The following is a 56711-nucleotide window of genomic DNA, read 5'->3' on the forward strand; positions in this document are numbered from 1 at the left end:
GAGGAGAAGGCCGGGATCATCAAGCCCGGCGCGGTCGCCGTGATGGCCAAGCAGGACCCCGCCGTCGAGCAGGTGCTGCTGCGGCGGTGCGCCGAGGTGGACGCCACGATCGCGCGGCTGGGGCACGAGTTCGGCGTGATCCAGCGCGACGTCGCCGTCGGCGGCCAGGTGCTGCGGCTGCAAGGCCTCGCCGGCGTGTACGACGAGGTGTTCCTGCCCCTGCACGGCGCTCACCAGGCCGCCAACGCGGCGCTCGCGCTGGCCGCCGTGGAGGCGTTCTTCGGCGCCGGGCCCGACCGGCAGCTCGACATCGAGGCCGTGCGCGAGGCGTTCGCCACCGCCACGTCGCCTGGCCGGCTGGAACGCGTCCGCAGCGCGCCCACCGTGCTGGTGGACGCGGCGCACAACCCGCAGGGCGCGGAGGCGCTGGCCAAGGCCCTCGACGAGGAGTTCGGCTTCCGCAAGCTGGTCGCCGTGGTCGGCGTGATGCAGGAGAAGGACGCCGTCGGCATCCTCACCGCCCTCGAACCGGTCGTCCAGGAGCTCGTCGTGACCGCGAACTCCTCGCCGCGGGCCATGGACCCCGACCTGCTCGCCGGGATCGCGATCCCGATCTTCGGCGACGACCGGCTGGTCGTCCGGCCGCACCTCGACGACGCGATCGAGGAGGCCGTGCGGCTGGCCGAGGAGAGCGACGACGGCGACGTCGTGTCCGGCGGCGGCGTCGTGGTGACCGGCTCGGTCGTCACGGCGGGCGACGCGCGTGCGCTGTTCGGCAAGGAGCCCTCGTGACCTCCCCCGCCGCGCAGCCTGCGCCCGCGCCCAAGAAGGACCCGATGAAGTCCTTCCGCGGCATCATGGCCGGCACGCTGATCCTCGAGGTGATCGTCGTCGCCTTGGCCCTGCCGGTGGTGGCGAAGCTGAGCGGCGGCGTCGGCACCGGGGTCGGGTACCTGGTGCTCGGGCTGATCGTCGCGCTGATCGGGACGTGCGCGCTGCTGAAGCGCCCGTGGGCCGTGTACGTGATCGCGGCGATCCACGTGGTGATGGTGGCGTCGTGGTTCGCCCTGACCGCGCTCGGCGGCATCGGTGTGGTGTTCAGCCTGGTCTGGGTGTACCTCCTGTGGCTTCGGCGTGACGTGGCCAAGCGCATGGCCGAGGGTCGGCTGCCCAGCCAGCAGCAGGGCTGACGCTGCTGCCGGCCTCAGGTCAGGTGCTCCACCGTGACGCCGTCCCAGTGCTCTGCCAGGTACTCCGCTACCAGTCGGCGATGGCACTGGTGCGGCTTGTCCTCGCTGCACAGCAGCACCGCGTTGTCGAGTGCTTGCCGGGGGATGGCGTGCTCGATGCGGCGGTCCCGCATCAACTCCAGGAAGCGGGTCTCGTACGACGGCCAGCCGCTGCTCTGCTTCTTGTAGTCGTCGAGCAAGGGCTGGGTGGGCGCCAGATCGAGTCGGTGGGTGTAAGCCATCCCGCACAGTTCGCGGACGAAGTACTTCAAGTCGTCCCGCTTGGCGAAACCCGCGAGCTGGGAAACGTTGTTGAGGCGTACGTCGACCACTTTGTCCGCCCGGGACGCGCGCAACAGGCCGAAGAACTTCTCGGCGGACTTCTTCGTGAACCCGATGGTGTACAGCCTCATACCTCGGTCGTCCCGTCGTCGCGCAGCTCTTCGTTCACGTAGGCGATGCGGGATTCCTGTCGGCTCAGCGCCTCTTCGAGGCGCTCGGCACGGGTGCGGAACAGGTCGGCCTCCGCCAGCCCGAACACGCGCAGCAGGCGTTCCATCGCCGACGCGTGGCTTTCCACCCGTCCGTCACCGTGGATGTGGTCGATCGTGACACCGCGTTCGGTGAGCACCCGTGCCACCAGGATCGTGCGGTGGCAGTCCAAGGGCTCGCCCTCGGTGCACATGATCGCGATCCGCTCGGTCTGCGCGCCCCTCGTGAGGCGTTCGACGCCGCTGGTGAACGCCGAGGTCTTCGCGAGGCGCTCGTACTGGACCCGCCCGTCGACGTAGCAACTCGTGTCGTCCGTACGGGCTCCGAGTTCACGCCCCAGGAAGGCGTACTTGATCCCGGCCTCGTGCAGGCCGCGCTTGACCGAGGCCTGGTTGAACCAGGGGGTGAACCGGCTGACCGGGACCGATCGCACGTCCGCGACCGCCGTGACCTCGTGCTGTCGGAGCAACTTCGTCCAGTCGCGGAAGTCGTGCGTGGAGTGGCCGATCGTGAGCACCGTCTCGAAAGTCATCGCCTGCTGCCCGGGACGGGTCCACCGCGCTCAACGATGCCCGCGACCAACTTGTAGAGGTAGCCGTTGAAGGCCTCGCCGAGACTCACCGTCAGGAAGCACTCGCCCAGCCGGTACGTCCCGATCCCGGCGGACCGGAACCTCTCCTCGTACACCGGGTCCGTCACCTTCAGCGCGTACTCGGAACCTGCGTGGCGAAATCTGGCCCGCACGCTCGGCTCTTGGTCCACCGCTTGCCAGAAGGCCGCTCTCACTTCGATTGTCGCGCTTTCCACTCGGATGAGTTTGAGCGAGTCTACCACCGCGTCTTCCTGTTCGACCGGCACGCGGTCGTTGACTCCGGCGGAAGTGTGATGACCATTGATCCACAGCCGATCGGGTCGCTGCTCGAGGATTAGAAGCTCTGCCCACTTGGCCCGACGGATCTTCCGCCAGCCGAGCGTCGGATCAAGGAGCCAGTTCTCCCGCTGGTAACCCGTCGGTTGGTGTCGGATGAGAGGCACGGCAATGACGTCGAGCACCTGAGGTTCCACTTCGCCGCGGTAGTGCCGCTCCGCTGCGGACACCTCATGACCCGGACGACTGCTGATGGGGCGGATCCACCTGGGAGAGCCGTCCGCCAGTTCGATTCCGGCGACACACCGCCCGTTGTGCTTGCGGGAATTCGCCAAGCATAAGAGCTGTTTGATCACTGCGAAGTCTGCCTTTCAAATGCAGCGCACCGACCTCGGCGATGGTAACGCAGGCATGGCCCCGGCAACGTAGGGTGGCGTGACGAGGAAGAAGTGATGCGTCCTCGGTAATGGGACTTGAAAGTGAACGTTGCTCGATCAACCTCAACGGCTCCAGTGTGAATGCCTCGCTATTCGTGGTGGTGATCGCCATTACGGTGGTGTCGTGGTTGGTGTCATCGGACGAGTGCTCTAGTCCTGACGACCGGTCGAGTCCACCCGGTGCTCGCGGCCCGTTCACCCGGAATTCGGCTTCACCGGTTACAAACCCGCGCATGAGCGATGGTGTGGTGAACCGGCGGACGCTGCTGCGCGCCGGTGCGATCGGTACGGCCGCGGCGCTCGTGCCCGGCGGTGTGGCGTTGGCGCGGGGTGGTGACCGGCCCGTCCTCACGCACGGCGTGCAGTCCGGTGACGTGACGTTCGACGGCGGCCTGGTGTGGACGCGGGCCGACCGGCCGTCGCGGATGCTGGTGCAGGTGTCCCCGGACCCGTCGTTCCGCCACGCGCGGACCGTGCGCGGGCCGTTGCTGACGCCCGAGACCGGCGGCACGGGCCGGGTGCGGCTGCGCGGCCTGCCGAACGGGCGCGAGGTGCACTACCGCGTGGTCGCCGAGGACCTCGACGGCCGCACGCGCAGCGAAGCCGTCACGGGCACCTTCCGCACCGCGCCCCTCGGCCGTGACGACGTGCGGTTCGTCTGGTCCGGTGACGTGGCCGGCCAGGGCTGGGGCAGCAACCCGGACCTGGGCGGCATGCCGATCTTCGGCGCGATGGCCGCCCGCCGGCCCGACTTCTTCATCAACAGCGGTGACACGGTGTACGCGGACGGTCCGCTGGCGGAGTCGGTGGCGCTGCCCGACGGGCGGGTGTGGCGCAACGTCGTCACCCCGGAGAAGCTGAAGGTCGCCGAGACGCTGGACGAGTACCGGGGCCAGTTCGCCTACAACCTGCTCGACCCGCAGTACCGGGCGTTCGCCTCGCAGGTGCCGATGATCGTGCAGTGGGACGACCACGAGGTGACCAACAACTGGTACCCGGGCGAGATCCTGACCTCGCCGGCCTACACCGAGAAGCGGGTGGACGTGCTTGCCGCTCGCGCGTTCCAGGCGTTCCACGAGTGGCAGCCGATCGACCCCCGGCAGGCGGTGGACGGCCGGGTGTACCGGAAGTTCCGCCACGGCGCGCACGTCGAGGTGTTCGTGCTGGACATGCGGTCGTACAAGGACGCGAACACCTCGCCGCGCGACGGCGCCGGCGTCGTCCTGGGCGAGCGGCAGGCCCGCTGGTTGGTGGACTCGCTCGACCGGAGCCGGGCCACCTGGAAGATCATCGCGGCCGACCTGCCGATCGGCCTCACCGTGCCCGACGGCACGGACATCGAGGGCGTCGCCAACGGCCTGCCGGGCGCGCCGGGCGGGCGTGAGCACGAGCTGGCGTGGGTGCTGGGCGAGCTGAAGCGGCGGCGGGTGCGCAACACCGTCTGGCTGACGGCGGACGTGCACTACACGGCCGCGCACCACTACTCGCCGGAGCGCGCGACGTTCCAGGACTTCGACCCGTTCTGGGAGTTCGTGTCCGGCCCGCTGAACGCCGGTGCGTTCGGCCCGAACGCGCTGGACCCGACGTTCGGCCCGGAAGCGGTGTTCGTGAACGCCCCACCGGCCGCGAACACCACCCCGTTGGACGGTTTCCAGCACTTCGGCGAGGTCGAGGTGTCGCGGGACGGCGAGCTGACCGTGTGGCTGCGCGACATCAAGGGCGCGTCGCTGTGGAGCAAGACCCTCCAGCCCCGCCGTTGACCCTCGGGTGACCCGAGGGCTCACAGTGGTGGTGTGACGGACGAGCTGATGACCATCGGGCGGTTCGCCCACCTCAGCGGGCTGACCGTGCACGCGCTGCGGCACTACGACGACGTCGGGCTGCTCACGCCCGACGTCGTCGACCCGGCGTCGGGCTACCGGCGCTACCGGCGCGAGCAGGTGCGCCGCGCCCGGCTGATCCTGGCGCTGCGCTGCCTGGACCTGCCGATCGAGGAGATCCGGCGGGTGGTCGACGGCGGTGACGTGGACGAGGTGCTGACCGGCCACCGCAAGCGGCTGGAACGGCAGCGCGACGTCCTCGCCGCCCGGCTCGGCGACGTAGGCCGCTACCTGGAGGAGGGGATCACCGTGTCCACCCCCGGCACGGGCGTGCGCCCGGTTCAGATCAAGATCGCCGTGGACGACGCGGCGAAGGCCGTCGAGTTCTACCAGACCGCGTTCGACCTGCGGTACGAGGTGACCAGGCGGGCCGAGGACGACGACTACTCGTCGTTCGTGTTCGGCGAGTACGGCGAGGACGGGTTCTTCCTGGTGCACCTGCTGGAGGACCGCGCGGACACCGACCGGCTCGGGCCGAGCACGTTCGGCCTGCTCGTGCCCGACCTGGACGCCTACCACGCGCGTGCCGTCGCGGCGGGCGGCGTGGAGGTCGTCGCACCGCGCGACTCGGTCGGCATGCCGCGCAACTCGGCGGTGAAGGACCCGTCGGGCAACTGGATCTGGCTGTACCAGGAGTGACGCCGGCTCACCCGGTCGCGGCGATCTCCGCGACCGGGCCCGCCAGGTCCGTCCACTCCCCGGTGCGGGCGCTCCACCGGGACACCACCGAACGGTCCGGTGCCAGGCGGTAGACCTCGTCGTCGGTGACGACCACGTCCACCGCGGGCTCACCGAAGCGCGGCCACGCGTCCGGGTCACCCTCGTAGCGGAGGATCGCTCCGGTCGTCGCGTCGAGGGCGAACAACCCCGCGCCACCGGCGTGGATCGAGCGCGTCGGCCCGCCGATCCGCGTCCACGACCCGGTGGCGTTCGACCACTCCCACACCGCGCCGTCCTCTGCGGACCTGCGGTACAGCCGGTCCGGGCCCACCGCGTAGGTGTCCTGCGGGCCGTTGGCGGCGCCGATCTGCGACCAGTTACCCGGACGGCCGTTGTAGCGCACGATGGTGTGCCGCACCGGGTCGGTCGCGTACATCGTGTCGCCGCCGGCGTAGAGGTGGCCGGCGGAGGCGCCGACCACCTTCCAGGTCGAGGCGTCGGGTGCCCACTGCCACACCAGGTCGCGCTCGGGGGACAGCCGGTAGAGGTAGTGGCCGTCCACCGCCAGTTCCGCGGCACGCTCGCCGATGGGTTCCCAGGCGTTCGGCTTGCCCTGGTAGCGGTAGAGGCGCCCGGACGCCGGTTCGACCCCGAACACGCCCGCGCGCCCGGCGGTCAGGCTCTCCGTCGGTCCGCCCACGGTGAGCCACTCGCCTGCCTCGTCGTCCCACCACAGCACCGACCCGCGGTCGGCGGACAACGCGTAGAGACCGTCCGGCACGCGAGGTGCCGCGTCCGGCCCTCCGGCCTGGTCGCGCGGTTCGTCGGCGACAGCGGACCACAGCACCACCGCCACCGTGACGACGAGGACGAGGCACGCCGCCACCAGCGGCCACCAGCGCCACCTCAGGTTGTCCGCATTGGCCACGTTGTTGTCCGCGCTGGTCAGCGCGTTGTCCGCGGTGTCGGCAGGTGCCTGCGGCGCGGCCGGTTCCGGCGTCGACGCCTCTGCCTGCTCGTGCAGCACCCGCGCGCGGGCCAGGGCGATCTCCCGGCCCCGCTGGTCGGTGATCCGGTCGGTCACCACCCGTTCGAGCAGGTGCAGCGGCACGATCCGGCTGCCGGACCGGTACTGGCTCCATAGCGTCTTGCCGGTGCGGTACCGCGCGGCCAGGTCGCGGACCGTGGCCTCTGCGGTCATCGCGCGCAGGAAGCCCGCGAGCTCGTTGTGCGCGCGCGTGGCCCCTCGCAGGTCCCCCTGCGGACGGCCGGGCCTGCCCACGTGTCCCCCCTGTTGTCCGCGGACAATGTTGTCCACCGCCGCCACCCCGCTGACCAGCGCTTTCCTGCTGGGATGGGTCGGCTTTCGCCACATACTCGGTGCGGGGCCCCGATCAACATCGTCCGCAGTATCCCGTGGAGGGGAGAGTTCGTCATGCCGTCTGATCAGCTGAACGTGGCCGTCGCGCCGGCGGTGCTCGGGCCGGAGTACGGCGAGGGCCGGGTGCTCTACCTGCCCGCCGCGTCGCTGCCCGCCGGTGGTGTCGGCGTCGAGTTGCGCACGCTCGTGGACGACCGGCTCGCATTGCTGGTCTACACGTCGAAGGAGGCGCTGACCGCGTGCTGCGGCGAGCGCCAGGGGTGGGTCGCCATCTCGGGCGACGGGCTGCACGAGGTGCGCTACCACGCGGGCGCGGACGTCGTGCTGTGGGACGAGCCGCTGCCGGAGGTGGCCTGATGGTCGGGTTCGAGGCGGGACCGGCGGCGCTGGAGCGGCTCGCGTCCACGCTGCGCGCCAGTGGGGACGCGCTCGACAACTCGGGCGCCGAGATCCCCGCACTGCGGGCGGGTGCCGTCACCGACGCCGTGCACGCGGCGTTCGCGGTGCTGTGCGAGTCCGTGGTCGAGGTGGTGGCCGCGTTCACGTCGGCGGGCGACGCGGTGTCGGACAGCGCCAAGACCTACGTCACGACCGACCAGGACCAGACGTTCGGACACTGAGGGGGACGGATGCCGATCGAAACGCACGTGCAGGGGGAACCGGCGAGCCTGCGGGCCGGCGCGGAGTGGTTGCGGGGCATGGCGCGGGCAGTCGAGGCCGCGGCGACGGAGGCACGCGGTGTCGTCACGCGATCCGAGTCGGAGTGGACCGGTGCGGCCGCGGACGACTTCCGCGCCCGGATGGGCCGGACCGTGCCGACGGTGGACGAGTTGTCGGACACCTTCGCCGGATCGGCGGAGGCGATGGATGCGCACGCAGACGACCTCGACACCGTCCGCTCGCGGATGGGACAGGCGTTGGAGGTGGCGAGGGCGGCGAACCTGGCGGTCGTCGGCACGGCCATCCTCGAACCCGTCGGACCGCCACCGGGACCGCTCAAGGCGCCGGAGGACCGGTGCCCCACCGCGGAGGAGTCGGCGAGCATCCGGGCGTTCGCCACCTACGAGGCGCAGTGCAAGGCGTACGTCGAGTGCGCGTGCACGGTCGCGGAGGCCCGTGCCCTGGAATCCGACGCCAACGCGACGTTGTTGCAGGTGCTGCGGGACAAGGTCACCGACTGGACCACGTTGGCCGACGTCGCCGTGGGCGCGTACGCCGCCGTGCTGGCCAAGAAGCTGTTCACGATGAGGCAGTCGGTCATCAGGCTCACGGGCCGGGCCGACTGGCACAGGACGCACGCCGCCGGTGTGCTCGCCGATCCGCACGCCGCGCCGTTCCTGCGGACGAACGCGGCGCTCGCCAAGGTGGACGCCGACCTGGCCCAGGCGACGGCCGAGCGCGATTTCGCCGGCAAGTGGGGCGGCGACGGCGCGCGGCGGACCTCGGTGCTGCTGAAACTGGCGCGCAACGGCCAGTTCGCCGCCGCCGAGACCTTCGGTTACCTGGAGAACCGGCTGCCGTTCCTGCGGGGCGCGCCGCCCATCGTGAAGGCCCTGCCCATCGCGGGCCTCGTCGTGTCGACGGGGCTGACCGCGTACGAGATCTGGCAGGACCCGAGCGCCGAGAACGTGACCAAGGTGGTGCTGTCCAACGGGGCCGGGCTGGCGGCGGGCGCCGCGGTCGCGCTCGTCATCGCGCCGGGTGCGCCGGTGATCGTGCCGATCGCCATCGGCGCTGTCGCGGCGTTCGGCGCGAGTACCGCGGTCGAGTGGGCGACGCCGCACCTCCTCGACGCGGGCGGTTACCTGCTGGACAAGGGAGGTGACGTCCTCGACGCCGGGTGGGAAGCCGCCAAGGACTTCGGCGGCGGGCTCAAGGACTTCGGCGGAAAGGTGACCAGCCTGCTCGGCTAGTGCAAGTATCTGCAAGGACTTGCAGCCGTCTGGGCCTTGTCCGGCCGTGATTGTCGTGGTTTCGTGCACCCCGTCCCGGCGCTCCGCCGGGGCGGGGTTGCAAGAATTTGCGACAAGGAGGTCGCGATGCGTCGGGCCGTCGCCGCGCTCATCGCCCTGGCCGTTGTGCCGTTCGTGCCACCACCCACCGGCGCCGCGCCCGAAGTGGGGCAGAGGCTCGCGGTCGGCGCCGTCACCGACCTCGCGCCCGGCGCCCGGGACGGTGACCGGGCGTTGGCCAAGGACGCGCTCCGGGCCGACCTGACCGGCGAGCGGTTCTACTTCGTGATGCCCGACCGGTTCGCCAACGGCGACCCGCGCAACGACCGCGGCGGCACGGCCGAGACCGACCGCCTCAAGAGCGGCTACGACCCCGCTGACAAGGGCTTCTACCACGGCGGCGACCTCAAGGGCCTGCGCGACAAGATCGACTACCTGGACGACCTGGGCGTCACCGCGATCTGGATGACGCCCATGTTCGCCAACCGGTGGGTGCAGGGCTCCGGCGACGACGTCTCGGCCGGCTACCACGGCTACTGGACCACCGACTTCACCAGGCTCGACCCGCACTTCGGCACGACCAACGACATGCGGCGGCTCATCCAGGACGCGCACCGCCGCGGCATCAAGGTGTTCTTCGACATCGTCGCCAACCACACGGCCGACCTGATCGACTACGCCGAGGGCGAGTACGACTACGTCAGCACCGGCGCGCAGCCGTACCTGGACGAGCAGGGCAACCCGGTCGACATCGCGGAGATCGCGGGCCAGGAGGACTTCCCGAAGCTCACCGCGCCGTACACGCCGGTGGTCAAGGGCGAGAAGACCCCGGCCTGGCTCAACGACCCGCAGCTCTACCACAACCGCGGCGACTCGACGTTCAGCGGCGAGTCCAACGAGTACGGCGACTTCTTCGGCCTCGACGACCTGATGACCGAGCACCCGACGGTCGTCAAGGGCATGAAGCGGATCTTCACCAGCTGGATCGACACGCTGGGCATCGACGGCTACCGGGTCGACACGGTCAAGCACGTCAACATGGAGTTCTGGCAGGCCCTCGCGCCGCACGTGAAGCAGTACGCGGCGATGCGCGGCAAGAAGGACTTCTTCGTCTTCGGCGAGGTGTTCGACGCGAACCCGGCCCTCACCTCCCGCTACACGACCACCGGCCGGATGCAGGCCACGCTGGACTTCCCGTTCCAGAGCGGCGCGGCCAGGTTCCTGTCCGGCCAGGGCGCGGCCCGGCTCGGCGAGGTGCTCGTCGAGGACGACCGCTACACCGACGCGGACTCCAACGCCTCCTCGCTGCCGACGTTCCTCGGCAACCACGACATGGGCCGCATCGCGTGGATGGTCCGGGACGGCCGTCCGGGCATCTCCGAGGCCGAGCTGCTGGACCGGCTCGAACTCGGCAACGCCCTGATGTACCTGTGGCGCGGCAACCCGGTCGTCTACTACGGCGACGAGCAGGGCTTCGCGGGCACGGGCGGCGACAAGCTGGCCCGTCAGGACATGTTCGCCTCGAAGACGCCCGAGTACGCCACCGAGGACCTGGTCGGCAGCGACCGCACCGGCGCGGTGGACAACTTCCGCACCGACCACCCGCTGTACCGGCAGCTGCGCGACCTGGCGGACTTCGTCGACCGCGACCCGGTGTGGCGTGAGGGCAACCAGGAGCTCCGGCTCGTCCAGGGCGACGTGCTCGCGTTCAGCCGCACGGGCCGCACCCAGCAGGTCGAGCACCTGGTCGTGGCCAACGCCGGCACCGCGCCCGCGACCGTCGAGGTGCCCGCGTCGGGCCGGGGCTACCGCCCGATCTGGCCCGCCGCCGGCTCGCAGGTCAACGCCGCGGGCGGCAAGGTCACCGTGACCGTGCCCGCGTTGTCCGCCCTGGTGCTCAGGTCCACCGACAGGATCCCGTCCGCCGCGCCGACGCCCGCGTTGGCCGTGCCGGCGACCGGCACCGTGCTGGACGACCGGGTCGAGCTGCGCGCCGACGGCGTCACCTCGCCGTACGCGCAGGCCACGTTCGCCGCACGGGTCGAGGGCGAGCGCGACTGGCAGCTGCTCGGCACCGACGACGCCGCGCCGTACCGGGTGTTCGCCGACCTGGCGGCGCTGCCGGGCGCGGCCGTGGGCAAGGACGTCGAGCTGCGCGTGGTCGCCAAGGACGCCAAGGGCGCGTTGGGCGCGGACGGCGCGAAGGTCGGCCTGGTGGCCGCGCCCGCGGTCGAGCCGCCGACCGCCGTGACGTCCGACTGGCTGGTGGTGCACTACAACCGCCCGGCCGGCGACTACGACGGGTGGGGCCTGCACGCGTGGGGCGACGTCGAGAACGCGCCGACGTGGGACGCGCCGCTGCCGTTCGCGGGCGAGACGCCCTACGGCCGGTTCGCGTGGGTCAAGCTCAAGCCCGGTGCGCGGTCGGTCGGCGTCATCGCCCACCGCGGCGACGAGAAGGACACCGACGGCGACCGGTTCATCGACCCGAGCGCGACCCCGCAGGTGTGGCTCGAGCAGGGCCAGGCCGCCGTGCACGCCAGCGAGGTCGCCGCGACCGGCCAGGCCGTCATCACGCACACCGGTGGCGCGGCGGGGCTCGTGGTGCGCGCGGGCGGCGTCGACTACCCGTTCAGCGGGGGAGTGGCGACCGTGCCGGCGACGGCGCCCGTCGACTTCTCCGTGGTCCGCGGCGGCACGGTCGAGGCGACCGGTCGCACGGCGGGACGTGCGTGGGTGAACGGCGACAAGGTCCACGCGAGCCTGGCCGCCGCCCAGAACCGCGCGGTGATCCACTACAACCGGCCTGACGGCGACTACACCGACTGGACGCTCTACCACTGGACGGGATCGCTGGAGCCGAGCCCGGGCTGGAACCAGTCCCGCGTGCCGGACGGGACCGACGGGTTCGGCGTGTACTGGTCCGTCGCGCTGGAACCGGGCGCGGCCGGGCTGAACAACATCATCCACCGCGGTGACGCCAAGGACCCGGGACCGGACCAGTTCCTCGACGTCACGGGCACCGGGTACGAGGTCTGGTACGTCTCCGGCTCCACCAAGGCGGACGGGTCCATCTCCTACGTGCTGCCGCCGTCCGGTGGCGAGGGCGTGGACGACGACCTGACCAAGGCCAAGGCGATCTGGGTGTCGAAGGACCTGGTCGTGTGGGACGTGCCCGTGGTGCCGTCGGACGGCTACCGGCTGGAGCACGACGGCAAGGTGCTGCGGCTGGAGCCGTCGTCGGACGCCGTGCCCGCGAAGTTCCCGCACCTGCGGGGCAAGCCGGTGTTCCGGGTGCGCGACGGCGAGCGGCTGGACGAGGCGTTGCGCGGCAAGCTGTCCGCCGTGCACGTCGACTCGAACGGCGGCCTGCGGCACCGCACGGGCGTGCAGATCGCCGGCGTGCTGGACGACCGGTTCGCCGCCGCCGCGTCCGCGCTGACCTACGGGCCGACGTTCGACGGCGACCGCGTGACCGCGCGGTTGTGGGCGCCCACGGCGTCCTCCGTGAAGCTCCGGGTCTCCGACCAGCCCGGCGGCCCGGCGACGACGGTGGACCTGGCGCGGGACGACGCGTCCGGCTCGTGGTCGGCGTCCGGCGCGTGGCGGGACAAGTTCTACGTGTTCGAGGTGACCGTCGCCGGGCGCACGGTGACCGTGACCGATCCGTACTCGGTGGCGTTGGCGGTGAACTCGACGCACTCGCAGTTCGCCGACCTCGGCGACGCGCGCACCATGCCCGCCGACTGGGCCGGGCACGTGGCCCGCGGCCTGGACGGCGACCCGACCGAGCACGGCATCACCGAGCTGCACGTGCGGGACTTCTCGATCGGCGACACGTCCGTCCCGGAGTCCGACCGCGGCACGTACAAGGCGTTCACGCACTCGTCGTCGATCGGCATGGCGCACCTGCGCGAGCTGGCGGCGGCGGGGCTGGACACCGTGCACCTGCTGCCGACGTTCGACATCGCCACCATCCCGGAGAAGCGCTCGGACCAGCAGCGGCCGGCGTGCGACCTGGCGTCGTTGCCCGCGGACTCGCCGCAACAGCAGTCCTGCCTGACCGGTGTCGCCGCGAAGGACGGCTTCAACTGGGGCTACGACCCGTACCACTACGACGTGCCCGAGGGCTCTTACGCCACGGACGACGCGCAGACCGGGTGGGCGCGCTCCAAGCAGTACCGCGAGATGGTGAAGTCGTTGCACGACAACGGGAACCGCGTGGTGGTGGACGTGGTCTACAACCACACGGCCGCCGCCGGTGACGCGCCGACGTCCGTGCTGGACAAGGTGGTGCCGGGGTACTACCAGCGGCTCGACCTCGACGGCGCCGTGGCCAATTCGACGTGCTGCGCCAACACCGCGACCGAGAACGCCATGATGGGCAAGCTCGTCGTGGACTCGGTCGTGCGCTGGGCCCGGCTGTACAAGGTGGACGGGTTCCGGTTCGACCTGATGGGGCACCACCCGAAGGCGAACGTCCTGGCCGTGCGGGCGGCGCTGGACGCGTTGACCGTCGAGCGCGACGGCGTGGACGGGCGCAAGATCCGGATCTACGGCGAGGGCTGGGACTTCGGCGAGGTCGCCGGCAACGCCCGGTTCGAGCAGGCCACGCAGGCGAACCTGGCCGGGACGGGCATCGGCACGTTCAGCGACCGGCTGCGCGACGCGGTGCGCGGCGGCGGGCCGTTCGACGCCGACCCGCGCGTGCAGGGGCTGGCGTCCGGGCTCGCGGGCGACCCGAACGGTTCCCCGGCCAACGGCGACGTGACCGCGCGGCTGGCCAACTACACCGACCTGGTGAAGCTGGGCATGGCGGGCAACATGGCGTCCTACCGGTTCCAGTCCACTGGTGGTGGGGTGGTCTCGGGGCGTGATGTGACGTACAACGGCTCACCCGCCGGGTACACCGGCGCGCCGGCCGACGTGATCACGTACGTGGACGCGCACGACAACGAGACGTTGTTCGACTCGCAGGCGTTCAAGCTGCCCGCGGGCACGTCCATGGCCGACCGCGTGCGGATGCAGAAGGTGGCCCTCGCCCCGGTCCTGCTGGGCCAAGGCCAACCGTTCATGCACGCCGGCGCGGAGTTCCTGCGCTCCAAGTCGTTGGACCGCAACAGCTACGACTCCGGCGACTGGTTCAACCGCTACGACCCGTCGTTGCGGGACAACGGCTTCGGCCGCGGCCTCCCACCGGCCGCGGACAACGAGGACAAGTGGCCCTACGCCGCCCCGCTCCTGGCCGACACCGCGCTGAAGCCGTCTTCGGATGACATGCGTGCGGCGGTGGACAACACCCTGGAACTCCTCCGCATCCGCAAGTCTTCGCCGCTGTTCACCTTGAACGACTCGGCACTCGTGCAGCAGAAGCTGTCGTTCCCGACCGCCGAGCCGGGCATCGTCGCGGCGCTCTTGGACGACACGGCGGGCCCGGACACCGACCCGTCCCTGAACGGCCTCCTGGTGATCATCAACCCCTACCCGACCACGAAGTCCCTCTCCGTGCCGGGCAACTGGCAGAACCACCCCCTGGCCACCGACAAGGCCACCATCGCCAACGGTTCGATCACCGTGCCCGCGCGCTCGGTGACCATCCTGACCCGCTAGTCCGGCGAGGTGCTCGGCGCGCGGGCCCCGTGCGCCGAGCACCTCACCGCCGAACCGTCACCGGTGGCTGCGCCGATCGGTGAACCGGGAAGCGTGGATGCCGCCGTAGAGGCGCATCCACGGCGCGATCTCGTCCGCGCCGCAATCGGGCACGCACCACCCGCAGTACTTGCCGGAGGGGCAGTAGCAGCCCCGCGGGTAAGCCTTGACCAGCGTCCGCTCGGGCATCGCGGCGCGCGACCGGTGGACGACGGGTCCCTGCGCGCCTACGACCGCATCGACCGTGCCGAGATCGAGCAGATCAAGAACCACGTGTTCGAGGACCTGCACCCGTTGGAAGGCGTCGACGGCGGCACGGTGATGGCTCGCTTCGACCCCAACCCCGACATGGCGGAGGCGTGGCTGAGGTTGCGATCAGGGCGGGCGCAACCATCGGACATCGCCCTGCTCGAACACGAGCTCGCCGAGGCGCGATACTGGCAGCAGAACCCGAACGCCTCGTACAAGGACGCTCACGCGGCGGCCAACGAAGTGTCGCGGTGGGAGACCCGGATCCCACCCGCGTCCGATGAGGACTACAGCAGGCCTTGGAGGTGATCGCGTTGGCGATGCTCGTGTACCTGGACAAGGAAAGCGAAACCGAAGCCGAGGCGCGCTACCGGTTCCACACCGACGGCGGCGCGGACCGCTACCTCGTGCTGGACAAGCGGTCGGAGGTGATCTCGCCCGACGACGGCAACCGCGATGGCGTGTTCCGCGCCGCGGCCACCAAGCTGGCCAGGACCTGGCTCAGCACCGGGTCGGCGCCGGACCGGCTGATCCACCAGAGCTGACAGCCCGACGGTCGTGGTGCGACACCGCGAGCAGCCGCAGCAGCACGAACAGCACGGCGGCTCCGGTGAGGGCGGTGCCCAGGCGGGGCTTGTCGGTGGCCACGACCGGCACTATCGCAGCTCCGGCTACCCTTGACCGAGTTGCACAATCCCGCACGAAGGAGTACCGACCGCCGTGAGCGAGCGCACCCTGGTCCTGGTCAAGCCCGACGGCGTCAGCCGCGGCCTGGTCGGCGAGGTCATCTCCCGCATCGAGCGCAAGGGCCTGCACCTGGCCGCGCTGGAACTGCGCACCGTGGACCGCGCGACCGCCGAGCAGCACTACGCCGAGCACGACGGCAAGCCGTTCTTCGCCGACCTGGTCGAGTTCATCACCGGCGGCCCGCTGGTCGCCATGGTGGTGGAGGGCACGCGGGCGATCGCGGCGTTCCGCCAGCTGGCCGGCGGCACCGACCCGGTCGAGAAGGCCACCCCCGGCACGATCCGCGGCGACTTCGGCCTGGAGGTCCAGTTCAACCTGGTCCACGGCTCGGACTCGCCGGAGTCGGCCGAGCGCGAGATCAAGCTCTGGTTCCCGAACCTCTGAGCTGACCCGTGCCGACGGCCCGGACGCCCCAGCGGTGTCCGGGCCGTCGGTGTGTCGGGACTAACCGCCGACCGCGGCACGCACCGGTGACGAGCCGAGACCACCCGCGGCCGAGCCGTGCAGCACGACGCCCTCGCGGTGGCCCAGCGGCAAGTACATGCGCACGTCGTCGAACCGGAAGTCCCCCACCGCGATCACGTTCGGCAGGCGGCCCCACTCGCGGAAGCCCAGGCTCTCGTACAGCTGGATCGCGCCGTGGTTGTTCCCCCGCACGCCGAGCGTCAGCATCTCCAACCCCGCCGCACGCGCGTGCTCGACGACCGCGCCCAGGAGCCGCGCGCCCAGCCCGAGCCCACGTGCCGCCGGGTGCGCGGTGACCCGCCGCACCTCGGCCATGTGCTCGAACACCTCGCTCTCGGACCGCCGCCACGTCGCCGTGCCGCGCAGCACGCCGTCCACCCGCGCCACGACGAGCGCACCGTCGGAAGGCGACGCGAGCACGCTGTCCAGCCACGCGTCGGTCTCCGCGCGCCCCGGCGGTTCGCGCCAGCCGATGGCGCCACCGGCGGCCACCACGGCGTGCAGCACCTCGTGCACCTCGGACCGAAGTCGTTCGTCGGCCGCCACCGGCCAACTCAGCTCGATGTCCACGGCGCCACCCTAAAACGGTTCCGAGAATGTCGGACCCCGCCGCTAACGTGACGAACGTGACCCCCACCCTCGTCCACGCCAACGGCCTGACCAAGCACTTCGGCTCCTTCGAAGCCGTCCGGGGCATCGACGTCGAGGTGAGCAAGGGCGAGGCGTTCGGCTTCCTCGGCCCCAACGGCGCGGGCAAGTCCTCGACCATGCGGATGGTGTCGTGCGTGTCACCCCGCACCGGTGGCGACCTGCGGGTGCTGGGCCTGGACCCGGACACCGACGGCCCGAGGATCCGCGCCCGCATCGGCGTCGTGCCGCAGCAGGACAACCTCGACACCGAGCTCACCGTCCGGCAGAACCTCCAGGTCTACGGCCGCTACTTCGGCCTGTCCCGGGCCGCGGTGCGCGAGCGCGCCGTCGAGCTGATGGACTTCGCCCAGCTCACCGACCGCGCCGACGCCGAGGTGGAGCCGCTGTCGGGCGGCATGAAGCGGCGGCTCACCATCGCCCGCTCCCTGGTCAACGACCCCGACCTGCTGCTGCTCGACGAGCCGACCACGGGCCTGGACCCGCAGGCGCGCCACCTGCTGTGGGACCGGCTGTTCCGGCTCAAGCAGTCCGGCGTCACGCTGATCATCACCACGCACTACATGGACGAGGCCGAGCAGCTGTGCGACCGGCTGGTGGTGATGGACGGCGGTCGGATCGCGGCCGAGGGCTCGCCGTCCGAGCTGATCCGCCGCTACTCGACCAAGGAGGTGCTCGAGCTGCGCTTCCCGCCGGGTGAGCAGAGCGCCGACGAGGTGCGTGACCTGGCCGAACGGGTCGAGGTGCTGCCCGACCGGGTCCTGCTCTACACCCCCGACGGCGACGCGGCGCTGGCCGCGGTCCACGCGCGGGGCGTGCGGCCGGTGTCCAGCCTGGTGCGCCGCAGCACGTTGGAGGACGTGTTCCTGCGCCTGACCGGCCGGACGTTGGTGGACTGAGATGAGCGCGCACGTCGTCGGCTCGTGGCGCGCCGCGCTGATCGCGGTGGAGCACCACTGGACCTGGTACCGCCGCAACTGGCGGGCCACGGTGATCTCGAACTTCTTGCAGCCCGTGCTGTTCCTGCTGGCCATGGGCATCGGTTTCGGCTCGCAGGTGCGGGAGGGCGCGGCCACCGGCGGCTACCCGTACCTGGTGTTCCTCGCGCCCGCCCTGCTGGTCGTCACCGCCGTGCAGAACGCCATGTTCGAGTCCACCTGGGTGGTCTTCTCGGCGTTCAAGTGGCAGCGCACGTACCTGGCGACGGTGTCCACCCCGGTCACGCCCGCGCAGGTGCTCAACGGCCAGCTGCTGTGGATCGCGCTGCGCCTGGCGGCGGGCACCGCCGTGTTCCTCGGCATCGCCGTGGCCCTGGGCGCGATCACCAGCCCGTCGGCGGTGCTGGCCGTGCCGTTCGCCACGCTGGCGGGCATGGCGTTCAGCGCGCCCGTGGTCGCCTACTCCGCCACCAGGGAGAAACCGGACTCGTTCAACGCGATCTTCCGCTTCCTGCTGCTGCCGATGACCCTGTTCACCGGCGCGTTCTTCCCACTGGCCCAACTGCCCGGCTGGGTGCACCCGCTGGCCTGGCTCACCCCGGTCTGGCACGGCATCGAGCTGGCCCGCGGCGCGACGTTCGGCACCCTGCGCCTGCTGCCCGCCCTGGGCCACGTCGCCTACCTGTCGGCCCTGCTCGCGCTCGGCGTCGTCCTGGGCCGCCGCTACTTCCACCGGAGGCTGGCCGTATGACCAACGAGACCTCCACGACCGACCTGGTCGAGCCCAGCCGGCCGGTCACGCCGCGCACTGGCGCGGGCCTGCTGCTGCGGGTCGTGCCGCCCGGCCTGTACGCGGGCCGCGCGCACGTCCTGGTCGAACGCTCGTACCTGGTCAGCAGGCGTGGCTGGATGTCGGTGATCTCCGGCTTCTTCGAGCCGCTGTTCTTCCTGTTCTCCCTCGGCTACGGCCTGGGCCAGCTGGTCACCACGGTCGACGGCCCCGGCGGGCCGATGCCGTACGCCGTGTTCGTCGCGCCCGCCCTGCTGGCCGCCTCGGCGATGAACGGCGCGGTGTTCGAGGCGACGTTCAACCTGTTCTTCAAGTTCAAGTACGCCAAGACCTACGACGCCGTGCTGGCCACCCCGCTCGGCCCGGTCGACATCGCCCTCGGCGAGGCGGCCTGGTGCCTCATCCGCGGCGGCCTGTACTCGGCCGGCTTCATCGTGGTCATGCTCGGGTTCGGGCTCATCGGCTCGCCGTGGGCGCTGCTGGCGCTGCCCGCGTGCCTGCTGGTCGCGCTGGCGTTCGCGGCGGTCGGCATGGCGGCGGCGACCTACCTGCGCTCCTGGCAGGACTTCGACCTCGTGCAGCTGGCCGTGATGCCGCTGTTCCTGTTCTCGACCACGTTCTACCCGCTGTCGGTCTACCCGGGGTGGTTGCAGACCGTGGTCCAGTGGACACCGCTCTACCACGCGATCGAGCTGATGAGGGCCCTGACCACGGGTTATGTCGGCTGGGGCGCGTTGACGCACGTCGCGTACTTCGCGGTGATGGTGGTCGTGGGGGTGGTCGTCGCCGCACGCAGGCTCGGCAAGTTGCTGCTGACCTGACCTGGTTGAACACTGGACGAACCCCGAGTACCGGAGGTCGTCATGGACGTCATCGCACTCATCGGCCGGATCCTGTTCGTCTTCCTGTTCTTCGGCTCCGCGATGGGCCACCTCACGCAGACCGAAGCCATGGCCGGCTACGCCGCGTCCAAGGGCGTCCCGTCGGCGAAAGCCGCCACGTTCGGCAGCGGCGTGCTCATGGTCGTCGCCGGGTTGATGCTGCTCCTGGGCGTGTGGGCGGATCTCGGCGCGCTGCTGCTGGTGCTGTTCCTGCTGCCGACGGCGTTCCTCATGCACAACTTCTGGAAGGAGACCGACCCGCAGACCAAGCAGGTCGAGATGATCCAGTTCAACAAGGACGTGGCCCTCGCGGGCGGCGCGTTGATGTTCTTCGGCCTGTACGCGGGCCCGGGGTCCGAGCTGGGCCTCACCATCACCGGACCGCTGTTCTGACGCGTGCGGGCACTGCCGTTACCCTGGTCGGCGTGAGTGTCGAGTCGGTCTTCCCCGCCCTGGAACCCCTGCTGCCGAGGGTGTCCAAGCCGGTGCAGTACGTCGGCGGGGAACTCAACGCCACCGTGAAGGACTGGGACGCCGCCGCGGTGCGGTGGGCGTTGATGTACCCGGACGCCTACGAGGTGGGGCTGCCCAACCAGGGCGTCATGATCCTGTACGAGGTCCTCAACGAGCAGCCGGACGTGCTGGCCGAGCGGACCTACGCGGTGTGGCCCGACCTCGAGAAGCTGATGCGCGAGCACGGCGTGCCGCAGTTCACCGTCGACGGGCACCGGCCGGTCGGCGCGTTCGACCTGCTCGGGGTGAGCTTCGCGACCGAGCTGGGCTACACGAACCTGCTCAACGCGCTCGACCTGGCCGGCATCCCGATCCACGCCGCTGACCGCACCGAGGACCACCCCATCGTGGTGGCGGGCGGGCACGCGGCGTTCAACCCGGAGCCGATCTCGCCGTTCGTCGACGCGGCGGTGCTCGGCGACGGCGAGGAAGCCGTCCTGGAGATCACCGACATCGTCCGCGCGTGGAAGGCCGAGGGCCGTCCCGGCGGTCGGGACGAGATCCTGACCAGGCTCGCCGAGACCGGCGGCGTGTACGTGCCCCGGTTCTACGACGTCGAGTACCTGCCCGACGGCCGCATCCAGCGCGTGGTGCCCAACCGCGAACGCGTGCCGTACCGGGTGTTCAAGCGGACCACGATGGACCTCGACGCGTGGCCGTACCCGAAGCAGCCGCTGGTGCCGCTCGCGGAGAGCGTGCATGAGCGGATGAGCGTGGAGATCTTCCGCGGCTGCACGCGCGGCTGCCGGTTCTGCCAGGCGGGCATGATCACCCGCCCGGTGCGCGAGCGGTCGATCGAGGGCATCGGCGCGATGGTGCAGCGCGGCCTGGAGGCGACCGGGTTCGAGGAGGTCGGCCTGCTGTCGCTGTCCAGCGCGGACCACTCGGAGATCGCCGAGATCACCAAGGGCCTCGCCGACCGCTACGAGGGCACGAACACCAGCCTGTCGCTGCCGTCGACCCGGGTGGACGCGTTCAACATCGACCTGGCCAACGAGCTGTCCCGCAACGGCCGCCGCTCGGGCCTGACGTTCGCGCCCGAGGGTGGCAGCGAACGCCTCCGCCGCGTGATCAACAAGATGGTGTCGGAGGAGGACCTGATCCGCACGGTCAGCGCGGCGTTCGGCGCGGGTTGGCGGCAGGTGAAGCTGTACTTCATGTGCGGTCTGCCCACCGAGACCGACGACGACGTGGTCCAGATCGCCGAGATGGCCAAGAACGTCATCCGCGCGGGCCGCGAGGTGTCCGGCCGCAAGGACGTCCGCTGCACGATCTCCATCGGCGGGTTCGTGCCCAAGCCGCACACGCCGTTCCAGTGGGCCGCGCAGTGCGACCCGGAGACCGTGGACAACAGGCTGCGCCTGCTGCGCGAGGCGGTGAACTCCGACCGCTCGCTCGGCCGCAACATCGGCATGCGCTACCACGACGGCAAGCCGTCGCTGATCGAAGGGCTGCTCTCGCGCGGCGACCGGCGCATCGGCCTGGTGATCGAACGGGTGTGGCGCGAGGGCGGCCGGTTCGACGGCTGGTCCGAGCACTTCTCCTACGACCGCTGGGTCGCGGCGGCCGAGGCCGAGCTGCCGCCGTTGGGCGTGGACCTGGCCTGGTTCACCACGCGTGAGCGCGAGGAGCTGGAAGTCCTGCCCTGGGACCACTTGGACTCGGGCCTGGACAAGGAATGGCTCTGGGCGGACTGGCAGGACGCGCTGGACGAGCGCGAGCAGGACGACTGCCGCTGGACGCCGTGCTTCGACTGCGGCGTGTGCCCGGCGATGGGCACCGACATCGAGGTCGGGCCGACGGGGCGGACGCTGCTGCCGATCTCGCCGGTGGGCAAGGGCTCCCCGGTGCGCAACCCGGAGCTGACGGCCCGGAGCTGACGGCCTGGGGTCGACGGCTCACGGGCTGGCAGTTCACGGGCGGGCTTCGGCTGCGTCGACCCGGATCGCGCGCATCGGGCACACGCGCGCCGCCGCACGCACCTGCGGCGCCTGGTCGGCGTCGGGGTTGCGCGCGTAGCGCAGCCGCCCGTCGTCCAGCACCCGGAACACGCCCGGCGCCTGCGCCTGGCACAACGCGTAGTGCCGGCACCGCCCGTGGTCGACCGCGACCCGGACACCGGCGGGCTCGTCCCGGACCGGTGGCGGTGGCGGCGGATCGGCCTCGACCACACCGATCCGCACCAGCACCCGCGGCGGCAGGAACCGCAGCACGGTCAGCGTGACCGCGGGCATCAGCACGGTTATGCCACCCAGCCACACCACGGCGACGTGCCCGCTCGCCGAAGCTCCCAGCCACGCGTGCATCGCGCCGAGCCACACGCCCACGTACGCGAGCCGGTGCACGCGCAGCCAGTCGCGGTAGAACACCGTGCGCTGCAACGCGGCCGTCACCGACGCGGCCAGCATGAGCTCCAGCCCGACCACGCCGAGCGCGTGCCGCACCTCGCCGCCGCCGACGAGCGGCACCAGCAGCTGGTAGGCCGCCAGGGAGCCGTTGTCCAGCAACAGGAACGACACCGCGTGCGACACGGCCAGGACCACCGCGAACGTCGCCAGCACCTGGTGCGTGGCGCGCAACGCGGCCCGGCCGGTGATCCGGCGGACCCAGCCGGTGGCGGTGAGCACGCCCCAGCACGCGGCCAGGCACATCGCCACGTACGCCAGCCGACCGGACAGCGCGGCGACCTCCCACACCCCGACGTCGTGTCCCGAGACCGCGAGCACCACGTGCACACCCCCTGTTAATGGCGTGGTACACCCTCTGAAGAGGAACTACGAACGTCGGGTGCGACGGTTCACGTAAGGTTCAATCAAGACATGTGATCTACATCACATGATCGATCTCCGGTAGCTCCGGCGGTGATCCCGAGTTGTAGTACCTTCGCGGAAGTCTCATTCGCCCCGCCGCGCGTGAACTCCGGGAGGTCGATTGCCCATGAATTCAGCGGGCAGTGTCGGAATGGGTGGCGAGCGGTCCGGTGAAGAACTCGTCACCACGCTGTACGAGCAGTTCAAAGGTGGGTTGTACGCCCACGTGCTCGGCCTGACCAACCGTGATCGGCAGTGGGCCGAGGACGTGGTCCAGGAGACGTTGATCCGTGCGTGGCAGAACGCCGAGACGCTGGTCCGCGACCCGCGGATGCTGCGCGGCTGGCTGCTCACCGTGGCCGGGAGGATCGTCATCGACGGGTGGCGCACGAGGCGGGCCAGACCCCGCGAAGTGGAGCTGACCAGCCCGGACACCGTCGAGGTGCCCGACCAGACCGAGCAGCGGCTGTCCGTCATGGTGCTCAACGACGTGATCGGCAGGCTGGGCGAGGAGCACCGCGCCGCGATCTACGAGACCTACGTGCGCGGTCGCACGGTGCGTGAGGCGGCGGTGGTGCTCGGCATACCGGAGGGCACCGTGAAGTCGCGGGTCTACACCGCGATGAAGATCCTCCGCCGGGCGTTGCGGGAGTGGCACTGAGAAAGGCCGTCACCGGTCGACCGGAAGAAATTCGACGAGCACGGCGCGCGCATTCTTCGCGAGGCCGGCGAATCGGCTCGCGGGAAGTCGGGACTCGATTCTTCTCGACGTCCGGCGTCGCGTCTCTACGGAGGGCACCGAAGGAAATTCCGCGACCGCCATCGCGATCCTTCGGTACCGAAGGGACTGGACAGGCGTCCTACCGTGGTGGTCGGCGATCCACCGCCCCGGCTGCGCCGCAGCAGATCGGAGTTCTCCGGTGACGGCATCGAACCCGACCGTGCCCGGCCGGGACCGCGAACTGCGCGCCGCCCGCTCGGCGCTGCGGGACGTGCTCGCCGGCCGGACCACGAGCCTGCTGGTCACCGGTGAGATCGGCATCGGCAAGTCGGCCCTGCTGCGCGCCATCGCCGACGACGCGCGCGACCTCGGCTTCACGGTGGCGACCGCGACCGGGGCACGGCTGGAGAGCGACCTGCGCGGCGGCGTGATCACCAGGCTGGCGCAGGGCCTGCACGACGGCCCGGCCGAGCCTCTGGACTGGTTCCACCGCGTGGTCCTTTCCGCGCTCGGCCGCGGGCCGCTGCTGCTGGCCGTGGACGACGTCGACCTGTCCGACAGCTGGTCCCTGCGCTGCCTGGCGTTCGTGCTGCGCCGGGTCGCCGACCGGCCGTTGGCGGTCCTGCTGGCCGCCACCACGGGCCAGTCGCCGGTCGGCGAGGTGACGCTGCCCGAACTGGTGGCCGCGCACCACGAGCACGTCGAGCTGACCGGCCTGGACGTGCCGGCGGTCGCCGCGCTGGTCGGTGACGCGCCCGCGGCGGCCTGCCGCGAGGTGACCAGGGGCAACCCCAAGCTGCTGCGGGCGTTGGCCGGGCAGTTGCGGCCCGGCGCCACGGCGGCCGACGTGCACGCGCTCGGCTCGGCGAAGATCGGCGCGGCGCTGCGGGTGCGGCTGGGTCGTTACGAGGGCGCGTCGGAGGTGGTGCGCGCGGCGGCCGTGCTGGGGGAGGACGCGACCGTGGGCCGGCTGGCCGCGATGGCGGACGTCGAACCCCGGCGCGCGCTGCGGCTCATCGACGGCCTGGTGCGGCTGTGCGTGTTCCGCGACGACCACGTCCTCGGCTTCGCCCACGCGTACCTGCGCAACGCCGTGCTGGCCGATCTGCCGGTCGCCACCAGGGCCGCCGACCACGCGCGCGCCGCCGTGCTGCTGAGGGACGAGGGCGCTCCCGATCGGCGGATCGCCGAACACCTGCGCGGAGCGCGCGCTGTGCCGCTCCCGTGGGGTGTGGAGATCCTGCGCCGCGCGGCACGGGAGGCGACCTACGACGACCGCTTGGACGCCGCGCAGGACTACCTGGAGCGAGCGCTGGAGGAACGCCTGTCCTCCGACGAACGGCTCGCCGTGCAGCTCGAACTCGTGCACATCACGTTCCTGGTCGACCCGGCCGCGGGCATGGACCGGCTCCGGGACGCGCTGGCGCACGCCGACGACGCCCGCTCCGCCGCCGGGCAGGCCGTCACCATGCTGCTGCGGCTGTGCAGCGGACCGGAAGCCCGGCTGGCGGTGTCCATCGGCCTGCAACTGGTGTCCCGCCTCACGTCGCAGGAGCACGACGAGTCGTGGGAGCTGCGGGTCCTCGCCTACCTGGCCAGCGCGGGCAACAACGTCGGCCTCGCGTTGCGCGCCAGCACGTTCACCGACGAGCTGGAATCGGAGGTGCCGCGCTCGCCGAGGCTGCGGCAGGTCCACTCCGCGTTGCTGTCGCTCGGGCACGCGTTGCGCGGCGAGTCGGCCGAGGACGCCGTCCGGCACGCGGCCGAGGCGTTGGCAGGCGACCGGGTCGACGTGTTCGTCCAGCCGTTCGTGTTCACCGTCAGCACGTGCTTCATGGCCGACGCGCCCGACCTGTCCGAGCGGTTCCGCCGCATGATCGGCAGCGAGGCCGAGCCGCACGACTACCACCTGCGCAAGGGCACCGTCGTGTCGATGGCGCACGGCATGGACTTCCTCGCCCGCGGCGACCTGGTGCGCGCCAAGACGTTCCTCAAGTGGCAGCTGCGGCTGTTCGACGAGCTGGGCGCGGTCGCGGTGTGCCCCATGGCGATCCTGTGCGCGGCCAGGCTGGCGGAGGTGCTGGTCGACCTCGGCCGGTTCGACGAGGCCCGGGACCTGCTGGCGCGCCACGGTTTCGCCGACGAGCTGCCCGAGCTGTTCCAGCACAACGTGACGCTGTTCGCGCGGGGCAGGCTCAAGCTCGCCACCGACGACCCGGCCGGGGCGCTCGCGGACCTGCTCGAGTGCGGCCGGAGGCTCACCGCGTCCAAAGTAGACAGTCCGGCGGTCCTGCCCTGGCGGTCCTCGGCCGTGCGGGCGCACCTGGCGCTGGGACGACGTGAGGCCGCCGCCCGGCTGGCCGCCGAGGACCTCGCCCGCGCCAAGCGCTGGGGCACGCCCCGGGCCATGGGCGCCGCGCTGGTCTCGGTCGGGCTCACCACCGACGACGAAGCCGCCACCCGGGCGTTGCTCAAGGCGGTGGACTACCTGACCGGATCGGTCGCCCGGCTGCTGCACGCCGAGGCGTTGCTCGAACTGGGCGCCCGACTGCGCCGCCGCGGCCAGGCCGAACGCGCCATCCCGCACCTGCGGCTGGCCGTCGAGCTCAGCGCCCGGTGCGAGTCCAAGCCGCTGATCCGCCGTGCCGCGGCGGAGCTGCGCGCGTGCGAGCCGGCCACCGCGCACGGCACCGCGCACGGGCTGACGAAGCAGGAGACCCGCGTCGCCGGCATGGCCGCGCAGGGCCTGACCAACCGGCAGATCGCCGAAGCCCTGTTCCTCACCCGCCGGACGGTCGAGCTGCACCTGTCCGGCGCCTACCGCAAGCTCGGCATCGCCGGTCGCGCGGACCTGGCCGGCGCGTTGCGCCGCCACCAGGACCAGTACTCCGCCTGACCTACTCCCGCACGGCGGCGAGCGCGTCGACCATGCCGTGGCCGTAGAAGCCGTTGTACTCCGAGTGGCCCGTGCAGAACGCGTCCTGCACGCCCGTGCCGTTGAGGTCGTAGTCCGGCGGGCACGGCACCGTCTCCGCCTGCGCGTTGAGCATCTTCGACAGGTCCAGCGGGGTGGCGCCGGGGTGCGAGGAGGCGAGCAGCGCCGCCACCCCGGACACGTGCGGCGCGGCCATCGACGTGCCGCACGAGTAGTCGTACCCGGCGGCCGGCACGGTCGACAGCACGCACCCGCCCTGCCCGTCGTCCGGCGCCTGCCTGCGGTCGCCGCCGGGCGCGGTCACGTCCACCGCGCCGAGCCCGTAGGAGCTGTACCCGGCCTTCACCTTGTCCGCGCCCACCGACGACACCGCCACCACGTTGCGCAGCTGCGCCGGCAGCACCAGGCACGTGTTGTCCACCGGCCGCGGCTTGACGTCCTCCGGCGCGGCGTTGGTCGGGCTCAGGACGTCCCGGCCCGGCTTGGTCAGGTCGGCCGCCGCGTTGCCCGCCGCCGCCACCGTCAGCACGCCGCGGCCGGACGCGTGGTCCACCGCCCGCCGCACCGCCTCGTAGACCACGGACTGGCCCTGCTCGTCCTGGCAGGTGAACACCCACGGGTCGATGAAGTAGCTGTTGTTGGTGATGGTCATGCCCCGTTCGGCGGCCCACATGAACCCGCACACCGCGTACTCGGGGTAGATGAACCCGGCGTCGTCCACGACCTTCACCGAGGCGATCCGCACGCCCGGCGCCACCCCCGTCGTGCCGAGGCCGTCGTCGGCCGCCGCGACCGTGCCCGCGACGTGCGTGCCGTGCCCGGACGTCGTCGGCGCCCAGGCGGCGGGTGACGGGTCCGCCACGCCGGTCGTGCAGCCGGCGGACAGCGCCGGGTCCAGCGCGCCGACCAGGTCGGGGTGCGTCGGGTCGATGCCCGAGTCGAGCACGCCCACCACCACGTCCCGGCTGCCCGTGCTCACCGCGTGCGCCTCGGCCGCCCGGATCAGGTCCATGTCCCACTGCTCGGCCGTGCGGTCCGCCGTGCCGCCCGCGGCGCGCGCTCCGGCCGTCTCGTCGTCCTTCTTCTTCTGCCTGGCGGGTGCGCCGTTGCGCTTCGACAGGCCGTCGGCCTGCGCGCTGTACGCCCGGTCGGGGCCGATGTGCCGCCCGAACCGGGGGTCCGGCGAGACGGCCACGGCCACCGCGATCTGCGGGTAGTAGTGGGCGGTCGTGCCGCACGCGGCGGTGATCTGGGCGTCGGCCAGCGGCGCGCTGGTGCCGGGGGCGAACACGACCAGGTAGCGCAGCGTCGGACCGGGCTGGACGCAGTCGACCGCGGCGGCCCGCGTCTCGGGCTCGGCCGCGGCCGCAGTCACCGAGAAGCAGCCGGACGCGAGCAGCGCCGCGCTGACCGCGACCGCTTGGGCGCGGCGGTGCAGAGGCACGGGGGACCTCCAGGCTGGACCGGTGACGGGGGAGCCGTCGAGCCGACGTCAGGGCGAACCGTCGATCGGAGTGCTGGTGCCGGACCGTAGCCAGACCGGGCGGAGCAGACAAGCGCAACGGTGCCGAACAGGTCCAAGGTACCGTCCTCGTGGAGTAGGAGCGTGGACCGTCGGGGTGCTCACCCCGTCGCGGGCCACCCGGCACCCAAGGGGAGTAGCACTGAGCCGCCAGCAGCAGCCCAACCCGTCGGCCGCACCTGTGCAGAAGCTCCGACTGCGCTACGCCAAACGCGGTCGGCTGCGGTTCACGTCACACCGTGACATCGCGCGCACGTTCGAGCGCGCGCTGCGTCGGGCAGGCGTCCCCATGGCCTATTCCCAGGGCTTCAGCCCTCACCCGAAGGTGTCATGGGTCGGCGCGGCGCCCACGGGCGTGGCGAGCGAGGCCGAGTACGTCGAGGTGTCCGTCGTCGACCAGGTCGACCCGGAGGCGCTGCGGACCGCCTTGGACGCCGTGCTGCCGCCCGGGTTGGACGTGCTGGAGGTCGTCCAGTCCGCCGGCGGCACGCTGCCCGAGCGGATCGAGGCCAGCGCGTGGCGGGTCGAGCTGCCCGGCGTGTCGCCCGAAGAGCTGACCGAAGCCGTGACCGCGCTGATGGGCTCGGCATCCGTCGAGGTCGAGCGGCTGACCAAGGACGGGAAGAAGATCGTGGACGTGCGGCCGGCGATCGTGTCGGCCGAGGTCGAGGCGCATTCGAGCGACGCCGGACACGATGCACGAGATTTGTCACAGCCGTGTGGGATACTCATGACGGTCGTACGGCAGACAACCCCTACCGTGAGGCCCGACGACGTGCTGAGTGCGCTCCGAGTCGTCGCCGACCTGGTTCCGCCGGTCCCCGCGAAGGCGACCCGGATGGCGCAGGGGCGGCTGGACGATGAAGGCGGCCTGGTCGACCCGCTTGCCCTGGACAGGGCGGCGGAGGTCTGACCGGGCGGTGTCGGAGCGGCGCTGACGGCGTCGTCGAAAGTGTTATAGGACCTGCTGTGCCGCGTGCCCCACGGGTGCGCGCCACAGCGCGAGGCAAGGATTCCCGCCGCCAGCCGCGGCGGTGAGTGGACAAGAGAGGCCCCTGCGCGGCCGCGTCGGTTGGGACGCGCCCGGGGGCGGAGGAGCTGCATTGTCGAACACGGAAAAGCCTGCCGGCGCCGCCGGCGGGGGTAACGCCACACCCGGACACCCGGATCTGGCGGACCTGCCCGCCAAGCTGCGGGTGCACGCGCTGGCCAAGCTGCTCGGCGCGAGCAGCAAGGACGTGGTGGCCGCCCTCGCCGACCTCGGTGAGACGGTGAAGGGCGCGCAGTCCAGCGTGAGCCGCGATCTCGCGCTCAAGGTCGCCGAGAGCCTCCTGAACTGGGACGACATCGTCACCGGGGAGGTGGACGAGCAGACCGAGGAACCGGTGCGGGTGGCCCGCGAGGTCGCGCCGCTGGTGCCGCTGTTCGCGCCGCCGTCCGCGGTGTTCCTGCCGCCGACCCCGGTGGTCAAGGAAGCCCCGGTCAGTCGGGACGAGGACCTCGACGAGACCGAGGAAGACACCGACGAGCACGCAGCCGCCGACGACGCCGGCGACGAGGGCGAAGGCCGCCGCCGCCGCCGTCGTGGCCGCCGTGGCCGCGGTCGCGGCAAGGGCGTCGGCGACGAGAACGGCGACGACGAGAACGGCGAGGAGCAGGCCGAGGCGGTCGAAGCCGAGGCCGAGACCGCCGACGAGGCGTCGGCCGAGGACGAGGGCCCCGGCAGCCGCCGCCGTCGGCGTCGCCGTCGCCGCAAGACCGGCGCCGACGAAGAGGCCGCGCCGAGCGAGGACGACCCGCCGAACACGGTCGTCCACGTCCGCGAGCCCAGCCGCGACGCCCGTGACGACAAGGCCGACTCCGAGGCCGCGCAGAACGAGGTGCGCAGCGTCCGCGGGTCGACCCGGCTCGAGGCCAAGCGCCAGCGCCGCCGTGACGGCCGCGAGGCCGGTCGCCGCCGTGCCCCCGTGCTGTCCGAGGCCGAGTTCCTGGCCCGCCGCGAGGCCGTGGAGCGCACGATGGTGGTGCGCGAGCGCGGCGACCGCACGCAGATCGGGGTGCTGGAGGACGGCGTCCTGGTCGAGCACTTCGTGACCTCGTCGGGCACCGGCTCGCTGGTCGGCAACGTCTACCTCGGCCGGGTGCAGAACGTGCTGCCCTCGATGGAGGCGGCGTTCATCGACATCGGCCGCGGCCGCAACGCGGTGCTGTACGCGGGCGAGGTCGACTGGGACGCGGCCGGCCTCGAGGGCAAGGCCCGCAAGATCGAGCAGGCCCTCTCGACCGGCGACAGCGTGCTGGTGCAGGTCACCAAGGACCCGGTCGGCCACAAGGGCGCCCGGCTGACCACCCAGATCAGCCTGCCCGGCCGCTTCCTGGTGTACGTGCCCGGCGGTGGCGCGACCGGCATCAGCCGCAAGCTGCCCGACAACGAGCGCAAGCGCCTCAAGGACATCCTCAAGCGCGTCGTCCCCGAGGACGCGGGCGTCATCATCCGCACCGCCTCGGAGGGCATCGCCGAGGAGGAGCTGGCCCGCGACGTCACCCGCCTGCAGGCGCAGTGGCAGGTCATCAAGGACAAGGCCGACACGCCCAAGGCCCAGGCCCCGCAGCTGCTGTACGAAGAGCCGGACCTGCTGGTGAAGGTCGTGCGCGACCTGTTCACCGAGGACTTCGCCGCGCTCGTCGTCCAGGGCTCGGACGCGTGGGAGACCATCGACGGCTACGTGCGGCACGTCGCGCCCGACCTCCAGGAACGGCTGCGCAAGCACGTGGGCACCAGCGACGCGTTCACCGAGTACCGCATCGACGAGCAGCTGCTCAAGGCGCTGGACCGCAAGGTCTGGCTGCCCTCGGGCGGCTACCTGGTCATCGACCGCACCGAGGCGATGACGGTCATCGACGTCAACACCGGCAAGTTCACCGGATCGGGTGGAAACCTCGAGGAGACGGTGACCCGGAACAACCTGGAGGCGGCCGAGGAGATCGTCCGCCAGCTCAGGTTGCGCGACATCGGCGGCATCATCGTGATCGACTTCATCGACATGGTGCTGGAGTCGAACCGCGACCTGGTGCTGCGCCGGCTGACCGAGTGCCTCGGCCGTGACCGCACCCGCCACCAGGTGGCGGAGGTGACGTCGCTGGGCCTGGTGCAGATGACGCGCAAGCGGGTCGGCACCGGCCTGCTGGAGGCGTTCTCGACGACCTGCGAGCACTGCCGCGGGCGCGGCCTGGTCGTGACGACCGAGTCGATGCACGCGCACGGCAACGGCGGCGGTGGCCAGCAGCAACAGCAGCAGCCGTCGCAGCAGCAGGGCGGTGGCCGCAAGTCGCGCCGCGCCAAGCACGCGGAGACCCCGGAGCCCGTGGCCGAGCAGACCGTGGAGCCGACCGAGGAGCCCGAGGCGATCGCGGAGCAGCCGGCGTCGGTCGAGCCCGTGTCCGCCGTGGTGGAGGAGGAGGCCGCGCCGGAAACCCCGAAGCGCGACCGCCGCCAACGCCGCCGGGCCCGCCGCGAGGCCGGTGCGGTCGTCAAGCACGGCGACGAGTTCGCCGCCACGCCGACGAGCCCTGCCGCGGGCGCGGACACGGCGGTCGCGGAGCCGGTCTCCGAGCCCGCCCAGGCGGCCCCGCCCGCCGAGCCCGCCCCGGTGGAGCCCCCGGTCGAGGCGGTGGCCGAGGTGCCCGTCGAGGAGCCGGTCGCCGAGCCCGCCGCGGCGGTCGCCGAGGCCGCTGCCGAGCCCGAGCCGGAGCTGGACGTCGAGACGCCGTCGGCGCCGGTCGCCGCGGTCGAGACCCCGTCGGCGCCGGTCGAGGCGTCCGTCAAGACGGGGCGGACCCGCCGGCGGGTGACCAAGCCCGCCATGGTGCCCGAGCCCGTCACCCCGCCCGTCGCGGTGGCGCCGGTGGAGGTCCCGCCGGTCACCCGGCCGAGCGACTCGACTCCGGCCCCGGTCGCCGAGCAGGCGGTCAACGGCCACGTCGAGCCGAACGCGCCCGCGGTGACCACGCGTCGCCGCACGGCCCGCCGTGCCGCCTCCCGGCCCGCCGGGCCGCCGCTGGACGGGGTCAAGGAGAGCTGACCCGACGCCTCGCCGGAACCGCTGCGCAGCCCGTCTGAGCAGCGGTTCCGGCGTTTCCAGGTCGGTACGCCCACCCCGGTTTGACCACGCCGTCCACCGCCACGTAACCTGATACGCGGCCCGCCGTCCGGTGGGCCCTGTCGCGTGAAGCCCAGCTCGCTCGTTATCAGTGCAGCCGAGGCGCGCGCGATCCCGTCCCGTCGAGTAGCAGGAGACTTCCGTCCCGATGTACGCGATCGTCAAGACCGGCGGCAAGCAGTACAAGGTGGCTGTCGGCGACGTCATCGAGGTCGAGAAGCTCGAAGGCGAGCCGGACACCGAGATCACCTTCGCGGCGCCGCTCCTCGTTGTGGACGGCGATGACGTCACCTCCGCGGCGGACGCCCTGGCGAAGTTCTCGGTGACCGGCAAGGTCGTCGAGCAGACCAAGGGCCCCAAGATCCGCATCCACAAGTTCAAGAACAAGACCGGCTACCACAAGCGCCAGGGTCACCGCCAGAAGCTGACCCGCGTCGAGGTCACCGGCATCACCGGTAAGTGAGGATCTGACTAGCCATGGCACACAAGAAGGGCGCCTCCAGCTCCCGCAACGGCCGTGACTCCAACGCCCAGTACCTCGGCGTCAAGCGGTTCGGTGGTCAGGTCGTCAAGGCCGGTGAGATCCTGATCCGCCAGCGCGGCACCAAGTTCCACCCCGGCGTCAACGTCGGCCGCGGCAAGGACGACACGCTGTTCGCGCTGTCGGCCGGTGCGGTCGAGTTCGGCACCAAGCGCGGTCGCAAGACCGTGAACATCGTCCCGGTCGAGGCTGCTGCTTAAGCGCCTCGGGCGACGACGGAACGACCTCCGACGAGGGGCGGGACCGGTGCATTCCGGCTCCCGCCCCTCGTTGCTTCTTTAGGAAAGGAAGTCCCCCGTGTCCCGCTTCGTCGACCGGGTCGTCATCCACGTCGCCGCAGGTGACGGGGGCAACGGGGTCGCGTCCGTGCACCGCGAGAAGTTCAAGCCGCTCGGTGGCCCCGACGGCGGCAACGGCGGCAAGGGCGGCGACGTCGTGCTGGTCGTGGACTCGCAGGTCCACACGCTCCTCGACTTCCACTTCCGCCCCAACGCCGCCGCCGGCAGCGGCAAGGGCGGCCAGGGCGGCAACCGCGACGGCGCGCACGGCGCGGACCTCGAACTGCGCGTGCCCGATGGCACGGTCGTCATGACACCCGACGGCGAGGTGGTCGCGGACCTCGTCGGCGAAGGCACCCGGCTGATCGCGGCCCAGGGCGGCCGCGGCGGCCTCGGCAACGCCTCGCTGGCGTCCAAGGCCCGCAAGGCGCCCGGGTTCGCCCTGCTGGGCGAGCCGGGGGAGCAGCACGACCTCGTGCTCGAGCTGAAGTCCGTCGCGGACGTCGGCCTGCTCGGCTTCCCGTCGGCGGGCAAGTCCTCGCTGATCTCGGTGCTGTCCGCGGCCAAGCCGAAGATCGCCGACTACCCGTTCACCACGCTGGTGCCGAACCTGGGCGTGATCACCGGCGGCGAGACCATCTTCACCATGGCGGACGTGCCCGGCCTGATCCCCGGCGCGTCCGAGGGCAAGGGCCTCGGCCTGGACTTCCTGCGGCACATCGAGCGCTGCGCGGTGCTGGTGCACGTCGTGGACTGCGCGACCTACGAGGCGGACCGCGACCCGCTGTCGGACATCGACGCGCTGGAGGAGGAGCTGGCGAAGTACACCCCCTCCCTGGCCGACGACCTGGCCGAACGGCCGCGCGTCGTGGTGCTGAACAAGATCGACGTCCCCGAGGCCCGCGAGCTGGCCGAGCTGGTGCGCCCGGACATCGAGGCACGCGGCCTGCCCGTGTTCGAGGTGTCCACGGCGAGCCGCGAGGGCCTGCGCGAGCTGACGTTCGCGTTGGCGCGCGTGGTCGAGGAGTACCGGTCGGCGAAGCCGAAGCAGGAGTCGACGCGGATCGTGCTGCGGCCCAAGGCCGTGGACGACCAGGGCTTCACCGTGGTGGAGGACCCGCTGACCGAGGGCGGCTTCATCGTGCGCGGCGAGCGGCCCGAGCGGTGGATCCGGCAGACCGACTTCAACAACGACGAGGCCGTCGGCTACCTCGCCGACCGGCTCGCGCGCCTCGGCGTCGAGGACGCGCTGGTCAAGAAGGGCGCCGAGCCGGGCTGCCAGGTCACCATCGGCGACCTGGTGTTCGACTGGGAGCCGACGACGCCGTCGGGCATCGCCATGACCATGAGCGGCCGCGGCACGGACGCGCGGCTGGAGGCCAGCAACCGCGTCGGCGCGTCCGAGCGGTTGGCGGCGAAGAAGGCCCGTCGCATCCCCGGCGAGTACGACGAGTTCGACGAGGACGACGACGAGTGATCGGATCGGTGGCGGCGTCGCAGGCCCGGCAGGCGGTGTCCGCGGCGTCCCGGGTCGTGGTGAAGGTCGGGTCGTCGTCGTTGACCACCGCCGCGGGCGGGCTCGACCGGGCGCGGTTGGACGCTGTGGTGGACGCGGTCGCGGCGCGGTGCGCGGCGGGCAGCCAGGTGGTGCTGGTGTCGTCGGGCGCGATCGCGGCCGGCCTCGCGCCGTTGGGCGTGACGCGGCGGCCCCGTGACCTGGCGACGCAGCAGGCGGCGGCGAGCGTCGGCCAGTTGGCGTTGGCGCACGCGTACGCGAACTCGTTCGGGCGGTTCTCGTTGACCGTCGGGCAGGTGCTGCTCACCGCGGACGACGTCGTGCGGCGGTCGCACTACCGCAACGCGCAGCGCACGTTCTCCCGGCTGCTGGCCTTGGGCGCGGTGCCGGTCGTGAACGAGAACGACACGGTGGCCACCGAGGAGATCCGGTTCGGCGACAACGACCGGTTGGCCGCCCTGGTGGCGCACCTGGTCGGCGCGGACGCGTTGTTCCTGCTCTCCGACGTCGACGCGCTCTACGACGGCGATCCCCGGCAGCCGGGCGCGCGACGCGTCACCGAGGTGGCCGGCGCGTCCGACGTGGACGGTGTGCGGGCGGGTTCGGTCGGCGCGTCGGGGCTGGGCACCGGCGGCATGGCGTCGAAGCTGGCGGCGGCCAGGCTGGCGGCGTCGGCGGGCATCCCCGTGCTGCTGGCGGGTGCGGCGGACGCGTACCGGGCGTTGAGCACGGCGGACGTCGGCACGGCGTTCGCGGTGACCGGCCCGAGGCTGTCCGCCCGCCGCTTCTGGCTCGGGCACGCGGCCGACGCGACCGGCAGGCTGGTGCTGGACGACGGCGCGGTGGCCGCGGTCGTCGGCCGCCGGCGTTCGCTGCTGGCGGCGGGCATCACCGGCGTGGAAGGTGCGTTCGAGGCCGGTGACGTGGTCGAGCTGGTCGACCTGTCCGGGCACGTGGTGGCACGCGGGGTGGTCGGGTTCGACGCCACCGAGCTGCCCTCGTTGATCGGCCGCAAGACCAGCGACCTCCCGGCCGAGCAGCGCCGCGAGGTCGTGCACGCCGACGACCTGGTGCCGTTGCGGGCCTAGCCGCCGTCACCCAGCCACCGGCCGGCCGCCCGCCAGATCACGTGCGGGTCGACGTCGTCGGTGTGCCAGGTGGTGGCGCGGGTGACGCCGAGATCCCGGTACCTCCGAATGATCGCGACGTGGGCGGGCAGGCCGACGAAGCCGCGCATGCCCGCGCGATCGCGCCACACCGACACCGAGCCGAGGCGCTTGCGCAGCGGTTCGGCCCACAGCCACAGGCCGACCGCGCCCTTCAAACGAGGCCACTCGCGGCTGAGCGTGAAGCCCGCCCGGTAGGCGCCCGGCGTGCGGCGGAGATCGGCCAGCGTGAACTCGGTGACGCTGACGAGCAGCGGTCCCGCGAAGGCCGCCTCCGGGCCGGTGATCCACTTGCTCCTGAGCACGTCGACTCCACGGTGTTCCGCCCGACAGATCGTCTCAACTCAAGATAGTTGGAAACTGAGACGATTTGTGGTGACTACCATCACCGGCATGGTCGAGGAGGAGCGGCAGGACCTCGCCGCGCTGCTGCACCGGCTGGCCAAGGCGCTCGTCGCCGCGGAATTGCCGCTGCTGGAGCGGCACGGGCTGGGCATGTGGGCCTACGTCGTGCTCACCGAGCTGTCCCGGGGCGCCGCGCCGACCCAGTTGGCGCTGGCCAGGGCGGTCGACGTGGACAAGACGAAGATGGTCGCGATCATCGACGGGATGGAGGCCGAAGGGCTGGTGTCCCGGCGGCCCGATCCGGACGACCGGCGGGCGCGGATCATCGAGCCGACCGCGGAGGGGCGCAAGCGGTTGCGCGGCGCCCGTGCCGCGGTCCGGCGCATGGAGGACGCCTTCCTGGCCGAACTCACCCCGGCCCGCCGTGCGACGGTGCTGGCCGCCCTGCGCGACCTGTCCGGCGAGCCGCTGGCCCGTCTGACCGCCGAGGACTAGCGCAGTTCGCTGCCCTTCGTCTCGGGCATCGTGAGGATCACGACGAACGCGATGGCGGCCCCGGCCGCGACGTAGACGAAGAACGTGCTGCCCGGCAACCACTGGATCACCAGCGGTGCGGTGCCGCCGAACAGCGCCACGGTCAGGTTGTACCAGGAGCCGATGCCGAGGGCGCGCAGCTCGGTCGGGAACAACTCGCTCATCACGGCGGGCGCGATCGACGTCATGGCCGTGTAGAGGCCGAGGCCGACGCAGAAGACGAGCAGCAGGTTGCCGACACCCGGCCCGATCAGCGTGGACAGCGGCACCACCAGCACCGCCGTCGCGGCCGACCAGACCAGCAGCTGCGGTTTGCGGCCGACCCGGTCCGACAGCGCGCCCATCGGGTACTGCAGGGCGATGAACAGGACCGTCGCGATGGACAGGGCGAGGAACACGTCCCCGTCGTCCGCGCCCCGCTTGGTCACCGCGAACGGCGTCAGCGCGCTGAAGAACGTGTAGTAGCACAGCGTCGACAGCATGGTGAAGCCGACGAGCCGCCCGACCGCCTTGGGGTGCTCGCGCAGGGTCGTCAGCAGCGGGCGCTTGAGCTGCTGGGCCTTGGCCTTGTTGTGCTCGAACTGCTCGGTCTCCTCCAGGCTGCGCCGCATCCACAGGCCGACCAGGCCGAGCACGCCGCCGACCAGGAACGGGATGCGCCAGCCGTACGACGCCAACTCGGCCTTGTCGAGCGTGCGGGCCAACCCGTACCCGAGCAGTGACGCGGTCAGCACCGCGGCGCCGGTGGAGATGTAGAAGAACGCCGAGTACCGCCCCCGCCGGTGCGGCGGCGCGATCTCCGCCAGGTACGCGGAGGCGTTGGAGACCTCACCGCCCAGCGACAGGCCCTGCGCGATGCGGGCCAGCAGCAGGAGGATCGGCGCCAGCCACCCCACTTGCGAGTAGGTCGGCAGCAGACCGATGGCGACCGAGCCGCCGGCCATCAGGACGATGGTCAGCAACATCGCCGTCCGCCGTCCGCGCAGGTCAGCGAACCGCCCGAGCAGGTACCCGCCCAAGGGGCGGAAGAAGAACGCGAGCGCGTACGCCGCGAGCGTGTTGACCAGCGCGAGCTGCGGGTTGTCCTTGGGGAAGACCTGGGTGGCGAAGTAGATCGAGAAGGTCGCGTAGATGGTCCAGTCGTACCATTCGATGGCGTTCCCGATACTCGCCGCGACGAGCTTGCGGACGGGCAGGCGGTGCTGGGGCTCGGTCTCCAGGGCAGCCATGGGTTGGACACAACCACAAAGCCGCTGAAGTCGGTAGATCCTTCACCGAATTCCGTCCCCACCTCGCCGCGGCCCGCCTCTCGGTCCCACTGCACCGCCCCGCGCGGTGCGGAAGGCCGAGACCAACGCCATGACGAAGTAGGCGAGCGCCCGAATGATCTTGGGGCGCTGCGCGGGTGTGGTGCCGCGCAAGGCGATCAGTAGCCAGGCGGTGATGGCCACGATCGGGATCGTCACCGGCGCCGTTCCGGCGATGAGCATTTCCAGCATGGGCACAATGTGCCGCGAACCACCCCCCGATGCGCCAGCCCTCGACACCGCGAACTTTTGATCGGGGGTCAGGCCCACCACCCCCGAGGATCGCCAGTCCACCCCCGAGGATCGCCGGCACACCCCCATGGGTTGCCGATCCACCCCCGAGGGTTACGAGCCCGCCCCCGAGGATCGCGGGTCGAACCCCGAAGATTTCGCCGACACCAGGACCTGCGCCGACCCGACACCGCTGGTCCGCGTCACCGTGCCGCCCGCCATTCGGTGGCCAAGAGGCCGAACAGCAGGTCGTCCGTCCACTCTCCCTTCGCCCACGTGCTCTGCACCCGGTGTCCCTCCTGGCGGAAACCGAGCCTGGCCAGCAACCGCGCCGACCTCACGTTGCGGGCGTCGCACTCGGCGGCCACCCGGTGCAGCCCTCGTACCTCGAACAAGTAGGCCAACACCCGTCGCACGGCCTCCGACGCGTACCCGCGCCCCTGGTGCGCGGGCGCCAGCGTGTACCCGATGTCGGCCTGCATCCGGTTCTCGTGCAGACCCACGCCGACATCGCCGACGAGCACCCCGTCCGCCTCGGCCGCGAACTGGTACCAGCCCGGTGCGGTCGGGTCGGCCGCGGCGACCTCCCGCACGAACTCCTCGGCCTGCGCCAAGGAGAACGGCGTCTCCCAACCCTGGTACCTGGCCACGTCCGGATCGGACCGGTACGCGGCGAACGCGGGCGCGTCGGCCGCCGTGAAAGGCCGCAGCACCAACCGTTCCGTCGTGAGTCTCACCCCGTCGTCCCCACCTCCTCCGTCACGCCGTCACCGCCAACGCGAACGGCAGCACCGCCGACGCACCCGCCCGCCGCAGCAGCCGGGCGGCGACCGTCATGGTCCACCCCGTGTCGACCTGGTCGTCGACCAGCAGCACCGGACCGTCCACACCGGACAGATCCGGCACGTCGGTCTCGCGCACCAGCCCCGCCAGCCGCTGCGCGCTGTTGGCCCGGCGCGCCGCCTCGCCCAGCCACACCTGCCCGAGCAGCGGCAGCCGCCCCACCGTCGAGATCCGCTGCCCGAAGCTGCCCACGAGCGCGGGCCTGCTCCGCGACCCGACCGTCACGACGCCCACCGGCCGTTCCGCCCACTTCCACGCGGACAACACCTTCACGCACGCGGCGAACACGTCCTCGGGGATCTCCTGGTCGGCCTCGGCGAACAACGACCGCAACCGGTTGCCCCAGCCGATGTCGGTCAACCGCCCCAACGCCCGCCCCGTCGCCGCGAGCTCGCCCGCCGGGATCTTCCCGGACAACGACACCCCGGCCGCCGCCATCCCGGTCGGCCACATCTTGCGCGGCTCCACCTCGACGCCGGGCCGCAGCAGCCGTTCCCGCGCCGCCGACGCCGCCACGTCCGACACCTCCTCCGACGGCCGCTGCCCCGTGCAGTTGTCGCACCGACCGCACGGCGCCGCGTGCGGGTCGTCCAACTGCCGCAACAGGAACTCCATGCGGCAGCCGTCGGTGGCCAGGTAGTCCAGCACCGCCTGCCGCTCCACCCGCCGCGCCGCCTCGATCCGCTCGTACCGCTCGGCGTCGTAGGACCACGGCTGCCCCGTCGACACCCACCCGCCGCGCACCCGCCGCACGGCGCCGTCCACGTCGAGCACCTTCAGCACCACTTCCAGCCGGGTGCGCGACAGCTCGACCATCGGCTCCAGCGCCGCCGTCGACATCGCCCGCTCCGCCGGCAGCACGTCGAGCACCTGCCGCACCACGTGCTCCGGCGGGAACGCCAGCGACGCGAAGTACGCCCAGATGTCCTTGTCCTCCGGACCGGGCAGCAGCAGCACCTCGGCCCGCTCCACCCCACGTCCCGCGCGGCCGATCTGCTGGTAGTAGGCGATGGGGGAGGGCGGCGCGCCGAGGTGCACCACGAACCCCAGGTCCGGCTTGTCGAACCCCATGCCCAGCGCGGACGTCGCCACCAGCGCCTTGACGCGGTTCGCCAGCAGGTCCTCCTCGGCCCGCTGGCGCTCGGCCGGGTCGGTGCGGCCCGAGTACGACGTCACCTCGTAGCCGCGTTCGCGCAGGAACGCCGCCACGTCGTCCGCCGCCGCCACCGTGAGCGTGTAGATGATCCCCGAGCCGGGCAGCTGCGCCAGCCGCTCGGCCAGCCACCCCAGCCTCGCCTCGGCGGTGGGCAGCCGGACGGCGGACAGCCGCAGGCTCTCCCGGTCCAGCGGCCCGCGCAGCACCAGCGTGTCCGTGCCCGCGCCCAGCCCGAGCTGGTCGGCCACGTCCCGCACCACCCGGTCGTTGGCCGTGGCCGTGGTGGCGAGCACCGGCACGCCCGCCGGCAGTTCGGTCAGCAACGTCCGCAGCCGCCGGTAGTCCGGCCGGAAGTCGTGACCCCAGTCGGAGATGCAGTGCGCCTCGTCCACCACCAGCAGCCCCGCCGACGCGGTCAGCGACGGCAGCACCGTGTCCCGGAAGTCCGGGTTGTTCAGCCGCTCCGGCGACACCAGCAGCACGTCCACGTCACCGGACGCCACCCGGTCCTGCACGTCCTGCCACTCGTCGGTGTTGGCCGAGTTGATCGTCGCCGCGTGCACGCCCGCCCGCGCGGCCGCGTCGACTTGGTTGCGCATCAACGCCAGCAACGGTGACACGATCACCGTCGGCCCCTCGCCCAGGGACCGCAGCAACGCCGTGGCGATGAAGTACACGGCGGACTTGCCCCACCCCGTGCGCTGCACCACCAGCGCCCGCCGCCGTTCGGACACCAGCGCGTGGATGGCCGTCCACTGGTCGTCACGCAGCACGGCCTGAGGGCCCGCCAAAGCCCTCAGCCGCTCCTCGGCCAGTTCCCGCAACGCGCTGTCGTCCATGCCGACACAGTGGCAGACGGCCCCGACAAGACGGACACCTGTGCGACGGTCCCGGCCGCAGCTTCACTCGATCGTGGACGGCCGTCCGATCCTCGGGAACCTCGAAGACAGCCACGACCGGGTGACCGTAGGCTGGACGGCGTGACTGATGACCTGCGCGAACAGGTGCACGCCGCGGCCCGGCGCGCCCGTGTCGCCGCCAACGAGCTCGTCCTCGCCACCCGTGAGAGCAAGGACGCCGCACTGCACGAGATGGCCACCGCGCTGCGCACCCGCGCCACCGAGGTGCTGGAGGCCAACGCCAAGGACCTCGAAGCGGGCAGGGCCGCGGGGCTGAACCAGGGCCTGCTCGACCGCCTCACGCTCACCGAGGCCCGCATCGACGGCGTGGCCCAGGGCCTGGAGACGGTGGCCGGCCTCCCGGACCCGATCGGCGAGGTGCTGCGCGGCTCGATCCTGCCGAACGGCCTCGAGCTCAAGCAGGTCCGCGTCCCGATGGGCGTGGTCGGCATGGTCTACGAAGCCCGCCCGAACGTCACCGTGGACGCGGCCGGCCTGGCGCTGAAGTCCGGCAACGCGGCCCTGCTGCGCGGCTCGTCCACCGCCGAGCACTCGAACACCGCGCTGGTCGCGATCCTGCGCGACGCGCTGGAGACCGCGGGCCTGCCCGCGGACGCCGTGCAGCTGCTGCCGTGCCACGACCGCGCCTCGGTCACCCACCTGATCACCGCGCGCGGCCTGGTCGACCTGGTCATCCCGCGCGGTGGCGCGGGCCTGATCAACGCCGTCGTGCAGCAGGCCACCGTGCCGGCCATCGAGACCGGCGTCGGCAACGTGCACGTGTACGTGGACGCGAGCGCCGACCTCGACATGGCGCAGCGCATCGTGCTCAACTCCAAGACCCGGCGCACGAGCGTGTGCAACGCGGCCGAGTCGCTGCTGGTGCACGCCGCGATCGCGGACGAGTTCGTGCCCCGCATCACCGACGCCCTCAAGGTCGAGAACGTCACCATCCACGGCGACGAGCGGTTCGCCGCCGACCCCCGCGTCCAGCCCGCCACCGACGAGGACTGGGACACCGAGTACCTGTCGCTGGACATCGCCGCCCGCGTGGTCGGCTCGATCGACGAGGCCATCGAGCACATCGCCGCGCACGGTTCCGGCCACACCGAGGCGATCGTGACCAGCGACCTCGCCGCGGCCCGCCGGTTCACCACCAGGGTCGACGCGGCGGCGGTCATGGTCAACGCGTCCACCGCGTTCACCGACGGCGGCGAGTTCGGCATGGGCGCGGAGATCGGCATCTCCACCCAGAAGCTGCACGCCCGCGGCCCGATGGGGTTGGCCGAGCTGACCTCCTCCAAGTGGGTGGTCTGGGGCGAGGGGCACGTCCGGCCGAGGTCGTGAGCAGGCCCCGGGACGCCGCCGCGACCAAGGCGGCGTTGCTGGACGCCGCCACGAAGCTGTTCGGCGAGCGCGGGTTCGACCGCACCACGGTGCGTGACATCGCGAGCCTCGCGGGCGTGAACCAGGCCCTGCTGTTCCGCTACTACGGCAGCAAGGACGCCTTGTTCGCGACCGTGCTGGCCACGCAGAGCCGTGCGCTGCTGGAGGACTCGCCCGTCGAGCACCTGTTGCGCAACGTGCTGCTGCGGATGATGGAGGAGAAGCCGAGGCGCGAGGACCACCCGTTGTACGCGGTGCTGCGGTCCTCGCACCACGACTCGGCGGCGGAGGTCGTGCGGCGGCAGTTGGGGGAGGAGTACGCGCGCGCTCTGTCGTCCCTTACGGACGCGGAGGACGCGGAGCTGCGCGCGGACCTCGTCCTGGCGTGGGTGGTGGGCATCGGCGTGCTGCGCAGCGTGTTCGGCAAACAGCCCCTCGCGGACGCCGACGCCGCCACGGTTACGGCCCTGGTGACGCGAGCCGCGTCCGTCCTGCTGGAACACACCGAACCCGGTTGACGGTCCGTGACGACCTCCCTACTGTCGGATGTAAGCGAGTGCTTACATGGGGGTAGATGATGGAGACCAGGGCCTATCCGTTCGCCGAACTCGACCACCTCGAGATCAATCCGACCTACTTCGAGCTGCAACGGGACGAGCCGGTGGCCAGGGTGCGGCTGCCCTACGGCGGCGAGGGCTGGCTCGCGACCCGCTACGAGGACGTCAAGACCGTGCTGGCGGACCCGAGGTTCAGCCGAGCGGCGGTGATGGAGCCGGGCGCCGACGTCCCCCGCACCCTGCCGACGATGCCGACCGACACGAACATCCTGAGCATGGACCCGCCGGACCACACCCGGCTGCGCAAGCTGGTCGCGAAGGCGTTCACGGCGCGGCGCACCGAGCAGTTGCGCGAGCGCGCCCAGGAGATCGTGGACGGCCTGCTGGACGACATGGAGGCGCAGGGTCCGCCCGCGAACCTGGTCGAGTCGCTGGCCATGCCGCTGCCCATCACGATCATCTGCGAGATGCTCGGCGTGCCGTTCGAGGACCGGAGCCAGTTCCGCGCCTGGTCGGAGGGTGCGGTGGCGATCACCGCGTTCACCCATGAAGAGATCATGGCGGCCACCCAGGCGCTGCGGAGCTACATCTCCGGGCTGATCGAGCGCAAGCGCGCCGAGCCCGCCGACGACATGCTCTCCGTGCTGATCGCCGCACGCGACAACGAGGACCGGCTCAGCGAGGAGGAGCTGATCTCGTTCGGGGTGACGTTGCTGGTGGCGGGGCACGAGACCACCGCGAACCAGATCGGCAACTTCGTCTTCCTGCTGCTGCGCCGGCCGGAGCGGCTCGGCGAGCTGAGGGCCGACCCGTCGCTGGTGCCCGCCGCGATCGAGGAGCTGCTGCGGTTCACCGCGCTCGGCGGCTCCGCGGGCTTCCCCCGGATCGCGACCGCCGAGGTCGAGCTGTCCGGCGTGACGATCAAGCCGGGCGAGGCGGTGTTCGTCAACAACGTCACGGCCAACCGCGACCCGTCGGTGTTCTCCAACCCGCACGAGCTGGACTTCCACCGCGAGCACAACCCGCACATCATGTTCGGCCACGGCGCGCACCACTGCATCGGCGCGCCCCTGGCCCGGATGGAGCTGCAGGTCGCCATCGGCACCCTGCTCAAGCGGTTCCCGCTGCTCCGGCTGGACGGTGACGTGACGTTCAAGAAGGGCCGGCTCATCCGCGGCCCGCAGGCCCTGCCCGTGGCCTGGTGACACCGGTGACCCAGTGGACGGTCGAGGTCGACCGGAGTGTGTGCATGGGGACGGGTATGTGCACGTCGATCGCGCCGGACCACTTCCGGCTGGACGGCGGCACGGCCACGCCGGTGAAGTCCGAGGTCGAGCCGGACGACGCGGTCGTGGACGCCGCCGAGTCGTGCCCGATGGAGGCGATCCTGGTGCGTTCGGCGGACGGCGCGGTCCTCGCGCCCCAGCCCTAGCGGACGGTGCTCCGCAGCGCCGCCGGTGAAAGCCGTAGCGGCGTTGCGGAGCACGTCCCGCGTGCCGGGCGAGGTACCTACTGTCGGGTGCAAGTGATCACTGGCAGTGGGGGTTTGCGATGGCGGCCCGGCCCTACCCGTTCCCCGAACCCGACGACCTCGTCGTCAACGAGACCTACCTGGAACTGCAGCGGGACGAGCCGGTGGCCCGCGTGCGCCTGCCGTACGGCCGTGAAGCCTGGCTGGTCACCCGCTACGCCGATGCCAAGGTCGTGCTGGCCGACCCGAGGTTCAGCCGCGCGCCGGTGATGGACGCCGACTACGACCCGCCGCGGACCATGCCCGAGGTGCCGGGCATCACCACCATCCTGAGCATGGACCCGCCGGAGCACACGAGGCTGCGCCGGATCCTGGCCAAGGCGTTCACCGCCCGTCGCACCGGTCAGCTGCGTGAGCGCGCTCAGCAGATCGTGGACGGCCTGCTGGACGACATGGAGGCGCAGGGACCGCCCGCCGACCTGGTCGACGCCCTGGCCATGCCGGTGGCCATCACGCTCATCAGCGAGATGCTGGGCGTGCCGGCGCTGGACCGGGCCAAGTTCCGCGAGTGGTCGGACGCGGCGGTGGCGATCACCGCGTTCACCGTGCCCGAGATCGAGGCCGCGGCGGCGTCGCTGCGCGCCTACATCCGCGAGCTGGTCGAGGACAAGCGCGAGAACCCGGCCGACGACATGCTCACCGTGCTGGTGCACGCGCACGACAACGACGACCGGCTCACCGAGGAGGAGCTGGTCTCGTTCGGCGTCACGCTGCTCATCGCAGGTCACGAGACGACCGGCAGCGAGATCGGCAACTTCGTCTACCAGCTGCTCACCCACCCGGAGCGGCTGGCGGAGCTGCGCGCCGACCCGTCGCTGGTGCCGGCCGCCGTGGAGGAGCTGCTGCGGATCACGAAGCTGTCCGGCGCGCCCGGCTTCCCCCGGATCGCCACCGCCGACGTGGAGCTGTCGGGCGTGACGGTCCGCGCCGGCGAGGCGGTGTTCGTGGACGGGCTCGTGGCCAACCGCGACCCCGCGGTGTTCCGCAACCCCCATGAGCTGGACTTCCACCGCGAGCACAACCCGCACTTCGCGTTCGGTCACGGCGTGCACCACTGCATCGGCGCGCCCTTGGCAAGGATGGAGTTGCAGGTCTGCATTTCGACCTTGCTCAATAGGTTCCCGCACCTGGAGTTGGCCGACGACGTGGTGTTCAAGAAGGGCAGACTGGTGCGAGGCCCCGAACGACTACTGGTGAGGTGGTAGACCGATGAGCGAGTGGACGATCGAAGTCGACCGGGCCACGTGCATGGGGACGGGCATGTGCACGTCGATCGCGCCGGACCACTTCCGGTTGGACGGCGGCACCGCCACGCCGGTGAAGCCCGAGGTCGAGCCGGACGACGCGGTCGTGGACGCGGCGGAGTCGTGCCCGATGGAGGCCATCCTGGTGCGTTCGTCCGACGGCACGGTGCTCGCGCCCCAGGTCTAGGAAAAAAGTTCCGCCAATCGCGTCATAGCCGCCTGACGTGCGCGTTCCTCTGTCGTGCGGCCCTGATTCGGGGTGGGCCGCGCGATCCGCGGATGCGGCCCACTCCCCCAGGGCCGCGACCGGGGGACGAGTGCGCGGGCGGCCTTTCGGGGAGCGACCGGCCGCCCGCGCACCACCCGAACTAGGCTCACCTCCCATGTCGAACCGGCGGATCGGCGTCATGGGTGGCACCTTCGACCCGGTGCACCACGGCCACCTGGTCGCGGCCAGCGAGGTCCAGGCCCGCTTCGACCTCGACGAAGTCGTCTTCGTGCCGACGGGCCAGCCCTGGCAGAAGAGCGAGCGCGAGGTCAGCGCCGCCGAGGACCGGTACCTGATGACGGTCATCGCCACCGCGTCCAACCCGCGGTTCTCGGTCAGCCGGGTGGACATCGACCGGCCCGGGCCGACGTACACCGTCGACACCCTCACCGACCTCAAGGCCAGGCACCCGGACTCGGACCTGTTCTTCATCACCGGCGCGGACGCGTTGGAGCAGATCCTGTCGTGGCGGCGTGCGGACGACGTGTTCGACCTCGCCCACTTCATCGGCGTCACCCGACCGGGGTATGAGCTGGTCGACACGCACCTGCCGCCGGGCGCGGTGTCGCTGGTGGAGGTGCCCGCGATGGCCATCTCGTCGACCGCCGTCCGGGCCCGGACCGCCTCCGGGCTGCCCGTCTGGTACCTCGTGCCGGATGGTGTCGTCCAATACATAAGCAAGCGTCGGCTTTACTCGATGCCGGACTGAGCCGGGACGCCGGTACCCTCATTGACTCGTGCGGGCGTAACGGCGTCCGCCGGTGTGATGAGGAGTGACGTGGCAGCCACCGACGAGGCACGACGGTTGGCGCTGGTCGCCGCTAACGCGGCGGCCGACAAGAAAGCGCACGACGTGATCGTGCTCGACGTGTCCGACCAACTGGTGATCACGGACTGCTTCGTGATCGCCTCCGCCGCGAACGAGCGGCAGGTCGGCGCGATCGTGGACGGCGTCGAGGAGAAGTTGCGCGAGGCCGGCCGCAAGCCGGTCCGCCGTGAGGGCGCGCGCGAAGGTCGTTGGGTCCTGCTGGACTTCGTGGACGTGGTCGTGCACGTCCAGCACGCGGAGGAGCGCACCTTCTACGGCCTGGAGCGGCTGTGGAAGGACTGCCCGCGCATCGAGTTCGACGCCGGGCCGCCGGCCGACGAGGTCGCCGAGGCATGACCCTGAACCGGCTCGTGCTGTGGCGGCACGGTGAGACCGACTACAACGCGACCGGCCGCATGCAGGGCCACCTGGACTCGTCGCTGACCGAGACCGGGTGGAACCAGGCGCGGTTCGCGGTGCCGGTGCTCGCCGGGTTCGAGCCCGAGCTGGTGGTCGCGTCCGACCTGCGCCGCGCCCGGGACACCGCCACGGTGTTCACCGACGCGACCGGCGTCGACCTGCGCGTCGACGAACGGTTGCGCGAGACGCACCTGGGCAAGTGGCAGGGGCTGACCTCGACCGAGATCGAGGTGGAGTGGCCGGGCGCGCTGGACCTGTGGCGTGCCGACGGCACCCTGTCGCCGCCGGACGGCGAGACGCGCGTGGAGGTCGCCGAGCGCGCGCTCGCCGTGGTGGCCGACGTGGACGCGGAGTTCTCCGGCACGGTCATGCTGTGCGCGCACGGCGGCCTGATCAGCGCGTTGACCGGGAGGTTGCTGGAGCTGCCGGTCGACCGCTGGGCGCTGCTGGGCGGTATCGGCAACTGCCACTGGACCGTGTTCACCCGCCGGCCGCACGGCGACGGCAGGTGGCGGCTGTCGTCGTACAACGCCGGAATCACCCGGTGAGACTGCTCGTCCTCGGCGATTCGCTCTCGTTCCACGGTCCGCAGGGGCCGTTGCCCGCCGATCACCCCCGGTTGTGGCCGAACGTCGCGGCGTCGGCGTTGGGCGGGCACGCGGAGCTGGCGGCGGGGTTCGGCTGGACGGCGCGTGACGCCTGGTGGTCGTTGACGGGTGACCCGCGGGTGTGGTCGCTCCTGCCCCGCACGGACGTGTTGGTGCTGGCAGTGGGGCACATGGACACGCTGCCGTCGCCGTTGCCGACCTACCTGCGGCAGGGCCTGCGCTACCTGCGGCCGGACGGGCTGCGGCGGCGGGCGCGGGCGGGGTACCGGACGTTGCAGCCGGTGCTGTCGCGGGCGTTCTGCGGGTACCCGGTGGCGCTGCCGCCTCGCTTGACCGTGCGGTACCTGAACGACTCGGTGTGCGCGGTGCGTGCGCTGCAGCCCGGTATCAGGGTGGTCGGGATGACGCCCTCGGTGCACTGTTCGGCTGCGTACGCCGGTGTGCACAGCGGGCGTGCGGCGGGGGAACGCGCGCTGCGTGAGTGGGCGGGTGGCGCGGGCGTGCCGCTGCTGGACGTGCCGCCGCTGGTGGGCGAGCACCTTCGGTCACGGCTCGGCAACCCGGACGGCATGCACTGGGGCTGGGAGGGGCACGAGCTGGTCGGGCGGGCCATGGCGGAACTGATCAGGTCCGTGGCGGTCGGCCACTCGGGTGCGGCGGAGCCGTAGTCTCGGCACTCGTGTCCACCACGATCGTCACCGACTCCACGGCGTACCTGCCCGAGGGGTTCGCCGAGCGGCACGGCATCCGGGTCGTGCCGCTGCACGTGGCCGTGGACGGTCGCAGCAGGCTGGACGGGGTGGACTTCGGGCCGGCCGAGCTGGCCGCCGCGTTGGGCGAGCACCGCCGGGTGACCACGTCCCGGCCGACGCCGGGCGAGCTGGCCGAGGTGTACCGGTCCGCGTTGGCGGAGGGCGCGGAGGAGATCGTCTCCGTGCACCTGTCCCGTGACCTTTCGGGCACGTGGGAGGCCGCGCGGTTGGCCGCGGAGGAGGTCGACCCGAGCCGGATCAGGGTGGTCGACTCGCGGGCCACGGGCATGGGGTTGGGGTTCGCCGCGCTGGCCGCGTGCGCCGCGGGTGGTGATGCGGAGTGCGCGGAGGCAGCCGCGGTGGCCGCTGCGGCCCGGGTCAGGATGTTCTTCTGCGTGGAGACGCTCGACCACCTGCGGCGAGGTGGGCGGATCGGCGCCGCGGCCGCGTTGGTGGGCACCGCGCTGGCGGTGAAGCCGTTGTTGCACGTGGACGACGGTCGGATCGTGCCGCTGGAGAAGGTGCGCACGATGGGGCGGGCGATCGGCCGGCTGGTCGACCTGGCCGCGTCGGCGGCGGGTTCCGGGCCGGTCGGCCTGGCTGTCCACCACCTCGCCGCGCCGGAACGCGCGGCGGAGCTGGCGACGTTGCTGGACGAACGCGTGCCCGGTTCGACCGGCTGCCTGATTTCCGAGGTCGGAGCCGTGATCGGCGCGCACACGGGCCCCGGTGTGCTGGGTGTGGTGGTGCTGCCCGGAGGGGTGTCCTAGCTCTCCTTATCCATCATTCAGCCAGTTATCCACAGATCGAGAACTCCCTCCCCACCCCCTGCTCCACCCGGCCTAACGTCGAGCCCATGTTCGACAAGAACCCGGAAACCACGACCGCCCGCCTGAAGGCCCTCATCTCCCAGGAGCGGGGCAGACACCGCGCGTCGGACGCCGAGACCTTGGTCTTCGTCTCGTCCGACGGCCGCGCCGGCCCGCCCACCCCTCTGCGCCGCCTCTTGCACCGATGGCTGCCCGAACCAGCCGTCCCACACCGCCGCAGAATCCTGCTCGCGGGCGTGATGGCCGGCGTGGCGCTGGTGGTCGCCCTGGCCCTGTGGTGGGAGCGCCCCGTGCCGGAGAGCCCACCGGACCTCCCGGTGGCGGAGGCCGCCGTCGTCACCCGCACCGAGGAGCAACTGGTCGTCAACGTGGTCGGCCTGGTGCCCACCCCCGGCCTGGTGACCGTGCCGAACGGCGCCAGGGTGGCCGACGCGCTGCAAGCGGCGGGCGGCGCCAACCCGGGCGCCGACCTGACCCCGCTGAACCTCGCCCGCAAGGTCGCCGACGGCGAGCAGATCGCCGTGGGCATCGCCGTCCCGCAACAGGCCGGCACGACCACCGAGCCGCTGAACCTGAACACCGCGACCAAGGACCAGTTGGACACCCTGCCCGGCGTGGGCCCGGTGACCGCACAGCGCATCGTCGACCGAAGGCAGAAACGCGGCCCGTTCACGTCCCTGGACCAACTGGGCGAGATCGAGGGCATCGGCGACGCGAAGCTGGCCAAACTCCGCGACCTCGTCCGCCTTTGACCGCCTGACACCCCGCACCCCCGCACCCCCGCCGTCACCTCGACACCACTCGGAGACCGCCATGCGTCCCAACGCCGTGAATCCCCACACAACGAACCACCACCCACGGCCCAATCCGCCGCACCGCAACCACTCCAACCACCACCGCACCCACCAACTCCTGAACCGCGTCCGCCGCACCCTTCGCACCACCGGTTCCCGCCTCACCACCTTGTCCAGGTTCCGGTGGGTGACCTCGTGACCCGCTCACCCGACCCCCACCGCACCACAACCCACCCGCCGACTCCTTTCTCCGACCAGGACGTGCCGCACTTACCTCGACTCTCGGCGGCCTGCCCTTAACCAAGGCACGGACCTATGAGCCCACATACCGGCCATAGCGTCCTCGGCAGACCACCATCCTCAGGCCACTGCTGACCTCCACCTTCAGTTCGGCCACCGCGGTCCCTCGCGGCTCGGCTCTGGCCCGTAGGGCGGCTCATCCGCACCTGGTCCCGGCCTCTGCCAACCCTGGGCCTTCGGTTCGAGGGCGCGTGCAGCTCCGCCCACACGCGCTCCGGACGGGTGAGGGCAGGTTGTCCGTCGGGCCGCCGCCATTCCGAACGCTCTCGTGGCCATGACCACCGCGTGCGCTCGGTCGCGCTGGCACTCGGCCGCGCGGCACAGGTGGTGTGGCACCGCCCTTCGTCGGGCCACTCCGGAGGCGGGCGGACTCGCGGTGGACCTGCCGCTGCCAGCCCTCTCTGAACTCAGCCGTGGGTTCCCGGGCACGGGCGCAGGTCCCTTGTAGCACCTGGTCCTAACCGCACAAACGGCCTGGGCTAGGGCGCTCATCGGGCTGCACTTGGCGTGGCGGGTGGCGCGGGTGCCGGCCCGACTGCCGTCGTTCTCCGTAGTTCCCCTTCCTTCTCCGTGCCCTACTTCGGGGGTGAGGTCGTGAGTCCTCGTGCGTATCTGGTCCCTGCCGCGCTGGCGGTGTGGGCGACGGCCTTGGCCGGGCTGTTGTTGACGTGGTGGGCCGCGCCCGTGGTTGGTCTGGTCGCTGCCGCCATCGGCAGCTTGGCCTTGCGCCGGTGGCGACCGGCAGCCGTGGCGGTGGCTGTCGCGGGTCCGGTGGCGGCGTGCTGGATCGGTGCCCAGGTTCACGGGGCGGCCCACCATCCCTTGCGGGTCGCGGCGGAGCGGGGCACGCCCACCACTGTCCACTTCGAACTGGACAACCGGCCGCACGGCTTGCGCACCAGCGGTTTCGGCTCGAGGGCGAGCGGGGTCGACCTGGTGCTGGTGCGCGGATCGCTCGACGGCGGCGGCCGGATCGCCGTGCTGGCCCCGGCGGCGCGGTGGCGGGACCTCCTGCCCGGCCAACGGGTCACCGCGCGCGGCACCCTCGCGCTTCCTCGCGAAGGGGAGCTGACGGTCGCGGTGCTGCGGGTTCGCGGGCCGCCGCAGGACGTGACCGAAGCGCCGGTGTGGCAGCGGGTCGCCGAGGACCTGCGGGCCGGACTGCGGAACGCGAGCACCGCGCTCAACCCCGAACCGGCCGGGTTGCTGCCCGCGCTCGTCGTCGGCGACACCTCCGGCCTCCCACCCAGGGTGATCGAGGAGTTCCGCACGGCGGGTCTCGCCCACGTCCTCGCGGTCAGCGGGCTCATCCTCCGTAGTACACATGCGTCATGTCAAGCGACCAGGCCGGCCTGCGTGCCGGAATCTACGACCGGGTGAGCCACGACCGGCGCGGCAACCGGCGATCGGTGGACGAGCAGAACGCGGACAACCGGGCGGCCTGCGAGCAGCGCCGATGGACCGTCGCGGCGGAGTACGACGACAACGACCGCTCGGCGTCCCGGTTCGCCCGCAAATCCCGCCCGGACTGGGATCGGCTCCTCGCCGACATCGAGCGCGGCGTCCTGGACGTGCTCGTGTTCTGGGAGTCCAGCCGGGGCAGTCGGAAGCTGGTCGAGTGGGCCGGGTTGCTGGACACGTGCCGGGAGCGCGGCGTCCTGATCCACGTCACCAGCCATAACCGCACGTACGACCTCACCAACGCGCGGGACTGGCGGTCCCTGGCGGAGGACGGCGTGGACAGCGGTTACGAGAGCGAGAAGACCGCGAAGCGGATCGACCGCACGGTGCGCTCCCAGGCCGACAGGGGACTCCCGCACGGCCGGATCCCCTACGGCTACCGGCGCGAATACGACCCGAAGACCGGCGCGTTCCTGCGCCAGGTGCCCGACGAGGAGACCGCGCCGATCATCCGCGAGATGGCGCGGCGCGCGGCGGCCAACGAGCCGTTGAACCGGATCGCGATCGACCTCAACGAGCGCGGCATCCGCACACCCACGGGGCGGCCGTGGGAACTGAGTCGTGTGCGCCAGATCATCACGAACCCGACCGTGGCCGGCCTGCGCGTCTTCCGGGGCGAAGTCCTGCCCGGCGTCGAGGCCGCCTGGCCCGCGATCATCCCGCCGGACCAGTTCTGGGCACTGCACTCGAAGCTCACCGATCCACGCCGCCGCACCTACTCCGACGGGTCGATCAAGCACCTGCTAGTGAACATCGCGCGGTGCGGGGTGTGCGGGGCGAAGTGCCGGCGGATCAAGAACCGGGGTGTGTTCTCCTACGCCTGTTCGGAGAAGTTCTGCGTGGTCCGCGCCATGTGGCTGGTGGACCAGGTGGTGACCGATCACGTGGTCGCGCGGTTGGAACGCGAGGACGCATGGGACTTGTTCCGCGACGACGACTCCGGCGAAACCGCCGCCGCACGCACCGAGGCGGCTGGCCTGCGTGCACGGCTGGACGGGTTCTACGACCAGGCCGCCGACGGGAAGCTCACGCCCGCCGCGCTGGCCCGGATCGAGGCGAAGCTGCTGCCACGGATCGAGGCGGCCGACAAGCGCGCCCGTGCCGCCGCGACCACCCCGTTGATCGGCGAGCTGATCGGCGGGGAGGTCCGTGCGAAGTGGGAGGCGTTGACCGTGCCGCAGCGACGCGAGGTGGTGCGGGCGCTGCTGGTGCCGGTGATCAACAAGACCGTCGGGGGCCGCACCCGCGACTTCGACAGCATCCGGATCAAGTGGGTGGGGGAGAAGTGAGCGACGACGTGGTGATCGACGTGGTGTGCGGGAACGGCGACTGCGACGGGCATGGGTCCCGCCGCATCGAGCGGTTCGCCCGCGAGGATGGCGAGTGGGTCGGGCTGGTCCACCAGGCGCTCGGCGACGCCGTCACGGCCCGTCGGCGCGACCGGGGCGGTGTGGAGCGCGGCGGGCGGTCGTGGCTGTTCGAGTGCCCGAAGTGCGCCCGCAACGCCCGTGTGCGGCACCGGGACGTGGTTGACACGATGGATCGGTTGGAGGCTGCGGGTGCCTACACGATCACCCTGCGCATGCTGGGTGTGTTGGCGCGCAACGCTTCCTGACCGCTGATAGCGTTCGGGAGTCCGCCCGGGGCCGATGCGCCAGGGGGACGCGGGCCGGTGGCCGCTGACCACCGAGCAACCGCCCCACGGGACTCCGCGCCCTTCCGGGTGGCGTCGTCGCACGCCCCCTGGAGGCCCCACCGTGGCCCGTCACGTACGAATCAGCTCGCCGGAGGCCCGCAGCGCGCAGGCCCGCCTGGCGAACACCGTCCGCCACCGGGGAGAAGACCACCCCGACACCCTCGCCGCCCGCGCCGACTGGCGGGGCGAGGCGTACCTGGCGCGCGTGCGTGCCGCCGCCGCAGGTGCCCCGCCGTTGAGCCCGGAGCAGCGCGCCAAGCTGCGCGCGGTCCTCGCGCCCGTCGTCGTCGCCGCGAGCAGCCCGGAGGTGGCGGCGTGAGCGCCCCTGGGTTCTCGACCATGCCGCTCCCGGAGCTGGGTGGGGTGGAGGCCGACGCCCGCCGTCGCGCGGCGCTGGTGCGGGTCGGCGGACAGCCGCAGGCCGTGCCGCTGTCGGCGACGCTGGCCAGGCTGATCAGCAGTTGGTACGCGCCGATCACGGCCGACGACCTGTGCCGGCTGACCGGCTCCGACAATGGACAGCGGGTGAGGGTCACCGTCCTGGCCGTTCGCGACCGGCTCCAGCGGTCCGGCGTGCTCACGCAGCTCGGCGTGGTGCCGACCGATGAGGACCTGTACGAGGCGGTGAAGTCGCTCGCGCTGTCGACGCCGACGGAGTCGGAGCGGGCGGCCGTGGCCGACCGGGAGGCCGAGGAGCGGCGGGCCGGTCTGCTGGAGGACGCCGCGACGGCGGCCCGGCGGGCGGAGCTGCTGCGCGAGCTGGCGACGTTGGACGGCCCGCCGCCGCCGGCCCCGGCAGCTCCGTTGGGGCGGTCCCGACTGCGGCGGCGCGGCTGATGAGAGTGGCCCCGGTCACAAGCCGGGGTCACTTCTCGCACCCTTTGACGAACCGAGTTAATCCGGCTTGTCTCCCCTTTTCCGGATAAGCCCAGGATATGGCGTCGGCCGTACCGAGTTAACTCGACTAGTCTCTCCTCCGGCATTTGACGCGCCGAGTTAACTCGGGAAGGAAACCCCAGGTCAGAGGCGGTGCACCGCTTGCATAGTGCACCCGCATAGCGCTACCTTCGGCGGCGTACAACGACCGGCCACCTGGGAGGAAAAATGGTCGAGCGGAAGCCCTCCGAAAGGCACCGTGCGGCAGCGCTCGCGCGGTGGAGCCGTCGCACGCCGGAACAGCGTCGCGCCGAGAGCGTCAACGCCGTCAACGCGATGCGGGCGGCGCTGCGGAGGCGACTGGACCCGGATGGCCGCATGACGGCCGAGCAGTACCGGCAGGCAGTCAGCCAGCACATGGCCGACCTGGCGCGTGCCCGGCACGCGGCAGCGTGACCTACCGGGGCCGACCCCGGCCCTGACAGCAGCAACCCCGCTCCTGGGGTCCCGGTGCGCCAACACCGGGAGGAGCGGGGCCTGGACCGAGAACCCTCTGACAGGAACCGGCCCTACGTCGAGTTTAGCCGGGCCTACACGGCTCGCGAAACGGCGCGGGGGCGGGTCCGCGACCCGAAGGACGGCACCCACGATGGTACCGCAACCCTCTGACCAGCGCGAACGAGTCTGTTCCGTCGACCGCATCACCCTGCTCGACTCCACTGTGGGCGGTGCGCGATGAGCGCCGTCATGGAGCCTTCCGTGACCCCCGGCAGCCACCCGAGGACGGCGGCCCTGGAGTACGCGGCGCGCGGCTGGCGCGTGGTGCCCCTGCACCACGTCCGCGCCGACGGCACGTGCTCGTGCACCGAGGCGACCGGCCCGAACAAGGGCAAGCGGCTGGACCGCAAGGCTGGTGCGTGGGTGAGCTGCACGTCTCAGGGCAAGCACCCCCGGCCGTGGAAGTGGACCCTGGCCGCGACCACCGACCCCCGCCAGATCGCAGCGTGGTGGGCAGCTCACCCTGCGGACAACGTCGGCATCGCGACCGGGCCGGAGTCGGACCTGTTCGTGCTCGACGTCGACCCGGACAACGGTGGGGACGTCACGCTGGCCGCGCTGGAGAAGGCCCACGGGCCGCTACCCACCACGCGCACCGCCATCACCGGCAGCGGCGGCAGCCACCACCTGTTCACCTGGCCCAAGCGCGCCCGGCGCGACGGCCGCGAGTGGCGCAACAGCGCCGGGAAGCTCGGGCCGGGGCTGGACACGCGCGGTGTGGGCGGGCAGGTCGTCGCCCCGCCGTCGGTATCCGCGAAGGGCGAGTACGCGCTGGCCGTGGACGCGCCGCCGGCGGAGGTGCCGGACTGGCTGCTGGACCTGCTGGACGCCCCGCCACAGCGGCACATCACCCCGCCGCAGGCCGGTGGGGCGAGCGTGACCCCGCTGCCCGGTACGGCCGACGGCGACCGGATCGCCGCCTACGTACGCAAGGTCGTGGAGGCCGAGTGCGGCGCGATCGTGAACGCCGCCGACGGTGAGCAGAACACCCTGATCAACAAGGCCGCGTTCGTGCTCGGGCAGCTCGTCGCCGTAGGCGCGCTCACCGAGACCGACGCCGAGGCCGCTCTCACCGACGCGGCCCGACAGGGCAACCACCCCGACGGCAGGGCCGCCGCGTCGATCCGGTCCGGCCTGGAGGCTGGAATGCGGGTCCCGCGCAGCCCGTGGCCGCCGCCGGACCGCGAGAACCCGAACGGCGGACGCGTCACCCCCGCCCAGGTCCGGGCGTACGCGGAGGTCTGCGGCGTCAGCCTGGAGGAGGCGCGGGAGCTGTTCGGTCTGGACTCGGAGGACACCGAGACACCGCCCCCCGCCGCGCCGGTCGCCGACGCGGCCACCGCGCCCGCCCCGCCCGTCGACCAGGCCGGGCCGCTGGTGCCCGTGGCGCAGCTCGGCAACCCGGCGGAACTGCGGCGCGACCTGGTCGCGGCCGTGCGGAAGTGGATGCACGTCAACGACTTCGCGCCGTTCTGGGTCGCGCTGGGGGCCGCCGTCACCGCCGTGGACGACGACGACCAGGAGCCTGTCTGGGTGCAGATCGTCGGGGCCTCCAGTTCCGGCAAGACGGAGGCGGTCAAGCTGCTCAAGGGGGTGCAGGTCGAGTCACTGGACGAGATCACCCCCGGTGGCCTGCTGACGTGGGGCAAGGGCAAAACGCCCAAGCCCGTCGGACTGCTGGCCCGGGTGGAGCGGGGCGTGGTCACCTTCGGCGACTTCAGCACGCTGCTCGCCGGCGAGCAGCGGGGAGGACGTGACGAGGTGTTCGCGCTGCTGCGCCGCGTGTTCGACGGCGAGGTGACCCGCGATGTACAGGCACCGGGAGGCAACGCGCCCGGTCAGCTCCGCTGGGAGGGCCGGCTGACGATCGTCAGCGCGG

The 56711-nt window shown here is 71.8% G+C and carries 57 protein-coding genes (2 of these 57 only partly in view); 44 read left to right on the forward strand and 13 right to left on the reverse strand.

What is annotated here, in order from left to right:
* Together folC and ACZ7GX_RS18775 are read left to right on the forward strand one after the other, a co-directional pair.
* A protein-coding gene (gene folC / locus ACZ7GX_RS18770) for a bifunctional tetrahydrofolate synthase/dihydrofolate synthase (protein WP_498778306.1) crosses the window boundary here: on the forward strand, positions 1–792 show its 3' portion. 573 nt of this gene lie to the left of the window's left edge; the window shows 792 of its 1365 coding nt (coding positions 574–1365); the start codon falls outside the window, past its left edge; the stop codon is at positions 790–792.
* Positions 789–1190 carry a DUF4233 domain-containing protein gene (locus ACZ7GX_RS18775; RefSeq protein WP_498778307.1) on the forward strand — a complete coding sequence of 134 codons (402 nt, stop codon included), beginning with the start codon at positions 789–791 and terminating at the stop codon, positions 1188–1190. Before folC ends, ACZ7GX_RS18775 begins: the two co-directional genes overlap by 4 nt.
* Positions 1191–1204: 14 nt before the next feature.
* Here ACZ7GX_RS18775 and ACZ7GX_RS18780 read toward each other — a convergent pair whose 3' ends face one another.
* The 3 genes from ACZ7GX_RS18780 to ACZ7GX_RS18790 are packed head-to-tail and all read right to left on the reverse strand — an operon-like array spanning position 1205 to position 2945.
* Entirely contained in the window at positions 1205–1642 is a 438-nt protein-coding gene (locus tag ACZ7GX_RS18780) for a DUF488 domain-containing protein (RefSeq protein WP_498778308.1), read from the reverse strand.
* Positions 1639–2253: a DUF488 domain-containing protein gene (locus ACZ7GX_RS18785; protein WP_498778309.1), complete on the reverse strand. Its 615-nt coding sequence runs from the start codon at positions 2251–2253 to the stop codon at positions 1639–1641. The genes ACZ7GX_RS18780 and ACZ7GX_RS18785 overlap by 4 nt, the downstream gene beginning before the upstream one ends.
* Positions 2250–2945, reverse strand: coding sequence for a dual OB domain-containing protein (locus ACZ7GX_RS18790; RefSeq protein WP_498778310.1), 696 nt, complete (start codon positions 2943–2945; stop codon positions 2250–2252). The genes ACZ7GX_RS18785 and ACZ7GX_RS18790 overlap by 4 nt, the downstream gene beginning before the upstream one ends.
* A gap of 314 nt (positions 2946–3259) precedes the next feature.
* On the opposite strand from ACZ7GX_RS18790, the gene ACZ7GX_RS18795 reads away from it, so the two are divergent.
* The gene (locus ACZ7GX_RS18795; protein WP_498778311.1) at positions 3260–4786 is read left to right on the forward strand and encodes an alkaline phosphatase D family protein; all 1527 of its coding nucleotides are present in this window, start codon (positions 3260–3262) and stop codon (positions 4784–4786) included.
* A gap of 33 nt (positions 4787–4819) precedes the next feature.
* On the forward strand, positions 4820–5545 hold the full coding sequence (locus tag ACZ7GX_RS18800; protein ID WP_498778312.1) for a MerR family transcriptional regulator: 726 nt from the start codon (positions 4820–4822) through the stop codon (positions 5543–5545).
* Positions 5546–5552: 7 nt separating this feature from the next.
* Here ACZ7GX_RS18800 and ACZ7GX_RS18805 read toward each other — a convergent pair whose 3' ends face one another.
* On the reverse strand, positions 5553–6767 hold the full coding sequence (locus ACZ7GX_RS18805; protein WP_498778313.1) for a hypothetical protein: 1215 nt from the start codon (positions 6765–6767) through the stop codon (positions 5553–5555).
* Positions 6768–7001: 234 nt separating this feature from the next.
* Between ACZ7GX_RS18805 and ACZ7GX_RS18810 the strand changes: the two genes are divergently transcribed.
* The 4 genes from ACZ7GX_RS18810 (at position 7002) to pulA (ending at position 14509) form a co-directional block, all read left to right on the forward strand.
* Positions 7002–7304 (forward strand): SAV_915 family protein, encoded by a 303-nt coding sequence (locus ACZ7GX_RS18810; RefSeq protein ID WP_498778314.1) that lies wholly within the window; start codon positions 7002–7004, stop codon positions 7302–7304.
* The gene (locus ACZ7GX_RS18815; RefSeq protein ID WP_498778315.1) at positions 7304–7567 is read left to right on the forward strand and encodes a hypothetical protein; all 264 of its coding nucleotides are present in this window, start codon (positions 7304–7306) and stop codon (positions 7565–7567) included. The genes ACZ7GX_RS18810 and ACZ7GX_RS18815 overlap by 1 nt, the downstream gene beginning before the upstream one ends.
* A gap of 9 nt (positions 7568–7576) precedes the next feature.
* Positions 7577–8860 carry a WXG100 family type VII secretion target gene (locus ACZ7GX_RS18820; protein WP_498778316.1) on the forward strand — a complete coding sequence of 428 codons (1284 nt, stop codon included), beginning with the start codon at positions 7577–7579 and terminating at the stop codon, positions 8858–8860.
* A gap of 126 nt (positions 8861–8986) precedes the next feature.
* Positions 8987–14509: a pullulanase-type alpha-1,6-glucosidase gene (pulA, locus tag ACZ7GX_RS18825; RefSeq protein WP_498778317.1), complete on the forward strand. Its 5523-nt coding sequence runs from the start codon at positions 8987–8989 to the stop codon at positions 14507–14509.
* Positions 14510–14566: 57 nt separating this feature from the next.
* Here pulA and ACZ7GX_RS18830 read toward each other — a convergent pair whose 3' ends face one another.
* Positions 14567–14737: a hypothetical protein gene (locus ACZ7GX_RS18830; protein WP_498778318.1), complete on the reverse strand. Its 171-nt coding sequence runs from the start codon at positions 14735–14737 to the stop codon at positions 14567–14569.
* A 15-nt stretch (positions 14738–14752) separates the two neighbouring features.
* On the opposite strand from ACZ7GX_RS18830, the gene ACZ7GX_RS18835 reads away from it, so the two are divergent.
* The 3 genes from ACZ7GX_RS18835 (at position 14753) to ndk (ending at position 15928) form a co-directional block, all read left to right on the forward strand.
* Complete coding sequence (locus tag ACZ7GX_RS18835; RefSeq protein ID WP_498778319.1) at positions 14753–15106, forward strand: hypothetical protein; 354 nt, start codon at positions 14753–14755, stop codon at positions 15104–15106.
* 5 nt (positions 15107–15111) lie between these two features.
* Positions 15112–15342, forward strand: a complete 231-nt coding sequence (locus tag ACZ7GX_RS18840) for a hypothetical protein (RefSeq protein WP_498778320.1) — start codon at positions 15112–15114, stop codon at positions 15340–15342.
* 175 nt (positions 15343–15517) lie between these two features.
* Positions 15518–15928: a nucleoside-diphosphate kinase gene (ndk, locus tag ACZ7GX_RS18845; RefSeq protein ID WP_366198952.1), complete on the forward strand. Its 411-nt coding sequence runs from the start codon at positions 15518–15520 to the stop codon at positions 15926–15928.
* 60 nt (positions 15929–15988) lie between these two features.
* Here the strand turns inward: ndk and ACZ7GX_RS18850 are convergent, their stop codons facing one another.
* On the reverse strand, positions 15989–16579 hold the full coding sequence (locus ACZ7GX_RS18850; RefSeq protein ID WP_498778321.1) for a GNAT family N-acetyltransferase: 591 nt from the start codon (positions 16577–16579) through the stop codon (positions 15989–15991).
* A 26-nt stretch (positions 16580–16605) separates the two neighbouring features.
* Between ACZ7GX_RS18850 and ACZ7GX_RS18855 the strand changes: the two genes are divergently transcribed.
* The 5 genes from ACZ7GX_RS18855 to ACZ7GX_RS18875 are packed head-to-tail and all read left to right on the forward strand — an operon-like array spanning position 16606 to position 21659.
* A complete protein-coding gene (locus tag ACZ7GX_RS18855) occupies positions 16606–17556 on the forward strand; it encodes an ABC transporter ATP-binding protein (RefSeq protein WP_498778322.1) in 951 nt (316 codons plus the stop codon).
* Between the two features lies 1 nt (position 17557).
* On the forward strand, positions 17558–18346 hold the full coding sequence (locus ACZ7GX_RS18860; RefSeq protein ID WP_498778323.1) for an ABC transporter permease: 789 nt from the start codon (positions 17558–17560) through the stop codon (positions 18344–18346).
* Complete coding sequence (locus tag ACZ7GX_RS18865; RefSeq protein ID WP_498778324.1) at positions 18343–19206, forward strand: ABC transporter permease; 864 nt, start codon at positions 18343–18345, stop codon at positions 19204–19206. The genes ACZ7GX_RS18860 and ACZ7GX_RS18865 overlap by 4 nt, the downstream gene beginning before the upstream one ends.
* Positions 19207–19248: 42 nt before the next feature.
* Positions 19249–19659: a DoxX family protein gene (locus tag ACZ7GX_RS18870; protein ID WP_498778325.1), complete on the forward strand. Its 411-nt coding sequence runs from the start codon at positions 19249–19251 to the stop codon at positions 19657–19659.
* Between the two features lie 32 nt (positions 19660–19691).
* Positions 19692–21659, forward strand: a complete 1968-nt coding sequence (locus tag ACZ7GX_RS18875) for a TIGR03960 family B12-binding radical SAM protein (protein ID WP_498778326.1) — start codon at positions 19692–19694, stop codon at positions 21657–21659.
* A gap of 33 nt (positions 21660–21692) precedes the next feature.
* Here the strand turns inward: ACZ7GX_RS18875 and ACZ7GX_RS18880 are convergent, their stop codons facing one another.
* The gene (locus ACZ7GX_RS18880) at positions 21693–22508 is read right to left on the reverse strand and encodes a ferredoxin (protein ID WP_498778327.1); all 816 of its coding nucleotides are present in this window, start codon (positions 22506–22508) and stop codon (positions 21693–21695) included.
* A gap of 232 nt (positions 22509–22740) precedes the next feature.
* Between ACZ7GX_RS18880 and ACZ7GX_RS18885 the strand changes: the two genes are divergently transcribed.
* A complete protein-coding gene (locus tag ACZ7GX_RS18885; RefSeq protein WP_498778328.1) occupies positions 22741–23250 on the forward strand; it encodes a sigma-70 family RNA polymerase sigma factor in 510 nt (169 codons plus the stop codon).
* Between the two features lie 259 nt (positions 23251–23509).
* Positions 23510–26206, forward strand: a complete 2697-nt coding sequence (locus ACZ7GX_RS18890; protein ID WP_498778329.1) for a LuxR C-terminal-related transcriptional regulator — start codon at positions 23510–23512, stop codon at positions 26204–26206.
* Position 26207: 1 nt separating this feature from the next.
* Here ACZ7GX_RS18890 and ACZ7GX_RS18895 read toward each other — a convergent pair whose 3' ends face one another.
* On the reverse strand, positions 26208–27689 hold the full coding sequence (locus ACZ7GX_RS18895) for a S8 family peptidase (RefSeq protein ID WP_498778330.1): 1482 nt from the start codon (positions 27687–27689) through the stop codon (positions 26208–26210).
* Positions 27690–27948: 259 nt separating this feature from the next.
* On the opposite strand from ACZ7GX_RS18895, the gene ACZ7GX_RS18900 reads away from it, so the two are divergent.
* From ACZ7GX_RS18900 to proB, 6 genes are all read left to right on the forward strand, one after another.
* Positions 27949–28680: a TIGR03936 family radical SAM-associated protein gene (locus ACZ7GX_RS18900; protein ID WP_498778331.1), complete on the forward strand. Its 732-nt coding sequence runs from the start codon at positions 27949–27951 to the stop codon at positions 28678–28680.
* A gap of 190 nt (positions 28681–28870) precedes the next feature.
* Positions 28871–31849 (forward strand): translation initiation factor IF-2 N-terminal domain-containing protein, encoded by a 2979-nt coding sequence (locus tag ACZ7GX_RS18905; protein WP_498778332.1) that lies wholly within the window; start codon positions 28871–28873, stop codon positions 31847–31849.
* 226 nt (positions 31850–32075) lie between these two features.
* Positions 32076–32390 carry a 50S ribosomal protein L21 gene (gene rplU, locus ACZ7GX_RS18910; RefSeq protein WP_053722830.1) on the forward strand — a complete coding sequence of 105 codons (315 nt, stop codon included), beginning with the start codon at positions 32076–32078 and terminating at the stop codon, positions 32388–32390.
* A 14-nt stretch (positions 32391–32404) separates the two neighbouring features.
* Positions 32405–32668, forward strand: a complete 264-nt coding sequence (gene rpmA, locus ACZ7GX_RS18915) for a 50S ribosomal protein L27 (RefSeq protein WP_498778333.1) — start codon at positions 32405–32407, stop codon at positions 32666–32668.
* A gap of 97 nt (positions 32669–32765) precedes the next feature.
* Complete coding sequence (gene obgE / locus ACZ7GX_RS18920; protein ID WP_498778334.1) at positions 32766–34223, forward strand: GTPase ObgE; 1458 nt, start codon at positions 32766–32768, stop codon at positions 34221–34223.
* Positions 34220–35350 carry a glutamate 5-kinase gene (gene proB, locus ACZ7GX_RS18925; protein WP_498778335.1) on the forward strand — a complete coding sequence of 377 codons (1131 nt, stop codon included), beginning with the start codon at positions 34220–34222 and terminating at the stop codon, positions 35348–35350. The genes obgE and proB overlap by 4 nt, the downstream gene beginning before the upstream one ends.
* Here proB and ACZ7GX_RS18930 read toward each other — a convergent pair.
* Positions 35347–35733: a hypothetical protein gene (locus ACZ7GX_RS18930; RefSeq protein ID WP_498778336.1), complete on the reverse strand. Its 387-nt coding sequence runs from the start codon at positions 35731–35733 to the stop codon at positions 35347–35349. The two genes, proB and ACZ7GX_RS18930, sit on opposite strands and share 4 nt — an antisense overlap.
* A 70-nt stretch (positions 35734–35803) precedes the next feature.
* On the opposite strand from ACZ7GX_RS18930, the gene ACZ7GX_RS18935 reads away from it, so the two are divergent.
* The gene (locus ACZ7GX_RS18935) at positions 35804–36268 is read left to right on the forward strand and encodes a MarR family winged helix-turn-helix transcriptional regulator (RefSeq protein WP_498778337.1); all 465 of its coding nucleotides are present in this window, start codon (positions 35804–35806) and stop codon (positions 36266–36268) included.
* Here ACZ7GX_RS18935 and ACZ7GX_RS18940 read toward each other — a convergent pair.
* From ACZ7GX_RS18940 to ACZ7GX_RS18955, 4 genes are all read right to left on the reverse strand, one after another.
* The gene (locus ACZ7GX_RS18940; protein WP_498778338.1) at positions 36265–37536 is read right to left on the reverse strand and encodes an MFS transporter; all 1272 of its coding nucleotides are present in this window, start codon (positions 37534–37536) and stop codon (positions 36265–36267) included. The two genes, ACZ7GX_RS18935 and ACZ7GX_RS18940, sit on opposite strands and share 4 nt — an antisense overlap.
* 42 nt (positions 37537–37578) lie before the next feature.
* On the reverse strand, positions 37579–37806 hold the full coding sequence (locus ACZ7GX_RS18945; protein WP_498778339.1) for a hypothetical protein: 228 nt from the start codon (positions 37804–37806) through the stop codon (positions 37579–37581).
* Between the two features lie 242 nt (positions 37807–38048).
* Positions 38049–38582, reverse strand: coding sequence for a GNAT family N-acetyltransferase (locus ACZ7GX_RS18950; RefSeq protein ID WP_498778340.1), 534 nt, complete (start codon positions 38580–38582; stop codon positions 38049–38051).
* A gap of 22 nt (positions 38583–38604) precedes the next feature.
* Complete coding sequence (locus ACZ7GX_RS18955) at positions 38605–40683, reverse strand: RecQ family ATP-dependent DNA helicase (RefSeq protein WP_498778341.1); 2079 nt, start codon at positions 40681–40683, stop codon at positions 38605–38607.
* 141 nt (positions 40684–40824) lie between these two features.
* Here ACZ7GX_RS18955 and ACZ7GX_RS18960 point away from each other — a divergent pair, with 141 nt between their 5' ends.
* The 19 genes from ACZ7GX_RS18960 to ACZ7GX_RS19050 all read left to right on the forward strand — a co-directional run.
* The gene (locus ACZ7GX_RS18960; RefSeq protein ID WP_498778342.1) at positions 40825–42090 is read left to right on the forward strand and encodes a glutamate-5-semialdehyde dehydrogenase; all 1266 of its coding nucleotides are present in this window, start codon (positions 40825–40827) and stop codon (positions 42088–42090) included.
* Positions 42087–42647, forward strand: coding sequence for a TetR/AcrR family transcriptional regulator (locus tag ACZ7GX_RS18965; protein WP_498778343.1), 561 nt, complete (start codon positions 42087–42089; stop codon positions 42645–42647). Before ACZ7GX_RS18960 ends, ACZ7GX_RS18965 begins: the two co-directional genes overlap by 4 nt.
* 56 nt (positions 42648–42703) lie before the next feature.
* Positions 42704–43891 carry a cytochrome P450 gene (locus ACZ7GX_RS18970; RefSeq protein ID WP_498778344.1) on the forward strand — a complete coding sequence of 396 codons (1188 nt, stop codon included), beginning with the start codon at positions 42704–42706 and terminating at the stop codon, positions 43889–43891.
* Positions 43892–43896: 5 nt separating this feature from the next.
* Positions 43897–44118: a ferredoxin gene (locus ACZ7GX_RS18975; RefSeq protein ID WP_498778345.1), complete on the forward strand. Its 222-nt coding sequence runs from the start codon at positions 43897–43899 to the stop codon at positions 44116–44118.
* A gap of 119 nt (positions 44119–44237) precedes the next feature.
* Entirely contained in the window at positions 44238–45422 is a 1185-nt protein-coding gene (locus tag ACZ7GX_RS18980; protein WP_498778346.1) for a cytochrome P450, read from the forward strand.
* A gap of 4 nt (positions 45423–45426) precedes the next feature.
* Positions 45427–45648 carry a ferredoxin gene (locus ACZ7GX_RS18985; protein ID WP_498778347.1) on the forward strand — a complete coding sequence of 74 codons (222 nt, stop codon included), beginning with the start codon at positions 45427–45429 and terminating at the stop codon, positions 45646–45648.
* Between the two features lie 196 nt (positions 45649–45844).
* Complete coding sequence (nadD, locus tag ACZ7GX_RS18990) at positions 45845–46438, forward strand: nicotinate-nucleotide adenylyltransferase (RefSeq protein ID WP_498778348.1); 594 nt, start codon at positions 45845–45847, stop codon at positions 46436–46438.
* Positions 46439–46507: 69 nt separating this feature from the next.
* Positions 46508–46894, forward strand: coding sequence for a ribosome silencing factor (rsfS, locus tag ACZ7GX_RS18995; protein ID WP_498778349.1), 387 nt, complete (start codon positions 46508–46510; stop codon positions 46892–46894).
* Positions 46891–47505 (forward strand): histidine phosphatase family protein, encoded by a 615-nt coding sequence (locus ACZ7GX_RS19000; RefSeq protein ID WP_498778350.1) that lies wholly within the window; start codon positions 46891–46893, stop codon positions 47503–47505. The genes rsfS and ACZ7GX_RS19000 overlap by 4 nt, the downstream gene beginning before the upstream one ends.
* On the forward strand, positions 47502–48233 hold the full coding sequence (gene octT / locus ACZ7GX_RS19005) for a diglucosylglycerate octanoyltransferase (RefSeq protein WP_498778351.1): 732 nt from the start codon (positions 47502–47504) through the stop codon (positions 48231–48233). The genes ACZ7GX_RS19000 and octT overlap by 4 nt, the downstream gene beginning before the upstream one ends.
* 11 nt (positions 48234–48244) lie before the next feature.
* Positions 48245–49087, forward strand: a complete 843-nt coding sequence (locus ACZ7GX_RS19010; RefSeq protein WP_498778352.1) for a DegV family protein — start codon at positions 48245–48247, stop codon at positions 49085–49087.
* An 86-nt stretch (positions 49088–49173) separates the two neighbouring features.
* Positions 49174–49899: a ComEA family DNA-binding protein gene (locus ACZ7GX_RS19015; protein WP_498778353.1), complete on the forward strand. Its 726-nt coding sequence runs from the start codon at positions 49174–49176 to the stop codon at positions 49897–49899.
* Positions 49900–50835: 936 nt separating this feature from the next.
* Complete coding sequence (locus tag ACZ7GX_RS19020; RefSeq protein WP_498778354.1) at positions 50836–51621, forward strand: ComEC/Rec2 family competence protein; 786 nt, start codon at positions 50836–50838, stop codon at positions 51619–51621.
* A complete protein-coding gene (locus ACZ7GX_RS19025; protein WP_498778355.1) occupies positions 51573–52991 on the forward strand; it encodes a recombinase family protein in 1419 nt (472 codons plus the stop codon). Before ACZ7GX_RS19020 ends, ACZ7GX_RS19025 begins: the two co-directional genes overlap by 49 nt.
* On the forward strand, positions 52988–53317 hold the full coding sequence (locus ACZ7GX_RS19030; RefSeq protein WP_498778356.1) for a hypothetical protein: 330 nt from the start codon (positions 52988–52990) through the stop codon (positions 53315–53317). The genes ACZ7GX_RS19025 and ACZ7GX_RS19030 overlap by 4 nt, the downstream gene beginning before the upstream one ends.
* Positions 53318–53459: 142 nt before the next feature.
* Entirely contained in the window at positions 53460–53717 is a 258-nt protein-coding gene (locus tag ACZ7GX_RS19035) for a hypothetical protein (protein WP_498778357.1), read from the forward strand.
* The gene (locus tag ACZ7GX_RS19040; protein WP_498778358.1) at positions 53714–54235 is read left to right on the forward strand and encodes a hypothetical protein; all 522 of its coding nucleotides are present in this window, start codon (positions 53714–53716) and stop codon (positions 54233–54235) included. Before ACZ7GX_RS19035 ends, ACZ7GX_RS19040 begins: the two co-directional genes overlap by 4 nt.
* Before the next feature lie 267 nt (positions 54236–54502).
* Complete coding sequence (locus ACZ7GX_RS19045) at positions 54503–54730, forward strand: hypothetical protein (RefSeq protein ID WP_498778359.1); 228 nt, start codon at positions 54503–54505, stop codon at positions 54728–54730.
* Positions 54731–55021: 291 nt separating this feature from the next.
* Positions 55022–56711, forward strand: the 5' portion of a protein-coding gene (locus tag ACZ7GX_RS19050) for a bifunctional DNA primase/polymerase (protein ID WP_498778360.1). The gene runs 731 nt beyond the window's last position; 1690 of the gene's 2421 nt are visible here — the first part of the coding sequence; its start codon is at positions 55022–55024; the stop codon falls past the right edge of the window.

It is taken from the genome of Actinosynnema sp. NPDC037264 (genome assembly GCF_055603705.1).

What these genes read in the sequence shown, in the direction of transcription:
- ACZ7GX_RS18780 (WP_498778308.1), bottom strand. Translation starts at nt 1,642, where the DNA reads ATGAGGCTGTACACCATCGGGTTCACGAAGAAGTCCGCCGAGAAGTTC.
- ACZ7GX_RS18785 (WP_498778309.1), bottom strand. Translation starts at nt 2,253, where the DNA reads ATGACTTTCGAGACGGTGCTCACGATCGGCCACTCCACGCACGACTTC.
- ACZ7GX_RS18795 (WP_498778311.1), top strand. Translation starts at nt 3,260, where the DNA reads ATGAGCGATGGTGTGGTGAACCGGCGGACGCTGCTGCGCGCCGGTGCG.
- ACZ7GX_RS18805 (WP_498778313.1), bottom strand. Translation starts at nt 6,767, where the DNA reads ATGACCGCAGAGGCCACGGTCCGCGACCTGGCCGCGCGGTACCGCACC.
- ACZ7GX_RS18810 (WP_498778314.1), top strand. Translation starts at nt 7,002, where the DNA reads ATGCCGTCTGATCAGCTGAACGTGGCCGTCGCGCCGGCGGTGCTCGGG.
- ACZ7GX_RS18815 (WP_498778315.1), top strand. Translation starts at nt 7,304, where the DNA reads ATGGTCGGGTTCGAGGCGGGACCGGCGGCGCTGGAGCGGCTCGCGTCC.
- ACZ7GX_RS18820 (WP_498778316.1), top strand. Translation starts at nt 7,577, where the DNA reads ATGCCGATCGAAACGCACGTGCAGGGGGAACCGGCGAGCCTGCGGGCC.
- pulA (WP_498778317.1), top strand. Translation starts at nt 8,987, where the DNA reads ATGCGTCGGGCCGTCGCCGCGCTCATCGCCCTGGCCGTTGTGCCGTTC.
- ACZ7GX_RS18830 (WP_498778318.1), bottom strand. Translation starts at nt 14,737, where the DNA reads ATGCCCGAGCGGACGCTGGTCAAGGCTTACCCGCGGGGCTGCTACTGC.
- ACZ7GX_RS18855 (WP_498778322.1), top strand. Translation starts at nt 16,606, where the DNA reads ATGTCGGACCCCGCCGCTAACGTGACGAACGTGACCCCCACCCTCGTC.
- ACZ7GX_RS18860 (WP_498778323.1), top strand. Translation starts at nt 17,558, where the DNA reads ATGAGCGCGCACGTCGTCGGCTCGTGGCGCGCCGCGCTGATCGCGGTG.
- ACZ7GX_RS18865 (WP_498778324.1), top strand. Translation starts at nt 18,343, where the DNA reads ATGACCAACGAGACCTCCACGACCGACCTGGTCGAGCCCAGCCGGCCG.
- ACZ7GX_RS18870 (WP_498778325.1), top strand. Translation starts at nt 19,249, where the DNA reads ATGGACGTCATCGCACTCATCGGCCGGATCCTGTTCGTCTTCCTGTTC.
- ACZ7GX_RS18885 (WP_498778328.1), top strand. Translation starts at nt 22,741, where the DNA reads ATGGGTGGCGAGCGGTCCGGTGAAGAACTCGTCACCACGCTGTACGAG.
- rplU (WP_053722830.1), top strand. Translation starts at nt 32,076, where the DNA reads ATGTACGCGATCGTCAAGACCGGCGGCAAGCAGTACAAGGTGGCTGTC.
- rpmA (WP_498778333.1), top strand. Translation starts at nt 32,405, where the DNA reads ATGGCACACAAGAAGGGCGCCTCCAGCTCCCGCAACGGCCGTGACTCC.
- ACZ7GX_RS18940 (WP_498778338.1), bottom strand. Translation starts at nt 37,536, where the DNA reads ATGGCTGCCCTGGAGACCGAGCCCCAGCACCGCCTGCCCGTCCGCAAG.
- ACZ7GX_RS18945 (WP_498778339.1), bottom strand. Translation starts at nt 37,806, where the DNA reads ATGCTGGAAATGCTCATCGCCGGAACGGCGCCGGTGACGATCCCGATC.
- ACZ7GX_RS18955 (WP_498778341.1), bottom strand. Translation starts at nt 40,683, where the DNA reads ATGGACGACAGCGCGTTGCGGGAACTGGCCGAGGAGCGGCTGAGGGCT.
- ACZ7GX_RS18970 (WP_498778344.1), top strand. Translation starts at nt 42,704, where the DNA reads ATGATGGAGACCAGGGCCTATCCGTTCGCCGAACTCGACCACCTCGAG.
- ACZ7GX_RS18980 (WP_498778346.1), top strand. Translation starts at nt 44,238, where the DNA reads ATGGCGGCCCGGCCCTACCCGTTCCCCGAACCCGACGACCTCGTCGTC.
- ACZ7GX_RS18985 (WP_498778347.1), top strand. Translation starts at nt 45,427, where the DNA reads ATGAGCGAGTGGACGATCGAAGTCGACCGGGCCACGTGCATGGGGACG.
- nadD (WP_498778348.1), top strand. Translation starts at nt 45,845, where the DNA reads ATGTCGAACCGGCGGATCGGCGTCATGGGTGGCACCTTCGACCCGGTG.
- ACZ7GX_RS19000 (WP_498778350.1), top strand. Translation starts at nt 46,891, where the DNA reads ATGACCCTGAACCGGCTCGTGCTGTGGCGGCACGGTGAGACCGACTAC.
- ACZ7GX_RS19015 (WP_498778353.1), top strand. Translation starts at nt 49,174, where the DNA reads ATGTTCGACAAGAACCCGGAAACCACGACCGCCCGCCTGAAGGCCCTC.
- ACZ7GX_RS19025 (WP_498778355.1), top strand. Translation starts at nt 51,573, where the DNA reads ATGTCAAGCGACCAGGCCGGCCTGCGTGCCGGAATCTACGACCGGGTG.
- ACZ7GX_RS19045 (WP_498778359.1), top strand. Translation starts at nt 54,503, where the DNA reads ATGGTCGAGCGGAAGCCCTCCGAAAGGCACCGTGCGGCAGCGCTCGCG.